At 57.8% G+C, this 56,535-nt stretch carries 58 protein-coding genes and 1 pseudogene; 48 read left to right on the top strand and 11 right to left on the bottom strand.

The window, feature by feature from the left end; all coding sequences use genetic code 11:
• The 3 genes from J3454_RS15555 to J3454_RS15565 all read left to right on the top strand — a co-directional run.
• A partial coding sequence (locus J3454_RS15555) for a 3'-5' exonuclease (RefSeq protein ID WP_349514695.1) occupies positions 1 to 1,020 on the top strand: 1,020 nt, incomplete at its 5' end.
• A gap of 89 nt (positions 1,021 to 1,109) precedes the next feature.
• Positions 1,110 to 2,105: a 3'-5' exonuclease family protein gene (locus J3454_RS15560; protein WP_349514696.1), complete on the top strand. Its 996-nt coding sequence runs from the start codon at positions 1,110 to 1,112 to the stop codon at positions 2,103 to 2,105.
• A 564-nt stretch (positions 2,106 to 2,669) separates the two neighbouring features.
• Positions 2,670 to 4,865: a putative bifunctional diguanylate cyclase/phosphodiesterase gene (locus J3454_RS15565; protein ID WP_349514697.1), complete on the top strand. Its 2,196-nt coding sequence runs from the start codon at positions 2,670 to 2,672 to the stop codon at positions 4,863 to 4,865.
• Positions 4,866 to 4,883: 18 nt separating this feature from the next.
• Here J3454_RS15565 and J3454_RS15570 read toward each other — a convergent pair whose 3' ends face one another.
• Positions 4,884 to 7,223 carry a putative bifunctional diguanylate cyclase/phosphodiesterase gene (locus tag J3454_RS15570; RefSeq protein ID WP_349514698.1) on the bottom strand — a complete coding sequence of 780 codons (2,340 nt, stop codon included), beginning with the start codon at positions 7,221 to 7,223 and terminating at the stop codon, positions 4,884 to 4,886.
• Entirely contained in the window at positions 7,220 to 7,867 is a 648-nt protein-coding gene (locus J3454_RS15575) for a cupredoxin domain-containing protein (RefSeq protein ID WP_349514699.1), read from the bottom strand. Before J3454_RS15575 ends, J3454_RS15570 begins: the two co-directional genes overlap by 4 nt.
• A 91-nt stretch (positions 7,868 to 7,958) precedes the next feature.
• Between J3454_RS15575 and J3454_RS15580 the strand changes: the two genes are divergently transcribed.
• A complete protein-coding gene (locus J3454_RS15580; RefSeq protein ID WP_349514700.1) occupies positions 7,959 to 8,255 on the top strand; it encodes a group I truncated hemoglobin in 297 nt (98 codons plus the stop codon).
• A 194-nt stretch (positions 8,256 to 8,449) separates the two neighbouring features.
• Here J3454_RS15580 and J3454_RS15585 read toward each other — a convergent pair whose 3' ends face one another.
• Complete coding sequence (locus tag J3454_RS15585) at positions 8,450 to 8,665, bottom strand: hypothetical protein (RefSeq protein WP_349514701.1); 216 nt, start codon at positions 8,663 to 8,665, stop codon at positions 8,450 to 8,452.
• Positions 8,666 to 9,684: 1,019 nt separating this feature from the next.
• Between J3454_RS15585 and J3454_RS15590 the strand changes: the two genes are divergently transcribed.
• From J3454_RS15590 to J3454_RS15625, 8 genes are all read left to right on the top strand, one after another.
• A complete protein-coding gene (locus tag J3454_RS15590; RefSeq protein ID WP_349514702.1) occupies positions 9,685 to 10,125 on the top strand; it encodes a PilZ domain-containing protein in 441 nt (146 codons plus the stop codon).
• A 197-nt stretch (positions 10,126 to 10,322) separates the two neighbouring features.
• Entirely contained in the window at positions 10,323 to 11,588 is a 1,266-nt protein-coding gene (locus J3454_RS15595; RefSeq protein ID WP_349514703.1) for a cyclic di-GMP phosphodiesterase, read from the top strand.
• A 439-nt stretch (positions 11,589 to 12,027) separates the two neighbouring features.
• A complete protein-coding gene (locus tag J3454_RS15600; protein WP_349514750.1) occupies positions 12,028 to 13,137 on the top strand; it encodes an IS110 family RNA-guided transposase in 1,110 nt (369 codons plus the stop codon).
• A gap of 526 nt (positions 13,138 to 13,663) precedes the next feature.
• Entirely contained in the window at positions 13,664 to 13,966 is a 303-nt protein-coding gene (locus tag J3454_RS15605; RefSeq protein WP_502878619.1) for a hypothetical protein, read from the top strand.
• 652 nt (positions 13,967 to 14,618) lie between these two features.
• Positions 14,619 to 15,170 (top strand): Csu type fimbrial protein, encoded by a 552-nt coding sequence (locus J3454_RS15610; RefSeq protein ID WP_349514704.1) that lies wholly within the window; start codon positions 14,619 to 14,621, stop codon positions 15,168 to 15,170.
• A 177-nt stretch (positions 15,171 to 15,347) separates the two neighbouring features.
• Entirely contained in the window at positions 15,348 to 16,130 is a 783-nt protein-coding gene (locus tag J3454_RS15615) for a fimbria/pilus periplasmic chaperone (RefSeq protein WP_349514705.1), read from the top strand.
• Positions 16,131 to 16,138: 8 nt separating this feature from the next.
• Positions 16,139 to 18,655, top strand: coding sequence for a fimbria/pilus outer membrane usher protein (locus J3454_RS15620; protein ID WP_349514706.1), 2,517 nt, complete (start codon positions 16,139 to 16,141; stop codon positions 18,653 to 18,655).
• Positions 18,652 to 19,545 (top strand): hypothetical protein, encoded by an 894-nt coding sequence (locus J3454_RS15625; RefSeq protein ID WP_349514707.1) that lies wholly within the window; start codon positions 18,652 to 18,654, stop codon positions 19,543 to 19,545. Before J3454_RS15620 ends, J3454_RS15625 begins: the two co-directional genes overlap by 4 nt.
• Position 19,546: 1 nt before the next feature.
• On the opposite strand, the gene J3454_RS15630 is transcribed toward J3454_RS15625, so the two are convergent.
• Entirely contained in the window at positions 19,547 to 19,966 is a 420-nt protein-coding gene (locus J3454_RS15630) for a hypothetical protein (protein WP_349514708.1), read from the bottom strand.
• 422 nt (positions 19,967 to 20,388) lie between these two features.
• Here J3454_RS15630 and J3454_RS15635 point away from each other — a divergent pair, with 422 nt between their 5' ends.
• Positions 20,389 to 20,886: a hypothetical protein gene (locus J3454_RS15635; RefSeq protein ID WP_349514709.1), complete on the top strand. Its 498-nt coding sequence runs from the start codon at positions 20,389 to 20,391 to the stop codon at positions 20,884 to 20,886.
• A 494-nt stretch (positions 20,887 to 21,380) separates the two neighbouring features.
• Positions 21,381 to 21,566, top strand: a complete 186-nt coding sequence (locus J3454_RS15640) for a hypothetical protein (protein WP_349514710.1) — start codon at positions 21,381 to 21,383, stop codon at positions 21,564 to 21,566.
• On the opposite strand, the gene J3454_RS15645 is transcribed toward J3454_RS15640, so the two are convergent.
• A complete protein-coding gene (locus J3454_RS15645) occupies positions 21,541 to 21,999 on the bottom strand; it encodes a MarR family transcriptional regulator (RefSeq protein ID WP_349514711.1) in 459 nt (152 codons plus the stop codon). The genes J3454_RS15640 and J3454_RS15645 overlap by 26 nt on opposite strands.
• Positions 22,000 to 22,567: 568 nt before the next feature.
• Here J3454_RS15645 and J3454_RS15650 point away from each other — a divergent pair.
• From J3454_RS15650 to J3454_RS15675, 6 genes are all read left to right on the top strand, one after another.
• Positions 22,568 to 22,741: a hypothetical protein gene (locus J3454_RS15650; RefSeq protein ID WP_349514712.1), complete on the top strand. Its 174-nt coding sequence runs from the start codon at positions 22,568 to 22,570 to the stop codon at positions 22,739 to 22,741.
• Between the two features lie 86 nt (positions 22,742 to 22,827).
• Positions 22,828 to 23,313, top strand: coding sequence for a LuxR C-terminal-related transcriptional regulator (locus J3454_RS15655; RefSeq protein ID WP_349514713.1), 486 nt, complete (start codon positions 22,828 to 22,830; stop codon positions 23,311 to 23,313).
• Positions 23,314 to 23,346: 33 nt separating this feature from the next.
• Positions 23,347 to 23,676 carry a hypothetical protein gene (locus J3454_RS15660; protein ID WP_349514714.1) on the top strand — a complete coding sequence of 110 codons (330 nt, stop codon included), beginning with the start codon at positions 23,347 to 23,349 and terminating at the stop codon, positions 23,674 to 23,676.
• 38 nt (positions 23,677 to 23,714) lie between these two features.
• The gene (locus tag J3454_RS15665) at positions 23,715 to 24,155 is read left to right on the top strand and encodes a hypothetical protein (RefSeq protein WP_349514715.1); all 441 of its coding nucleotides are present in this window, start codon (positions 23,715 to 23,717) and stop codon (positions 24,153 to 24,155) included.
• Entirely contained in the window at positions 24,128 to 24,733 is a 606-nt protein-coding gene (locus tag J3454_RS15670; RefSeq protein ID WP_349514716.1) for a JAB domain-containing protein, read from the top strand. Before J3454_RS15665 ends, J3454_RS15670 begins: the two co-directional genes overlap by 28 nt.
• Entirely contained in the window at positions 24,730 to 25,188 is a 459-nt protein-coding gene (locus J3454_RS15675; RefSeq protein WP_349514717.1) for a hypothetical protein, read from the top strand. The genes J3454_RS15670 and J3454_RS15675 overlap by 4 nt, the downstream gene beginning before the upstream one ends.
• 642 nt (positions 25,189 to 25,830) lie before the next feature.
• Here J3454_RS15675 and J3454_RS15680 read toward each other — a convergent pair.
• Positions 25,831 to 26,004, bottom strand: coding sequence for a hypothetical protein (locus J3454_RS15680; protein WP_349514718.1), 174 nt, complete (start codon positions 26,002 to 26,004; stop codon positions 25,831 to 25,833).
• 266 nt (positions 26,005 to 26,270) lie between these two features.
• Here J3454_RS15680 and J3454_RS15685 point away from each other — a divergent pair, with 266 nt between their 5' ends.
• The 5 genes from J3454_RS15685 to tnpB (J3454_RS15705) all read left to right on the top strand — a co-directional run bounded on the left by J3454_RS15685 (position 26,271) and on the right by tnpB (J3454_RS15705) (position 29,636).
• Entirely contained in the window at positions 26,271 to 26,921 is a 651-nt protein-coding gene (locus tag J3454_RS15685) for a response regulator transcription factor (protein WP_349514719.1), read from the top strand.
• A 1,039-nt stretch (positions 26,922 to 27,960) separates the two neighbouring features.
• Entirely contained in the window at positions 27,961 to 28,188 is a 228-nt protein-coding gene (locus J3454_RS15690) for a hypothetical protein (protein ID WP_349514720.1), read from the top strand.
• 119 nt (positions 28,189 to 28,307) lie between these two features.
• Positions 28,308 to 28,724, top strand: a complete 417-nt coding sequence (locus J3454_RS15695) for a VanZ family protein (protein ID WP_349514721.1) — start codon at positions 28,308 to 28,310, stop codon at positions 28,722 to 28,724.
• A 211-nt stretch (positions 28,725 to 28,935) separates the two neighbouring features.
• On the top strand, positions 28,936 to 29,307 hold the full coding sequence (tnpA, locus tag J3454_RS15700; RefSeq protein WP_349514722.1) for an IS66-like element accessory protein TnpA: 372 nt from the start codon (positions 28,936 to 28,938) through the stop codon (positions 29,305 to 29,307).
• Positions 29,304 to 29,636, top strand: coding sequence for an IS66 family insertion sequence element accessory protein TnpB (gene tnpB / locus J3454_RS15705; protein WP_349514723.1), 333 nt, complete (start codon positions 29,304 to 29,306; stop codon positions 29,634 to 29,636). Before tnpA (J3454_RS15700) ends, tnpB (J3454_RS15705) begins: the two co-directional genes overlap by 4 nt.
• A gap of 120 nt (positions 29,637 to 29,756) precedes the next feature.
• Here tnpB (J3454_RS15705) and J3454_RS15710 read toward each other — a convergent pair whose 3' ends face one another.
• Both J3454_RS15710 and nusG read right to left on the bottom strand, forming a co-directional pair.
• Positions 29,757 to 31,244, bottom strand: coding sequence for an exopolysaccharide biosynthesis polyprenyl glycosylphosphotransferase (locus tag J3454_RS15710; protein ID WP_349514724.1), 1,488 nt, complete (start codon positions 31,242 to 31,244; stop codon positions 29,757 to 29,759).
• Complete coding sequence (nusG, locus tag J3454_RS15715) at positions 31,241 to 31,768, bottom strand: transcription termination/antitermination protein NusG (RefSeq protein WP_349514725.1); 528 nt, start codon at positions 31,766 to 31,768, stop codon at positions 31,241 to 31,243. The genes J3454_RS15710 and nusG overlap by 4 nt, the downstream gene beginning before the upstream one ends.
• Before the next feature lie 331 nt (positions 31,769 to 32,099).
• Here nusG and J3454_RS15720 point away from each other — a divergent pair, with 331 nt between their 5' ends.
• From J3454_RS15720 to J3454_RS15765, 10 genes are all read left to right on the top strand, one after another.
• Positions 32,100 to 32,501, top strand: coding sequence for a MarR family EPS-associated transcriptional regulator (locus J3454_RS15720; RefSeq protein ID WP_349514726.1), 402 nt, complete (start codon positions 32,100 to 32,102; stop codon positions 32,499 to 32,501).
• Between the two features lie 134 nt (positions 32,502 to 32,635).
• Positions 32,636 to 33,778: a glycosyltransferase gene (locus J3454_RS15725; protein WP_349514727.1), complete on the top strand. Its 1,143-nt coding sequence runs from the start codon at positions 32,636 to 32,638 to the stop codon at positions 33,776 to 33,778.
• Positions 33,779 to 33,796: 18 nt separating this feature from the next.
• Positions 33,797 to 34,855: a glycosyltransferase family protein gene (locus J3454_RS15730; protein WP_349514728.1), complete on the top strand. Its 1,059-nt coding sequence runs from the start codon at positions 33,797 to 33,799 to the stop codon at positions 34,853 to 34,855.
• A gap of 6 nt (positions 34,856 to 34,861) precedes the next feature.
• Entirely contained in the window at positions 34,862 to 35,557 is a 696-nt protein-coding gene (locus tag J3454_RS15735; RefSeq protein WP_349514729.1) for a hypothetical protein, read from the top strand.
• Complete coding sequence (locus J3454_RS15740) at positions 35,536 to 36,522, top strand: EpsG family protein (protein ID WP_349514730.1); 987 nt, start codon at positions 35,536 to 35,538, stop codon at positions 36,520 to 36,522. The genes J3454_RS15735 and J3454_RS15740 overlap by 22 nt, the downstream gene beginning before the upstream one ends.
• Before the next feature lie 60 nt (positions 36,523 to 36,582).
• Positions 36,583 to 37,215, top strand: a complete 633-nt coding sequence (locus J3454_RS15745) for a sugar transferase (protein ID WP_349514731.1) — start codon at positions 36,583 to 36,585, stop codon at positions 37,213 to 37,215.
• Positions 37,212 to 37,853 (top strand): acetyltransferase, encoded by a 642-nt coding sequence (locus tag J3454_RS15750; RefSeq protein WP_349514732.1) that lies wholly within the window; start codon positions 37,212 to 37,214, stop codon positions 37,851 to 37,853. Before J3454_RS15745 ends, J3454_RS15750 begins: the two co-directional genes overlap by 4 nt.
• A gap of 3 nt (positions 37,854 to 37,856) precedes the next feature.
• On the top strand, positions 37,857 to 38,984 hold the full coding sequence (locus J3454_RS15755) for a DegT/DnrJ/EryC1/StrS family aminotransferase (protein ID WP_349514733.1): 1,128 nt from the start codon (positions 37,857 to 37,859) through the stop codon (positions 38,982 to 38,984).
• 328 nt (positions 38,985 to 39,312) lie between these two features.
• Positions 39,313 to 41,265 (top strand): polysaccharide biosynthesis protein, encoded by a 1,953-nt coding sequence (locus J3454_RS15760; protein ID WP_349514734.1) that lies wholly within the window; start codon positions 39,313 to 39,315, stop codon positions 41,263 to 41,265.
• A 61-nt stretch (positions 41,266 to 41,326) separates the two neighbouring features.
• Positions 41,327 to 41,764: an NUDIX domain-containing protein gene (locus J3454_RS15765; RefSeq protein ID WP_349514735.1), complete on the top strand. Its 438-nt coding sequence runs from the start codon at positions 41,327 to 41,329 to the stop codon at positions 41,762 to 41,764.
• Positions 41,765 to 41,960: 196 nt separating this feature from the next.
• Here the strand turns inward: J3454_RS15765 and J3454_RS15770 are convergent, their stop codons facing one another.
• Positions 41,961 to 42,302, bottom strand: coding sequence for a tyrosine-type recombinase/integrase (locus tag J3454_RS15770; RefSeq protein ID WP_349514751.1), 342 nt, complete (start codon positions 42,300 to 42,302; stop codon positions 41,961 to 41,963).
• 81 nt (positions 42,303 to 42,383) lie between these two features.
• Between J3454_RS15770 and tnpA (J3454_RS15775) the strand changes: the two genes are divergently transcribed.
• Genes tnpA (J3454_RS15775) through J3454_RS15790 form a run of 4 tightly spaced genes read left to right on the top strand, consistent with a single transcriptional unit; the run spans position 42,384 to position 45,036 of the window.
• Positions 42,384 to 42,761: an IS66-like element accessory protein TnpA gene (tnpA, locus tag J3454_RS15775; protein WP_349514736.1), complete on the top strand. Its 378-nt coding sequence runs from the start codon at positions 42,384 to 42,386 to the stop codon at positions 42,759 to 42,761.
• Entirely contained in the window at positions 42,758 to 43,099 is a 342-nt protein-coding gene (tnpB, locus tag J3454_RS15780; protein WP_349514737.1) for an IS66 family insertion sequence element accessory protein TnpB, read from the top strand. Before tnpA (J3454_RS15775) ends, tnpB (J3454_RS15780) begins: the two co-directional genes overlap by 4 nt.
• A gap of 60 nt (positions 43,100 to 43,159) precedes the next feature.
• Positions 43,160 to 44,803 carry an IS66 family transposase gene (tnpC, locus tag J3454_RS15785; RefSeq protein WP_349514738.1) on the top strand — a complete coding sequence of 548 codons (1,644 nt, stop codon included), beginning with the start codon at positions 43,160 to 43,162 and terminating at the stop codon, positions 44,801 to 44,803.
• Positions 44,803 to 45,036: a hypothetical protein gene (locus J3454_RS15790; protein WP_349514739.1), complete on the top strand. Its 234-nt coding sequence runs from the start codon at positions 44,803 to 44,805 to the stop codon at positions 45,034 to 45,036. The genes tnpC and J3454_RS15790 overlap by 1 nt, the downstream gene beginning before the upstream one ends.
• Here the strand turns inward: J3454_RS15790 and J3454_RS15795 are convergent.
• Both J3454_RS15795 and J3454_RS15800 read right to left on the bottom strand, forming a co-directional pair.
• The gene (locus J3454_RS15795) at positions 45,020 to 45,559 is read right to left on the bottom strand and encodes a tyrosine-type recombinase/integrase (RefSeq protein ID WP_349514740.1); all 540 of its coding nucleotides are present in this window, start codon (positions 45,557 to 45,559) and stop codon (positions 45,020 to 45,022) included. The genes J3454_RS15790 and J3454_RS15795 overlap by 17 nt on opposite strands.
• A gap of 432 nt (positions 45,560 to 45,991) precedes the next feature.
• Positions 45,992 to 46,492: a hypothetical protein gene (locus J3454_RS15800; protein ID WP_349514741.1), complete on the bottom strand. Its 501-nt coding sequence runs from the start codon at positions 46,490 to 46,492 to the stop codon at positions 45,992 to 45,994.
• Between the two features lie 345 nt (positions 46,493 to 46,837).
• Between J3454_RS15800 and J3454_RS15805 the strand changes: the two genes are divergently transcribed.
• The 9 genes and pseudogenes from J3454_RS15805 to wecB all read left to right on the top strand — a co-directional run bounded on the left by J3454_RS15805 (position 46,838) and on the right by wecB (position 56,411).
• Positions 46,838 to 48,277: an O-antigen ligase family protein gene (locus J3454_RS15805; RefSeq protein ID WP_349514742.1), complete on the top strand. Its 1,440-nt coding sequence runs from the start codon at positions 46,838 to 46,840 to the stop codon at positions 48,275 to 48,277.
• 78 nt (positions 48,278 to 48,355) lie between these two features.
• Positions 48,356 to 49,060: a polysaccharide biosynthesis/export family protein gene (locus J3454_RS15810; RefSeq protein ID WP_349514743.1), complete on the top strand. Its 705-nt coding sequence runs from the start codon at positions 48,356 to 48,358 to the stop codon at positions 49,058 to 49,060.
• Between the two features lie 175 nt (positions 49,061 to 49,235).
• A complete protein-coding gene (locus J3454_RS15815; protein WP_349514744.1) occupies positions 49,236 to 51,194 on the top strand; it encodes a GumC family protein in 1,959 nt (652 codons plus the stop codon).
• A 47-nt stretch (positions 51,195 to 51,241) separates the two neighbouring features.
• Positions 51,242 to 52,471, top strand: a complete 1,230-nt coding sequence (locus J3454_RS15820) for a hypothetical protein (RefSeq protein WP_349514745.1) — start codon at positions 51,242 to 51,244, stop codon at positions 52,469 to 52,471.
• 398 nt (positions 52,472 to 52,869) lie between these two features.
• Positions 52,870 to 52,935, top strand: a pseudogene (locus J3454_RS15825) (hypothetical protein); the annotation flags it as partial.
• A 65-nt stretch (positions 52,936 to 53,000) separates the two neighbouring features.
• Positions 53,001 to 53,198, top strand: coding sequence for a dTDP-4-dehydrorhamnose 3,5-epimerase family protein (locus tag J3454_RS15830; protein ID WP_349514746.1), 198 nt, complete (start codon positions 53,001 to 53,003; stop codon positions 53,196 to 53,198).
• Positions 53,195 to 54,052 carry a dTDP-4-dehydrorhamnose reductase gene (rfbD, locus tag J3454_RS15835; protein WP_349514747.1) on the top strand — a complete coding sequence of 286 codons (858 nt, stop codon included), beginning with the start codon at positions 53,195 to 53,197 and terminating at the stop codon, positions 54,050 to 54,052. The genes J3454_RS15830 and rfbD overlap by 4 nt, the downstream gene beginning before the upstream one ends.
• On the top strand, positions 54,045 to 55,112 hold the full coding sequence (gene rfbB, locus J3454_RS15840; protein ID WP_349514748.1) for a dTDP-glucose 4,6-dehydratase: 1,068 nt from the start codon (positions 54,045 to 54,047) through the stop codon (positions 55,110 to 55,112). Before rfbD ends, rfbB begins: the two co-directional genes overlap by 8 nt.
• A gap of 159 nt (positions 55,113 to 55,271) precedes the next feature.
• A complete protein-coding gene (gene wecB / locus J3454_RS15845; protein ID WP_349514749.1) occupies positions 55,272 to 56,411 on the top strand; it encodes a non-hydrolyzing UDP-N-acetylglucosamine 2-epimerase in 1,140 nt (379 codons plus the stop codon).
• Positions 56,412 to 56,535 lie beyond the last annotated feature (124 nt).

Genomic DNA, 56,535 nt, shown 5'->3' on the forward strand with positions numbered 1-56,535 from the left:
ATCCCAGCTTCCTGCTCCTTCAAGATCGCAATGATCTGCTCTTCATTGAACCTGCTTCGCTTCATATCGTCCGACTCCTTGCGTCAGACTCTACCAAAAAGCGGTCACATTTCAGGGGAGCACGTCATCACAATGCGATTTTCATCATCAACCCAAAAGCTCGAGCGTGCCGCGCGCACGCTTGAAGCAAGCGGCGATTACCGCGTCGTTCGAAAAATTCCCGAACCCTTTTCGCGCATGGACGGCAATGCGCCGCCTGACGCCAAATGCGTGGCGATCGTTGATTGCGAAACGACCGGCCTGTCGCTCGCTGATGACGAGGTGATCGAGCTCGCAATCCTGCTTGCGTGGGTATCGAACGATGGCGAGGTTTTGGCGCACCTCGGGCCATGGTCGTGGCTCGCCGATCCGGGTCGGTCTTTGTCGCCGGAGATCATGCGGCTGACCGGATTGTGCGACGAAGATCTTGCAGGTCAGTCCATCGATCTGGAACATGTAAAGACCTTGCTGGACCGCGCGGATCTTGTGCTGGCGCACAACGCAAGTTTCGACATCGCATGGTTCGATCAGCTCTTGCCCGAATTGGCCGACAAGCCATGGGCATGCAGCATGCGCGAGATCGGTTGGTCCGCAATGCAGTTTGAAGGCCGCAGCCAACCCAATCTGCTCAGTAAACATGGTTGGTTTTCGGCTGCGCATAGGGCATCGGCAGATGTATGGAGCCTGTTTTGGCTGCTGATGCAGAAGCGTGCAGACCCTGATGGCGAAAATGTGCGCAGCCATTTTGCAAGGCTGCTGGAGTCGTCAGCGCAGCCAAGCATGCTGATCTCAGCCACGGGCGCGCCGTTCGCCGCCAAAGATGAACTCAAGGCGCGCAGCTATAGATGGAATGTGGTGGAGCGGCTCTGGCAGAAACAGGTCCGGCTCGATGAAGCATCATCGGAGATGGCATGGCTTCAAGGAAAACTGCTGCCAGCGCCTACCACCAAAACCGTGACCGCTGCTGAGCGTTATCGCTGAGCACGAATCAAAGCCCAAACCACCACATTTATGATCACGCCAACCAGGCCCGCTGCGTGCGGGCCTGTTGCGTTTCAAGGACACAGACAATGAACACGAACAGCACCAAAGCCAATTCCACTTTGCCGGCCGACAGCCGCACAGAATTTTCGACCGATCCAAGCTATGCCGCGGAGACGAATGGCGGAAGAGACGGCGCGGCAATTTTCGCTGGCGCCAATGAGCATGATCACGCCGTCAGTGGCCCGAGTAATTTCGAAACCGCGCTCGAACTCGAGGCCCGTCAGTTCGCCGCCCGGTCACATGCAAGCGATGGCCAGGGGCAGCGCCCAGTGCGTGTCATCGTGGCCGATCTTGAGTTCGGCTACGACCGCACGCGCAATGGCGGATACCGAACCGCCGAGGGCAAGGATGCCGAGAACGATATCCGCTGGCCATTCCATCGCGTCGCATGTGCATGCTGGTTCGTCCTAAGGTTCGATCCGGGGTACGACGTGCCGGTCGTCGAGACGATCACGGTCGCGGCCAACGATGAGGCGAGCGAACAGGAGATCACCGTGCGCTTGTTCGCCGCGCTTGAACTTTGTCCTGATGCGCTCTTGGCCACCTGGGCAGGGGAGGGGAAGGACTTGCCTGTTCTTCGCCGGGTGGCGAGCGAATACGGGTTGCTGCTGCCGCCGCAGCTTTTGGATCTCAGCCCCTATGCCCGGCAAAGGCTGGATCTGTGCCGTGCGGTCGCCGGGCGCGCAGCCTTCCCGCATCTCCCGGAATATGCCGCAGCGGTGGGTGTCCCTTGCAAGCCTTCGCCCTCAAAGCAGATCGGCCAGCTGGTCGAATGCGAGGTGTGGGACAAGGTGCGAGATCAGTGCTTGGCCGACGTGCTGACGACCACTGTGATTGGCCTGCGCCATTTGGCTGCGCACGGCGCCATCGCCATTCACCCGCAGCGCAGCCTGCTCGTGCTTGCCGATGCTGCGGCAAAGGCAATGCCCGCAAGCAAGTTCGTGTCGACCAGGTTCAGCCCCTGGGCGCGGGGGCAGGTTGCCGGCGCGCGGCTCAAAGGCACGGTCTTCCGCGCGGCATAATCAGCACACCGGCACTGAACCGATCGACTGCGGATCCTCCCACTAAACCGAACAGGAGAACACCATGACCCGATCGCCCACCGCCGCTCCGGACACTTTGCGCGGCGACCGGCGCAACATCACAATGCGCAGACCCAATCGCTCCCCTCAACAAGGAGCACATCCGCCGCAGGTCCCATCCGGGCTGCTGCGGCTTTTTCGAATCTGAAGAAAACCTACAATGCCCAAATTTTCCAAATCAACACGCGGCCGCGCCATGGTCGCGCATTTCTAACCTTGAATGCCGCGCTACAATTTCTGTCTAAGAGCAAGGGCGGTGATACCGATCAATAACGTGTTATGGCCGGCAAAGCCGATCCCACCATTGCCGTTATTTTGCATGATCGCCCCCTTGCTTTGGGCAGGAACCAGCGTCACCAGCCCCACTGGAACGAGGCTGCCCTAGGCCGCGGTTCTGGCTTGCGGGATTTTTTGCGTATCGGACCAATATGTAGTTCTCTGGAGGGGAACGGAACGGAATAATTCGCGTGGAGGTCTCACATGCGTTGCTGAAGGGACGCTTGTGTGCACACCTGCCCGATACCAAAGGACGAAGCTGAGCGCCTTGTTCAGTTGCCGCGATATCGCCTGTTCGGATCGCAACCCGAGCCGATCTTTGATGCTGTCGCGCAAGCGGCAGCGCTTTCCCATGGTGTCCCGATTTCACTCATTTCACTGGTTGGAGAGCGCGAGCTGTGGCTGAAAGCAAAGTGGGGAGTAAACCTATCGTCTATCCCGCGTGAGCAGTCCTTCTGTGGGCACACGGTCGCGGTACGCGACTTGTTTATCGTGCCTGACGCACTGCAGGACGACCGTTTCAGGGATCATCCTCTTGTAACCGGGGCGCCTGGAATCCGCTTTTATGCAGGGCAGCCACTCATCAACGATTCCGGCGTGGCTCTGGGTGCCTTGTGCCTTATCGACACCATCCCACGGCCCGACCTGAAGCGAGAACAGCTCGATCTTTTGATTCGGCTTTCGCAGCTCGTTTCTCGAAAATTTGATAACCGCCGAGATCTTAGCGTGCAAGGTGCCGTAACTGGCTTCACCAAGTCGAGCGGCGTCGCAATTGTCACTACAAATGAGGCGGGCGCCATATCCTTTTGGAACGCGGCTGCTGAGAAACTGTTCGGCCATCGCTTTGCCGAGGTTGAGGGCCAAGACATATCTTTGATTATCCCGGATCGATTTCGCGCCGATCATCATCATGGGCTTGCGCGCATTAGCGCTGGCGGCCAGCCCCGTCTCGCAGGTAAAGCAGTCGAGGTCGTCGGCCTTCATCAAGACGGATACGAGTTCCCAATTGAAATTTCGCTATCTGCTTGGAAAGGTCCGTCGGGCTGGGAATTTGGTGCGCAGATCCAGGACATTTCACTTCGGCATGCGCGCGATCTCAAACTGAGGCACTTGGCGGTACATGATCCACTGACAGGCTTACCCAACCGACGAGAGTTCAGCGACCGCCTTACCGAATTGGTGCATCTTGGTGAGGCCGCCGCGGTGCTGATGCTGGATCTCGACGGCTTCAAGGGCGTGAACGACACGCTTGGTCATCTTACAGGAGACGATTTGCTTCGCCTTGTTGCTGTACGCCTGGCGGCACGTTTGCCTGCCGGTTCGTTGCTGGCGCGCATGGGCGGTGATGAATTTGCAGTTTTGCTTACTGGCTGCGAGGATCCGACCTACGCCCGAGGTTTGGGACAATCCATGGTTGATGCCTTCGATCGGGATTTTTCCATTGGCGGACATGAGCTGCGATTGTCCACCAGCGTTGGATTTGCGTTGGCGCCAATGCACGCGACCGATGCCGAGGAACTTCTTTTGCGCGCAGACCTGGCACTTATCGAAGCCAAACGTCACGCCTGTGGTATCGTGAGAATGTTTGATCGCGGTCTCGAAAACAGACTTCTCGCTCAGCGAGCGTTTCGTGACGAAGTTCGACAAGCAACGATCGCCAAAGAGTGGGAACTTCACTACCAACCCCAGCTAGGCCTGACTGACAATCGGCTCCTAGGTGCAGAAGCACTGCTGCGATGGAACCATCCCACAAGGGGCCTTATTGCACCCGGCGTCTTTCTCGAAACGCTCGAAAAACACGCTGTGGCAGCGGAGGTCGGGCGTTGGATAATCGATGAAGCATGCGGTGAATTGGTCCGCGCGCGACGCGCCGGAATCCCGCTCCCCTCCATCAGTATTAACCTATTCGCGATCCAGCTTCGCAGCGCAGGTATCGAAAACACGGTGCTCAGCGTTCTCGAACACCATTCGCTCGAACCCTCTGATCTCGAGCTGGAATTGACCGAAACCGTTGTCCTTCGCCAAGATGCCAGATCACTGGCTGAACTGCTGGCACTTCGTCAGGCTGGCGTTCGGCTCGCATTCGACGATTTTGGCACTGGGTTCGCGTCCTTCTCAACCCTCAAAGGCTTTCCAGTCGATAAGCTTAAAATCGACAAATCCTTTGTCGGCGATGTCACCCGCAGTCCTCATAGCCGCGCTATCGTTGGCGGCATTGCGCACCTGTCCCGCGAACTCGGCTTGAACCTTGTTGCCGAAGGCGTGGAAACCACAGCGCAGCGAGACGCCTTGCTCGAATTGGGCTGCACTATCGGGCAGGGATATCTCTGGGGGAGGCCTGCACCCCGTATAGCGCCCTTCGTGTCAGGTATTGTGCCCGACACCGATTTTGCCTCCCCGGCTAGACCTGCAATCGCGCAGTAACTGTCAGCAAAGCAACAATTACGCGTACAGCAGGCGCTGATAACCAGCGCCTTTTTGCAGCAGCCCGGCAACCTCTCCTGCAGTGACGGGCCGAGAGAACAAAAACCCCTGGATGTGCTGACAGCCTTCGCGCTTGAGCACTTCGAATTGTGCGATATCCTCCACGCCTTCCGCCAGTGTCTCCATGCCGAGAGCATCAGCAAGCGTAGTAATTGCCCTGATCATGGCGTGGCCGGTTTCGCTGGTGCCGAGGTCCTCGACGAAGCTCCGGTCGATCTTCACTTTGTCAAATGGGAAGCAGCGCAGGTAGCTTAGCGAGGAATAGCCGGTGCCGAAATCATCGAGCGAGAGGCGAACGCCGAGGTTGCGCAGGCGGTGAAGCGTCGCCAGCGTCGCATTGATGTCGACGATGAAGATGCTTTCGGTGATTTCCAGCTCCAATCGCTCCGGTGCAAGTCCGCTGCTTGCAAGAGCTTGCAAGATGGTGGTCGAAAGGCCGCTCGAAGCGAACTGCCGGGGCGAGACATTGACCGCTACCGAAACATCGTCGGGCCACATGTTCGCCTGATGGCAGGCTTCGCGGATCACCCACTCACCGATCGGGACGATCAGCCCGGTTTCCTCGGCAAGTGCGATGAATTCTGCCGGGTTGACCAGACCGCGCTCCGGGTGGTTCCAGCGGATCAGGGCTTCAAACCCGGTCAGCCGCTTTTCAGCGAGGCTGTAAAGCGGCTGGAAGTAAAGCTCGAATCCGCCATCCTTGATTGCCGCACGTAGATCAATCTCGAGCTGCCGTCGCTGCCGCGCAGCCTCGTCCAAAGCGGGCTCGAAGAAGTGATAAGTCGATTTGCCCTCACGCTTGGCACGGTAGAGAGCAAGGTCGGCATTTTTCATCAGGGTGGTGCCGTCCTCGCCGTCACCTGGCGCCATTGCAATACCGATACTGGCACCGCACCTGGCGTGCTGACCATTGATCGCCATTGGTCGCTCGAATGAGCGCTGAAGAGCGTCCGCAATGTTTCCGAGGCTCTCCTTGCCGCTGATCCCGTCAATCAGGATCGCGAACTCATCGCCGCCCAGACGGGCAATCAGGGCATCCGGCAAATCCTGGCGCAGATGCTCGGCGACCATGCGCAGCAACTCATCCCCAGCAGGATGCCCCAGCGTGTCGTTGACCATCTTGAAGTCATCAAGATCGACATAAGCAATCATCACCTGGTCACCCCCGCGGCGCCGGACGAGAACATTGGCGAGCTGCTCGGTGAACAGCTTGCGGTTGGGTAAACCTGTGAGACCATCGTGAAGTCCGACATGGATGATCTGCCGCTCGCGTTCGTCGATTGCTGTAACCATCTGATTGAAGCTAACGGCAAGGCGAGCAATTTCGTCGTCGGTATCGATCGCAAGCGAGATCTCGCGCCCCTCACCAATCAGCCGGGTGGCTTCATCGAGTCTCTGCAACGGCTCGGTGACACTGCGCGCCACGCGCCAGCTAAGAGCCAGGACTGATAAAATCCCGCCCGCTGCCAGTCCTCCGAGCAGCCAGTTCACGCTGTCATATGCAGCCAGGGACTGGGTCAGCGAATGGCGCAGCACAAGGCGCGGCGACACGCCATCCTGCAGTACAGCCAGGTCAGAGACGTGATACAGAAAGCGCTCGGCTTCTTCGCGTTCGAACACGTCGCCAGTTTTCGCTGCGCTTAGCCACTCCGGCTGCTGTGCCGCTTCGGCCACTTGCGCTTCAAGCTCGATCGGAGCCAATTCAACAAGTCGATCAAGCTCGGACCGATCCAGCGGCTGAGCAATTACGAGCCAACCGATCAGGTCTGGCGCCTCGATTGGCGCCGCAGCGGCCAGCGCAAGCCCGCTCGGTGTGGCAATAATGCCGCGCGTTTCCCCTGCATCAAGCCGGGCCCAAAGTTTATCCGGTGCAGGAACTCCGGCTTTGTGCGCCGCCAGCACTTCCCCGTCCAACGTGAGCACGAATGCGAAGTCGCTGCGCACGCGGCTCTCCAGACTGGTGAGCGCACTGGTGATGGTCGGTCGGTCTGCGGTGGCTACCGATTGGCGAAAGCCAAAATCACGTGCCAACACATCGGCTTGATCACTCATTTGGCGTGCACGCGAAGCGATGATCTCGTCAAACACCCGGGCGTTGGCGGCCAGATCGCGAGCGGCACTCATTTCTGCAAAACGCGACAATCCACTGCTCGCAAGTGATACAATAACAGCCAGCACCATTGCGAACAACGAGGCATAAAGCACTGCGATCCGCAGCCGCAGCGAACCGAATCGGAGCCTCGCTAGCCGGACAAGGGTATGCATCCCAAAGCTGTGGAGCCGCAAGGCACGGGTCATCTCAGGTTGACCTTGAGCTTGTGGGCCTGCGATGCGCCGCTCACTGTCAATGCTGACTTTGCTTCATTCGCAGCGCTACGCAATTGCGGGTGCCATACCGTCAGCCTGGCGTTGCCGACTGGCATTCCCTTCAATGTCACATAGCCATTGTGGTCGGTCGTCCCGGCAAACGGTGTATCGGTGACTCGAATATAGCCGCGCATCTCATCATGAATGTTGCAGCCGAGTTTAACGCTGCCGATGATCGGAAAGGTTTGGGTGCGGGTTGTGTCTCGACCATAGAGCTCGATTTCGAACCGTGCCGGCTTGGAGAAACTATAGATAGAGTGGCGCACCTGATCGAGGTTGGGAAATGCCACGGTGCTGCCCTGCGCAACGATCAAAGTGCCCGGCGTAAATTGCAGGTTTTTCTGGGCCATTCCCATTTTCCATGGGAAGCGTATAGGCCCGGCAGGAGGGCGCCCGCTGTGTAGCTCGACCACAGCGTCGCGCACCGGCATGCCGTTGGCATCGACCACCTGAACCTTCACACTCGACCCGGCGGCGGCGGCTGCCGGGCTACCGTACAAGGCGCCGCTTAGCGAAAATGCTGAGCAGGCCGCCATGGCGAACAGCAGGAGGTGAAAGGGCGAATCGCGTAGCATGGTTCTTCACGACAAATGCACATGACACCTTAAAAAACCCTCGCATCGCGGTTTAGGTGCAATTTACCTTCACGGTTTACTGTCCGGATGAATGACGATCAGCGCCACCTGTCTGCTAGCAATTTGCCATGCTTTCGCTTCTAACACCGGCATTACGCCGGATGACCGTACTGCACCGCAGATCGTCTACCTGCTGGGCGCAGGCGGTGATTACACCGGTCGCGACATGCGCACAGCACATGAGGGAATGGGTGTGACCAAGGCCGATCTCAATGCGCTGGTGGAAAATCTGCAGGCCGCGATGCGCGAGGCCGGCGTGCCTTTTGCCGCGCAGAACCGTCTGCTGGCCAAACTTGCCCCAATGTCGAGAGATGTTGTCGAGCGCTGAAACGGGAAGTGCTGCTTGCGGATGGTAATCAAAGCCGCAGCGCAGCCGCCTGATCTTCAGGCAGTTCCAGACAGATCCGGCCAATTGGAGGGGCAGCACGGGTTACCTGAAGCTCGTGGAATCTGCCATTTGGACCGGGCTGGCATTGATCAGGGCGCTCCGATATTACCAGCCCAGATCGCTCAGCTTGCGGATCAGCCCCCTGATAGCAAGGAGATGAAAAACTCCGTTGCATGATAGAGCATTTGAGCGAACGCGTAGAGCAACAGCATATATGAGGCCATCACCAGACTGCCCACAACCAGCGCCTCAATCTGTAAGGGGCGGCCGAGCTGTTCGTCTGGGTAGGAGCCCCACTCTTTCATGGGCACCGGTGACCTTGCCAGAACCGATCCCAGCGCGCTGCCCATCCGCCGCGCACCATTGCGCAACTGATATCCCCTGAACGTGGTGACACACACCAGGCGCCGGTGCGGTTACCGCCAGCCCGGCCGGTTGAAGTGCAGCGCATCGTCGGCCCTGAAACCAGAATGTGGCCGCTAGGCGCCAAGCCCGTTCGGGTTCCGAGCAGGGCCACCAGCGCGTCACGCGATGTAATCGGATCGCTTGCGGAGCAGGGATGGCCGCTAGAGCAGCTCCCGTCGAGTTCGCGTGCCGCAATTCCGGAGAGCCGCAGCCTGGGTCCCTCCATGCACCAGACCGGGCCATCGCCGTCCCAGACATGGGTCGGGGTGCAGGCGAAAGTCTCGCCAGCGGGCACCACCGCGACCTGAAGCGCGAAGAGCAATGATGTAAACGACATGACGTCTCCCTACCATGGTTTGCGTATGTTCCGCCACGTAGACGTGAATGAACGCAACTGTTCCAACTGGTCGTGCGTTGGACCAAGGCCATAGTCGAGCTAGCGTTACTATATTACTGTAAAACCTTCACCCAGCTCCGCAGCGTAGGCATCGAACAGGCCTGAGCGAGAAGGCCGGCTAAGCCGTTGAGGACGTACTAGCGTCGGGTGCTCGGCCGCGGCACGTGACTACACGCACTGAAGAGCCCGAACATGGACTTGCCTGAAGAAGAGGAGTTGGTCCGGGGCATTGATCGTGCCGAGGACGAAGGGAGGAGGAGGTGCTCTCGGCAATAGATCCGGGCGTTTTTTTCACAAAACCTCCAAAGATTGCGGTGCCCTCATGGCTATTCTCCGAGGCGTTCACACCATCTGCCGGGGCATCCTGATTGGTCAGCACTTCATCGTAGATAACTGATAAAGTGAGTTTAAAAACCCAATCGGGCTTTAGCAGGCGTCACCTTGCTCGCGATCGAACCGGCGGCCTTACAACGGCTCGCCCACTGCATCAGCTAAGTCTCCTTAGGTCCCGATTACCCAGCATTTACTAATGCCGGGTATGCCTAAACGGGCGAAAGGAGTGTGCCATTGTCAGGTTTCGGCCGAAAAAGGTCCGCGCTCGCTCCCCGTGAAAAGCGCAGGGCCGAGCGTCTAAAAGCTAGTTCACCAGCCTTCGTTGAAACTCCAGCATCACGCGAGGCCGTGACGGTAGTCGACTTTTCGGCGACCGGCGCACGGGTAATTGGTTCATGCCTTCCGCCCTCACGAAGGGATGTATGGCTCAATGTCGATGGGCTAGCTCTTTTTGGCACCATTGTCTGGCGTAAGGATTATTGTTTCGGAATAAGATTCGATGAAAGTGTCAATCAATACAATCCTGACGATGTAAAACGGGCACTCGAACAAGCTGAATTATACGCGACAAGTTTCGATCGGGAGGCCGTTCTGCAGGAGATTCTAAGGAATACCTCCAGCATTTGCGATCCCGAAGAAGAACTGGCTCCGGATGACGCAGAATCTTCGGTTTAGATGTGGCTTCAATGAAATTTTTTTGCTGCCGTCAACCGAAGCGTTGCTCTTCAGATAGCCAGTCGATTGACCTGTCAGCCCCCGCCGCTCCTTAAATTGGTCGCCACGTCAATAGGGAGTTTTGCAGATGTGATCTAAGCTCTTTTGAAACCGGGACCTAACAGAATGATTTTTCTGCACAAGCTTGGGGGCGCATCATGCTGAAGCATATTGAGCTTTCGGACCTCGAACTCGGCATGTTCGTCCACAAGATGGAGGGAAGTTGGTTCGACCACCCGTTCTGGAAGCCCAATTTCCTGATCGAAGACCAAAAACAACTGCAACTTCTCACGCAGAGCAAGTTACGCGGGGTCGTCATAGACACATCCAAGGGAACGGATGTGACTGCTTCCAAAGCCGGTGCGGGCGTTCCGGCCAACAACGCACCGGCAGCTGGCACGACGCGGATTTCAGCGATCAGCAAACGAAGTAAGCAAGAGGCGGTCTCCTCGAAGCCGGTCAACCTCGAGCAGGAATTGCAAGCCGCCCATGCTATCGCCAACAAGGCCAAAGAAAGTCTGCGGCGGACGTTCATGACCGCGCGCCTGGGTAAAGCCTTGAACGTGAAAACGGTTGAACCGATTGTCCATGATATCCTGGGGTCAGTGAGGCGCAATCCTCAGGCTTTCAGCGGTCTGATGCGTTGCAAACTTAAGAACGAATTGATGTTCCGCCATGCGCTTTCTGTAAGCGCGCTCATGGTGTCGCTGGCTAACAAAATGAAACTCCCGTCACAGGAAATCTATGAATGTGGTCTGGCGGGCCTACTGCTAGATATCGGGGCGAACTATTTGCCGCGGACCCTCGATCCGCCTGACGGTGATTACCGCAATGCAGACCCGAAGATTTGGCAGCAGCACGTAATGCTGGGCTACCGGGCGCTTGTGAATGACAATGATCTACCGCAACCTGTCCTCGACGCCGTTCTTCAGCACCACGAGCGAATTGATGGCAGCGGCTTTCCAAAGAGGCTCGAGGGCCATGCCATCGCCAAGGTCGCGCGCATGGCGGCGATCTGCGACACTTTCGATTTCATGCTTTGCCAGACTAGCGCAGACGCCGCTTCCGATCCGGCTTCGGCCATTGTGCATATGGAAGAGATGTCCGGTGCGTTCGACGACGAGATTCTGCGCCAATTTATCGAGTCGGTCGGCATGTATCCGATTGGTTCTTTCGTCAGACTGCGCAGTGAAAAGCTGGCGATGGTTATCGACGAGGATCGCAAGGACCACACTACGCCGATCGTGCAAGCGTTCTATTCCTATACCACTGGCGAACAGATCAAGCCCCACCGGATAACACTAGGGGGGAGCGGCGAAAGGGACCAGATTCTCGCCGTCGCTGACCTCTCAGGCCTCGGACTTCCCGATGATGCGCATTTGCGCGACATGATCTTTCTAAGCACGTACAGAAACCCGACATGATTTCAGCGATTCTGGCGAGTCTCAATTCTTGGCGGCGTCTTTGGGGTTGTGCTTACGGCTCGGGCCAATCGTTGGGACTCAGCCTCGCTCCAGGTGCTAGCGGCGTTTCAAATCATCGCGGGAGCGGCGGTAAGGGTTGTGTTGGGCGGGCATTCGCCAAGCCAGATGTTCGCATCTTTCTTGCTCGGTTTGGCGGCTGCGGCGGCCGCGCATGCCGCTACAAATCTTTTTCGGCGTCGCGGCCGTCCAAACCTTATCTGAATGCCCGGTATTGATGTCGTTGACGGTTCTCCACGCCGCGGGGTAATTTTCTGCGGATGAGTCTGAGAGAAGAGTAAGACCGTATGTCCGCCTCGGTGTTTGAGGTGGCTCGCCCTACACTGTGTCTCCGAGGGTTGCTCGGGTGGCCGAGCCGATCCTCATCACAGGAGGACGAGCCATGGATCAGCATATAGATGTTTTCGTCGGGATCGATGTGGCAAAATCGCGCAACGCTATCGCGATTGCCGACAGCGAGCGTGGCGGTGAGGTCAGGTATTTCGGTGAAGTGGACGCCGCGTACGATGCAATGCGGCGGGTGGTGCAGCGGATTACCGCGAAGCACGGGCGTGCGCATTTCTGCTATGAAGCGGGCCCTACCGGTTACGGTCTCTATCGCCTCATCAGCGGCATGGGGTATCCGTGCGACGTCGTTGCGCCCTCGCTGATACCGAGGAGGCCTGGTGACCGGGTCAAGACCAACCGGCGCGATGCGGTAGGTCTCGCCAAGCTTTTGCGGGCCGGAGAGCTGACGCCGGTCTGGGTCCCTGACGAGGGGCATGAAGCGATGCGCGACCTTGTTCGAGCGCGATCGGCTGCGGTGCGAGCGCAGCGTGTTCACCGCCAGCAGGTCAGCGCTTTCATGCTGAAGCATGGCCGGGTTTATCCGCGCAAGAAGAGCTGGTCGATGCGGTATCTGCGTTGGCTCCAGGAACAGCGCTTTGAGCATCCTGCCCATCAGATCGCATTGCAGGAACTCGTCGATGCAGTGCGGATATCGAAGGAGCGGATCGATCGCATTGAGGCTGCTATCGTCGAGTTCCTGCCAAGCTGGTCATTGGCGCCCGTCGTTCGGGCGCTTCAAGCATTACGCGGTGTCGATCTGATCGTCGCAGTAACGTTCGCCACCGAAGTTGGGGACGTGCGACGCTTCGACAGCCCTGGGCAGCTCATGGGGTATCTCGGCCTGGTGCCAAGCGAACGGTCCACCGGCGATACGATCCGGCGCGGCGGCATTACCAAGGCTGGCAACAGCCGCGTTCGCCATATGTTGGTCGAGAGTGCGTGGACCTATCGTCACCCACCCCGGGTGGGTACGAAGAAGCTGTACCTCCTCGAACAGACCACCCCGAAGGTCCGCGAGATCGCGTGGAAGGCGCAGAGCCGTCTGACAGGGCGGTATCGCACGCTGAGCGCGAACGGCAAGAAGACGACCGTGGTATGCACGGCGGTCGCTCGCGAACTGGCTGGCTTCATGTGGGCAGTTGCTCGGGAGGTGCAAACAGCCTGAGGCTGCCCAAAAGCCCCGCGCACAGGCGGGGGTGGGGCCACGGCAGGGGAACATCCGTCATGCGCTTTGTGGCCGGTATCGCCGACGCCCGTTGTAAGATCGGATCAGCCCCGGACGCAAAATCGGTAATGCGGTAGCCAACCCGCGTATCAGAGCTTGATCACCGACGTCTCTCAGGCCCCACCTCCACCTATGCGCGGATGCACTGGCACCGTTCTTCACCGAACGGATGATGCCGCACACCCAGAGCGTTGACAGCGGACATCAGAGCGATGTCCCAGCTCCACCTTGCGCGGCTGCTGCGAAGCGCCGAGTTTCCGCGCCCTGATTGTCGAGGGGCGTTGGTGCTATGACGATGTCATGTGATGATGCTGTCACCAGCGATGTTCAGCGTTTCGAGGTTTTCACCGGCGTTGGCAAGCGCCGGGACTGGCCGCCGGAGGTCAAGGCCTCGATCGTTGTTGGAAGCTATCGGCATGGATCGGCCTCACACTGCGCCAGAATTCGAGCGGCGGCAAGGAGCGGCTTGGCAGTATCGCTTGGCAGTATCACCAAGGCGGGCAACCCTTGCCTGCGCGAGTTGCTTGTGGTCGGTGCCATGGCCGTGGTGAGGCGAGCGAAGAAGGGCAGCACCAAGCGGCCATGGGTGGCGCAGCTGCTGGCACGCAAGAAGCCCAAGGTTGCCGCTGTCGCGCTGGCGAACAAGAATGCCCGGATCATCAGGGCGATGTTGGCAACCGGCGAGCCTTACCGGGAACCGGAATTGGCGGCAGCCTTAGAGATCGCGCCCCAGGGCGCCACACGAGTCGGAGAGGGCAGACTGAACTGACGCAACAAGCCGGTTGAAACCGCCGGAGCAGGAGAACCCGAGCGACCCAGCACCTCGAGTGCTTGCAATTGGGAGGGACCTGAACCGCGCGAATGGCATGAGGGCCAGCGGCCATACAAAGCCGCGCAAATAGGCCGCACACATGGGCGCCACGACCAGCCAGCGCAGTGCAGAAATACCCTTGCCAACGGAGGGCCGTCCACACACAGGTCGCTTCCTGAACGGCAGGAATTTTTCAAAAGCGAAGCAAAGCCGTCATGCCGCTTTCAGGGTTGAGCCCCAGCCCCGCTTATGACCGAAGCTGGGATGGATTGTTGAATGTCCGCTTTTCCCTGAGAAGACGCTTTGATCAAGCGGTCTTGGTCAAGCGGTCACTTTTCCTGGCCGTTTGTCAGCACGATTGACAAGGTTCGCGGTCAAATCCGTGCCAATTGGGCACGGCCCTCTTGTGGCGGATTCGTAAGCCGTTGATATAACCGATCTATTATGTCCTCCTCATCGCGATCCTTAAGAAAAGGTTAGCGCCGAAGCGATTCTCTGTTAGTTACCAATCTGCTTACGGGAAAGGGCGCCGGATCAATCTGATGCTGTGCAAAAACGGATTGCCTCCCCGGAGCAAGTTGAACCATTTTCGAACTGTAGGGGAATAGAAATGAAAAAGATCCTTTTGGCCGTCGCCACCGCTCCGCTGGCTTTTATGGCTGTTGGTGCTCATGCCGCCGAGACGTCGTCGGAAGATCTGGAAATCAGCGCCACCGTTCTGCCCGAGTGCAGTCTCGCTGATCTCAACCCGGTAAATTTCGGCACTCTGGCGATCAATACCGCCGCTGGCCCCGATGCTCTTTTGCTGACCGGCACCCGCCAGGACAGCGGTCAGCAGGTGTGGACGAGCTGCAACTATGCTGCGACCATCTCGATCGAGGGTCAGCCGATGGAAAATCAGGACCAGCAGAACACCGGTCCGGACGCTGGCGACTTCACCGACGAGCTGAATTACCGCATCACTTGGCGTTCTGACAATGGCAATGATTTCCTGCAGGCGAACCTGCGTACCGCGCAATCTTCAGTCGTGAGCCGAGTTCAGAACGGCGCATTCCACAACAATGCGATCGTAAACACCGCGCTGGCGACTGAAGACAATCCTCTGCGTCCGCTGTCGGGCACTTACACTGCCGTCGCCACGCTCACTCTCGGCGCGATCTGAACTGAAGCTACGGATCCACGCTTTTGCCTGAGGCACACAAGGGAGGGGAGGCTTGCGCTTCCCCTTCACTTTTTGAAAGTAAAGCATGTGCGGCGCCGTCGTGGGTTTGTCGTCAGGGGTGAATTAACCTCTCGGTGCCAAGGTCGACGTAATCGCAGAATATCTGGAGCGGGCGAAATGTTCGGTTGGTTACGTGGCATCCTTGCCATTCTCGTATGTTTGTCGCTGGCAGCGCAGGCGCAAGCCTCTCGCGTCTCGCCAATGATCGTCGAGCTAGAGCCCACCGGAACCGGCTCCATCGCAAGAATCGACCTTGTGAACGATGGTCTGCGTGACATTCCCTATGAAGTACAGATGATGCGGGGCGTGATCACGCCTGAAGGTCAGCTGGAACTGAATCCGGCAGACGAGGAATTCCTCGTGTTTCCTGCGCAGGCGATGATTGAAAGCAATTCCCAGCAGGTCTTCCGCATTCAATATGTCGGTGAAGGCGCTCTCGATCGTTCCGAGCTCTATTATATGGCGATTCGTCAGATACCTGTAGCCTTCGAACCTGGGGTTACGGAAGTCCAGATGGTCGTGAACTACAACGTTCTCGTCAATGTCGTCCCGCGTGGCTCGGCACCTGAACCAGTTGTAGTTTCGGCGCGCGCCGCATCGCGCACGGTGCCCGGGCCGCAGAATCAGGCCGCACCCGATGAGGATGCTACTCCGATCGAACAGTTGGGCGTCGAGATTGAACTGAGTAACGCAGGCAACCGGTTTTTCCTCGCCGGCCTTTCGCGTTGGTCGATAACCGGCGACGTTGGCGAAGCTCCTTTCTCTCAATCCTACAAAGGAGACGAGGCATCCCGTATCATCGGTGTCGGTGTTGTTGCCCCAGGTGCCACCAGAAAGTTCTTTTTTCCAACAGACGCGGGGCTTGATCCGGCAAGCGTGCGCGTCACGGTCGCGCCTTGAGATTAGCGATGAGGGGGCATCTGAGATTCAAGACGGGGTGCAGTTCGATCGCTCTGGCATTCGGGGTGCTGACGGCGGCGGCTCCGTTGCTTGCGGCACCGGCTCGGGGAGTTGCTCTGCCATCACCTCTGCAGGAGAATGCGCCCAGTTCCGAACGACGAAACAATGCGCGCCCGATCACACTCACCGTGCCGCTTATTTTTGGCCAGCGCGCGCTCGGCGAAGTTGTGATCGAAACCGACGGCACAGACGATGTGAGGGTCGAAACGTCTTCTTTAAGGCGCGAGCTGCTTCCACTTCTCAACGAAGAAGGCGTAGATGCCCTTGATCGTCTTATCGCCGGCGCGCAATTCACCGGCCCACAGGCGCTTGCTCGGATCGGTCTGACAATCCAGTTCGACTCGCGGCGCCTCTCGCTCGTAGTGGGCTCCATTCCTGGTGAGTATCGCCCGGTGCAGTCCCTTGGAAGGCCTGCGCGCGAAAGCAACCGGCCCAATCTTCCGGTCATCGAACCCGAAGCGTTCAGCTCCTATGTCAACGTCAACCTCAACCTTGATTACCAGAGCGAAACCGATTTCGAAGATCCCGAGGTGTTTCTCACAGGGGCGACGCGCATCCGCGACGTGGTCGTTGAGTATGACGGCGCTTTCAGTGACCAATTTGGCGAGGGTTATCGCTTCTACCGGCGCGGCGTTCGCGCGGTCTATGACGAACCCGATGCCCAGAGACGGTATTCAGCGGGCGATCTTCGGGCGCAGACCCTGCCCATTCTTCGGACGCCGTTCTTGGGCGGCGTGTCGATCGAAAAAGGGCGGCGCATCTTTGATCCCTTCCTTCCGGTGGCAAGGCTGGGAGCGCGCGAAATATTCCTGGATAATCGTTCGACCGTCGAGGTTCTGCTTAACGGCCAGACCTATCAGACCTTTCAGCTCGATGCCGGACGCTACGATCTTTCCGACCTGCCCGTACAAGTCGGAGCGAATGACGTCCAGCTCGTCATCAACGACTCCGCGGGACGCCGGCAGGTTGTCGATTTCAACTTCTTTTTCGAGCCGCTCGATCTGCCCGTCGGCGAAGACGAATATTCGATCGCGCTCGGTGCAATCGCACAGAACCTGACCTTTGAGCCCGAATATTCAGACGATATCGGCTTTTCCGCCTTTTACCGCCGGGCGTTTTCTGAAAATCTCGTGTTTGGAGGGGGGGCGCAGTTGTCGGAGGATCTCCAGCTTGGCGCTGTGACGGCCTCTATCGTGCCACAGATCATCCCTGGCGCCTTTCAGCTCGAAGCAGCGATGAGCACTGGGAATGCAGGGACTGGCTTTGCATTTCGCGGAAATTACCGCTTCCGGAGCGGCAGTTCCTTCACCGAAAGCCGGCAGTTCACGATCAACGTAGATTATGAAAGCGCAGGATATCAGACGCTTTCCGATATATTCCCAGTGGCGTTTGATTTGCTTTCGGTCAGCGCCAACTATACACAGTCGCTCAATCAGAACACATTTGTAAATGCGGGCGCAATTTACACAACGATTGGTGGGCGTTCTCGGGATAATTCAACGTTCTTTATTGATGTAGTGCACCGCCTGAATAACAGACTTCGCCTGACCGGCGGGGTGGAGTATGGTAGCAGCAGGTTTTTCGATGATAATTTCGGGGTTCGAGTTGGGGTCGCCTATGTCCTCGGAGGCAACGCGCGTGCCAATCTCGACTACCGCAGCCGCGCCGAACTTCTGCGTGCGACTCTCTCACGGGGAGTGCAGGATAAAGTCGGCAGCTTCGGATATGATCTGGGCTTTACAGATGCGCGCGGTCAAACCAGCTCCGATGCCGCTCTCACCTATATCGGAAATCGCTTCGAAGGTAGGGTTCTTACTCAGACGATTGGTGATGGAATAGGCTCGATGTTCGATCGTCAAACCGTCCGCATGCAGCTTGGGACGTCTCTTGCACTTGCTGGAGATTCCTTCGGCGTCGGCCGGCCGATCAGTGACAGTTTTGCCGTCCTGAACCCCAATCCCGCGATAACCCCTTATGAGGTAATTACGGGACGCAACTTGTCCAACAACCAGTATGACGCGCGCAGCGGGCTTCTGGGAGGCGCGGTTCAGGGCGATGTCATTTCCTACTCGCCGCAAGGCATCCAGTTCGACGTGACGGGAGGCGAGGCCGGAATCGACATTGGTGACGGTGTCGTTCAGGTCGATCCGCCTTACCGTTCAGGCTATGCGATCGAAGTGGGATCAGCCTATTTCGCGAGCGCCACGGGCTTTGTGCGAAGAGGTGCACAGCCCGCCGGACTTGTCAGCGGCATTGTACAATCGCAGAGTGACCCCGATTTTGAACCACAACCATTCTTTACTAATTCGGCGGGACGGTTTGCTATCATCGGTCTGGCACCCGGCGGCAGTTACGAAGTCGTCCTCAACACCGGTGAGAGTTTTGTCTTAGCGGTCCCGGCCGAAACCACTAGTCTCTACCGGGTCGAAGACATATTACTCGATTCAGCGCAGGAGCAGGAATGATGCATGTGTCACCTTTGAGTTATGCGTCGCTCGGTTTGCTGGGGCTATTCGCCCTTGAGGCGTCAGCTCTGGCTTGCGAGCCGCAATTTCTGCAATCAGCGCAGACGATCATGGCCACGGCTTCGGAAGTCGGAAATCAGGATGTGATCGAGACCGAAGCGCAGATTCTGGTGCGGAATGGTGGACAGGATGAATGCGCGGCATTCTTGCGGTTCTCGCGTTTTTCAACCTCCGCCCCGGATCCGTCGAGGATCATAACTCTGTCGACTAGCGGTCAGACGATCGATGTCCTGCCATCTGAGCTTTCTGCGGCGTCTTTGGCGAGCGATATCTTCATTGCCGCGATCCCCGGCGGAGGAACCAGCAGCAGGCCTATCCCGTTGCGCATGACCTTTCCCACAGACTGGGGCATCAGTAGCGGAACAAGCTCCGAGACCTTTCTCGTCCAGTTGATCGATGAGACCGGCGCGGCCTTCGACGATCTAGTCTTGACAGTGAATCTCAATGTGTTGCCATCGGTCAAGCTGCGCATTGTCGGGGCCACTGGCAATGACCGGATCGCGCGTATCGACCTGGGGCCGCTTGACCCGCGTCAGGTTACCCGTTCCAATCCCTTCGGTGTGCGAGTCTGGAGCACGTCCCCCTATAGCGTGACCTTCGCTTCGGAAAACGTTGGCATGCTCGCGCACGTCAATGCCGGCGACCGGATCGGATACGAGATGCGCGCTGCTGGCCGCGAGGTCGACTTGTCCGGTGCAAGCCCCGGCGCCTTTGGCCGCAAGACCGACGCAGTCGGGGACTATCACCCGCTCGAGATTGCTGTTCCGCCATTTGTCGCTCAAGCTGGCGATTATCGTGATCGGGTCGTCATTACTGTGACCGCCGGATAACTCACACGGGCGTCAGCGCAAAGCTGATTGCAAGGGGGGCAGCAAGTGATCCCGTTGCAACGTTGACCAGTACCGGCCCATGGCGCGCACCGCGCCGGAACTGGATGAAAGACAGCCCGGAAACTTCCAGGTCGCTGTTCTGCCCATCGTAACTGACTTTTGCCGATTCTCCTGGCTCGAGCGGGCGGTGAGTGGCAAGGACTTGAAACCCCTGGTTGGTGTTGCAGCTTTCAAACATTACTGCCGAGGCGATGGTCTCGTTTCCGGCGACTGCGAGAGGAGATGTCGCAAGAGAACATACCGGCGGGATGCGAGCGGAGATCCGCATGGATCCGCTTGCTGTTTCGCCTGCAACGGCGGGTTGCGAAACCATGCACCCGAAAGCGACAGCATAGCATATCATAATAGAACGAAAACGCATGGATACCTCCTGTAGGAAAAGGAACTACGCGAAAGGTGCTAAAGGAAGGTTTCCAGCTTAGGTGTTCAGGTTAAGTCAGACTTGGAAACAGGCGGTAAGCTCTTGGCGAAATCGGTGGCCGCGGGTGCTTTTGGCCAAGTCGATCTCGGGGTATTTGCCGAGCCCGACCTTCTTCCTGCGCCGTGGATACGGTATTTGAGCCGCCAGAGCTTCGCCCCGGTAGGCTGCACAAGCAGGAACAGCCTGGCGCATCGCCCATCTTATGGAGCTTTTCGCGCGGTTTTGCGTTGTGGATCGCGACGTTGTTGAGCGGCATGATCTAACCTCCTTTGACTGTCGTGGCCGCGAACGTGGGGGCTAGGCACAACAACCGACATCGATTCTTAATCGCATTGGCCCCCGTCGGTGTTGGATGAGGCCTCGTGCCTGAAGGGATCAGTGATACACAGCGCAGTGCGCTTGATCTCACCGTCGCAGCCATCACCGGCACCGGAGCGCCTGGGACATCGTTTGCAGGTCAAAGCGTTGATGGTGGCGACGCTATCGTTGGAACCAACGGCGCAACCGCATCCGCGCGTGGGCTGTTGGTTGCGGGCATTGCCTCGGTTGAATTGGTGAAGTCAGTGGTGCTGCGCGACCCGTTTGGCGGTACCAGCGCGGTACCCGGCACAATCGCCACCTTCTCCATTGCCGCGCGCATCATTGGCAGCGGTACGGTGAATGGCCTGATTGTGACCGACGCTATTTCGGATGGCACGACCTACCTCCCTGGCACACTGGTACTCGATACAGACACACTCAGAGACGCCGAGGACGGCGATGCTGGCTCCGCTTCAGGCAATGCAGGCATCAGCGTCAATCTCGGCGATCTGTCTGCGCCCGTTGAGCATTCCATCTCCTTTGATGTCGTGATCGACTGATCAGCGATTTCATGGCCTTCGATCATGTCACTGGTGACCTTCACCGATGGTGCGACCAGGAGTGGGCTAGAGAGCTTCGATGCTGCGACGATGGTAACCTATTCGGCGCAGGCCAATGGCTCAGGTCCATTCAAATATCCGCCGATCGGACCGTTCGATAGTTCTGTGCGCGGGTTACGGATTGCGCCTGCAGGGCGTATGCAGAGAGCCACCAGCGCCCCCGACCAACCCAGCTTTTCCATAAGGTTTCGTGCGAGGGTTGAATAGCGATGTGGACGGCCTAGACTGCGTAATCATCGTAGTGGAAAATCAGGGGATGGTGGCCCGAGTACTCCCGATCAAGACGGTGCAGGAGATCATATGAGTGCTCGCGCAGATAAATCCGCGCGAAGCGCGGGTCATGAAGCATCCAGCACCGATGGGGACACGTATCTGGCCCAATCATAGAATTATCAGGCTTCGTCATCAAACGGCATGCTGCGTCAGGAGCATCAATGGCTACTTCGATACTCAATCAACTTTGTTCGATCAGGGATGTGCTGGACGAGAAGGAGGAGCCGATCTGCGCGGCTCATCTCCAATTGGTGATCGACACGCTCTCAACGCGAGCCGGATTCGAATCCCAAGGCGACCTGTCGGACGAAAGCCAGCAGATTAAAGATGGGTTTCAAGAGCCTTGACCATCTTTACCATCGCTGAATCAGTTAGCATGATTTCGATCCTTCGGCGATCATGCCCGTCTTCACGGCGCTGGATCAATCCCATAGTTTCGAGGGCTTGCAGCCAGCGGAGAGCTGTTGTCGCGGGGCATGCCGCCCCGATGGAGGCGCTCGTCACAGATATTGGGCGCCCTTTCGCTTTGGCTTTGTAAAGGTCGAGCATGATATCCCACGCTGGGCTGACCGCGAACCCTACCATGCCGAAGATTTCATCAACCTGCCGCCGGGCCGAGTAAATTTTGCCAGCCAAGGCAAGCAAAGTGGACTCAGTCGGAACCGTCTGCATTTCGTCATCGGAGATGGTCCGGAGCTCGATTGCAAGCGCCTCTAGCCGTTCGGCGATAGCCTGACGGTTTTCATATTGCCCGACCGATGCAGTAGCTATTTCAGTCACGCGACCATCCTTGATAGGTTCCGATAACAACGACGCCTCCTGAGCATCTAAGGGAAGATACGTTTGGCAGTCTAACTAACTTGACAGCAACCTTGGCCTACACATGGTTAATTGAAGTCCGATTCGACGCGTATCCGTATTTCTGCGTAATCACCACTTTTTTTGCGTAGCTGGCTCCGGTCATCGCTCTGGCGCTCGCCGATCCGGCTGGATCGCCAATGAAGCGCCTCCGTCGCGGTCCGAAATATCTTCAGAGCCGCAGCCCTGCTCGGTGCCCGCTTGGTGCCCGATCAGTGAAAACGCCGGCGATGCCAATGGAAGTGCAGGGTGGGGGGAGGCAACTGGCGGTTGGCTTAGATTATAAAATTGCCAAGAAATGAAATTTTCTTTCATCAGCACTGTATGCATTTCCGCTCATTCTTGGCGCAGTTTCGTACCAGTTAGGGACAGCGATAGAGCAATAGGGGGCATTTTTGCTTTCTGAGACTTCGCTGAGCCCGGCATCGACCACTTATCATATTGCTTAGACCGACAAAACGAGACTATAGGCGCCCAGGGATTTGTGTAGATGATAGACCACTCAAAGCATCAACAGGAGGTGGGCGCGCTTGATCGTGCCATCTCGCTCGCCGAAGCGGCGCTGGATGAGTGCGACGAGTCAGGCTTCATCTACGCTGCAATTGATATCTCTTCAGCCATCGACAAGTTGAAGGCCTTGAAGTTGGATCAAGCCTCCCAGTAAGGGATCGAGCCTCCCGGTAAGTCTGCGTTGCGGGCGAGAGCGCGAAGGCGTAAACATGATCCATGTTACCGCAAGATGCCTTTGCTGTGTTCGATTCGCTCACCGACAAGCAGCACCAGACGTTAAGGCTCGCTGCGCGGCATCTCACATCCAAGCAGATCGCAAGCGAACTGAAGCTTGCGCCGGTCACGATTGACAAGCGCATCGAGGGCGTGCGGGCGCGGCTTGGATCGATCCCGCGAACCGACCTTCTTCGCCTCTACGGAAGCTGGTGCGAAACCTATGATCGCACCATAAATGATCCAGCCATACTTGGCGAGCAGCACAAAGAAGCGGCATTTCCGTCGCAGCAACTCTTTGAAGAGCCGCTCGCGTTCAACGACAGCATCGTGTTCGATGCGCGTGCCTCGTGGGACCGGCCATCGGAGTGGTTGCGCCCGGGTGTGAACCCTTCTGATCTTGGCATTGCTGGCAAGTTGCTGGTGATGCTTGCGGGCGCTGTCGCAATCATGATGGTTGCAGTGCTCTCGATGGCATTCGCCGAGGGGCTGATGTCGATGGTCATGAGGTAGTTTTCTCCCGGTCAACAAACCGAAGGAGAAACCATGGCCCTTACCGTAACCGCTGCTACCGCCCGCTTTAACCGTGAGATGATGGCTTCTGAGGCAGCCATTGCCGACGCTCTGGTTGCTGCCACTTCACTGATGCATACTGCAGCCATCGCGCAGCGCGATTTCCCCGATGCGCCGGTCATTCAAAGCCAGTCTGCCTTGCTGCATCTCAACAAGATGCTCGCTTCGCTGATCGAATCCCGCGGCGAAGCAGCGCGTGTTCACGGACAGTTGCGCGACATCGGTCGTGAAATGGGTGCGACGGAAATTCCGTTCTGTCCCGACGCCGAGGCAACGTTGCCGCTCGCCGAGCGCGCCGCCTAGCTTGATGAAATGGCGAGAAGACGGCATGACCGCAGGCTATGATCCGTTTCCTGGTTCAGGCACTCCTGCTGACTGCCGTCTTCATCGCCGCGTGGCGCGCAGGAGGAAAGCCGGAAAAATATGTCGCAACCATCTATTTCTCGATGCTGGTCGTGGGGTCCGCCCAAGCTCTGCTCTTTCTCCCAGCAACGCAGGCCGACTACGAAGAACTCTATTACTTCCGTTTCATGCTCGATTTTGCAGCCTTGGGCGGGGTTGTCTTCGCAGCCTTGCGCTATGATCGCTGGTGGACGCTATGGGTAGGCTCAGTGCAATTCATCGCCGTGATGGCCCATCTGTTGCGGGCAATGGACATGCCGATCCCGCCTTTGGCCTACGCCGTAATGGAGCGTTGGCCGGTATGGATTGCCATAGTTCTCACCGCGCTCGGAACCTATCTGCACAACCGGCGGTGGAGCGCGACCCGCACAGATACCTGACCTCGCTATTGTCGCCGATTGACGAAGCTCCGGCCGAGCTTGCATCGCGACTGCTGTATCGCTTCGGCTCAATCGGCCGCATCGTTCAGGCATCAGACAATGAGCTGCGGCAGTCGGCCAGCCACGGGGAAAGGTGGGTCGAGGCTCTGCTGATGATTCGCCGCCTTGTGCATGACGGGGTACGAGAAGAGCTCGTCCGGACACGTCTGGGAGAGGATCGCAGCGCGCTCTTCTCGTATCTCCTCATGACGATGAAAAATTTGCCCGAAGAGCGGATGATTGCGATCTTCGCCGATGCTGAAGCCTTCGTGATCGCCGAAGAGGTCATTGCCGAGGGAGGCGGCTCCCACGTGCTGATTACGCCCCGCAGAATTCTCGGCCGGGCAATGAACCTGGATGCGCGGCGGATATTGCTGGCGCATAATCACCCATCAGGGTGCGCCGAGCCCAGCAGTCTCGATGTCGAGCATACCCTTGTCCTTTGCCGCCAGGCACGCGAACTCGGGATGGTGATCGAAGATCACCTGATCATCGGTCAGAGCAAGGTCGTCAGCATGAAAGACAGGGGGCTGGTTTGAGCGATCGGTCGCCATATGATTCCCAGCTTCGCGCTGAGCAACTTTACCGTGCCGCTGAAATCAGGGCTGTCGATACCGTTTCCAGTCAGGACCAGTTGCCAGCCGATTTTTCGGATGCACCGAGCAATTCGCGGCTGGCAAACCTTGCCTACCGCGAACTCGAACGGCGCGATGTTCGCAGCCGCTATCTTCCCGCTGATCTCGGACACGATACCGGATGGAGCATCTTGCTCGATATCCTGATTTGCGATTTCCAAGCGAAACCGATCAAGGTCACAGACAGTGCGTCGCGCTGGAAGCTTTCCGAGGCAACCGCCGCCCGTCAGATCGCCGGGCTTATCGAAGTGGGCATGATCACGCGGGTGCTGGGGCAGAACGCCGACGAGACGGCGATTCTTCGGCTCACGAATTATGGGCGCGAGGTTCTTCAACGGATCTTGACGCTGCTGGACTGAGCGCTCTGCGGTAAGTCTGCAATCATTGCTGCCTCGATCGTTCTGGTGCTGTCTCATGCGGAGCAGCATCGATGAGACTTTGCGAATTTGTGCCGCTTTCGCGCCAAGGTAGACTTCATTCCGGCAAAACGTCCTGCCGATGCCGTCAATCAGGCATTTTCAGCGCACCGTGAAAACGCCGGCTTGATGATCTGCTGCTGGGCCGCTTCGCTCCACCGCCAGCGCTCTGGCTCCAGCTAGCGATGGGCGATCCAACTAATCTGCAAGGTGCACCTATGCAGGAGCGCTGCCAACCGGACCGCGCGCATCGGCGCCCTGGAGATATGCGGGAATGCGCCAAATGGGCGTCTGACAAAGAGATTGCGCATGGTGGGTGGGGGCACGACCTGGTGGCTACAGCGCCGGCCCAGCGGACGGGTTCATGAAGTCCCTGAACGGCCAGGGATCAGCAGGGCCGCGAAGACATCCTCTCCAGAATGCCGGCGAGGGCGAGGCTTTGGAACATCTTGGAGGTTTGTCGGGGCGAGGCTGTTTCCAACTATTCCGACATCGTTGGACAACAAAACACGGGGCCCGGAATTAGCTCGGCAGCATCGTTACGCCGCACCGGCAAGCAGCGAAAGCGGGTTTCGCACGAATGGGTCAGTTCACCTGCAATCCGTATCCGGTCGGATGAGCTTCCTCGCGGGATACTCCGTGTTCATCGGCCAAATGGTCAATCAAAGACTGGACGTGGCCCACCGCCACCCAGTCCCGCTTCAGCGCAAGATCACTCTGCAAGGCGTGTAGCCATCCCAATTCTCTCTTCGTCAACATATCCGATCCTGACCTTAAGCGCCGGATTATCGTACCCGTGGGAGCAATCATCGAGATTGAACTCCCTTTAGCACAGGACCGAGCTAGCGGCCAGAGGCTGAAAGAAGGGCCACCCAAGCTTAAGCATTTCTACAATTGGCCGCGGACATTTTGTCTGGCCATGCATCCGCTAAATGCGACGATACTAAGGGAAAATACGCAACCCCTAATTTGCCGTTTACCATGTTTTACGTGGGAAACTCCATGGCATCGAAAAGGGGAATGTCATGCAAGATAAGAACTTCCACGCCGAAAAGGTTGCGCTTCATTTCGTCGAGGCTGACGCGCAGCGCCGCGCTGAACTGATACGGGTTGGTTACTCGCTTGGTCATCATTGCGAGATCTATTCTGACATGTCGGAACTCGCGGCGCACCCGCCGCGCTCGGGCCTCATCGTAGTTAGCGACATCGGCGAGAATGGCGGCATAGCTGCGGTACTTGACCGACTCCTCAGCCTCGGGATCTGCCTGCCGGTTGTGGCGACGGCGTATAAGCCGACGCCCTCGCAGATTGTCGAAGCCATCAAGGATGGTGCGCTTGATTTTCTGGTCTTGCCGCTGACCGCAGACCGACTGGCCAGGACACTTTCAAGAGTGACCAAGGAAGTGCACAATATTGTAGCTCTTCGCGAACGGATCGTATGCGCCCGCGACCGTATGTCGCGGCTTTCGGGCCGGGAGCGCGAGGTTCTCGAAGCCTTGACCAGCGGCGGGTCGAATAAGGATATTGCCCGCACGCTTTCCATCAGTCCGCGCACTGTCGAAATTCACCGCGCTAATATGATGAACAAGCTCGGCGCCCGTCATGCTGTCGAAGCTGTTCGCATCAGCCTGGAGGCCAGGCAAGAACCGTTGATGCAGATCGCGGAGGCGGCCTGAGCGGCGATGCGGCCGATCGGTAGGGAGAAGGGGAGGGATCTGCGCGGAGACGCGGTCATGCTCATGGCTGAGGGTGGAAAGCAAAGTGCGAGCGGCGCTAAGGCTGACAGTCATCCGGCCTCGTAACCGCGGACGAGGCGAACGTTTTGTCCGTTTTAGTCCGACGGGTCGGTATCGGGGACTTTGTTCATCAAGGTTATCCAGATCCCTAATCCCCTAACCCCGGATATGTCTGATGTGGGTCAGCAAAAAGAGGGTTATCGCGCGCTGATTGGCAGACAGGTTCAGCAATCTGCAGCAGACCTCGCCGATGAGGGCCCGCCAACGGGAAAATCAATATGGTTCAGATAGGTCGAAAAAGGCCGCGACAATCCGGCTGAATGAAGGCTGAGAAAGGAGGATTGCTAATCGAATCCATCCTGCTTCCCACGTGCCGCCGCATGAAGGGTTGGGGGCGTTCGGCACACCCGGAGCAGCAAGCCGTGCGGAAAAGCCTTAACGCCCCCGAGCCCTTCAATAAGGGCGGTTAGCTAACATGCAATTAATTGTCCTGTAATTCTCCGGAAAAAGGAAGATGAATTCATAAGGCGAACATTTCTTCGCTCATGAAGATAGATCCTGACGATCGGGCAGCGTCAGGAGGCTGCCGCGATGGACCGGCGGAACCCGATCCAATACCCGCCGAGGGCTTCTATTGGCGAACCGGGCAAAGAATGGCGAGGCACCTAATGATGCCCTCAACGAACCTTGCGCTCATCGCGCTTGCGCAGCTCGATCCGAAGCGAACGGGCTTCGTATCCATCACCACCGCCAGGCAATTCCGTTTCGGGTTTTTTCAAAGTAAAGTCGCCGCCCAACGAAGCCATGTTCGGACGTGAGGCGATCGAGCCGTGCCGTTGCCTTCACCGGCCCCCCTGACCCCTCCACCCGTTCAGCAAAGCCAAGGGTGGATGTGCACAATTTACAGAAAATTAGGGTTGCACTGGCAGGGAGGCTCGCGTAATTGAAAAGTTGTAATAACCTAAGGCGGAGAACGAATATGAAGCTCAACAAAACGGTGCTCGGCCTCGGCGCTGCTGCTCTGATCGCAGGTCCCGCAGTCGCTCAGGTTGCTGCAATGCCGACGATTGCTCCGCTTTCGGGTGATGAAAGTGAACTGTCCGGCGGAAGCGCTATCATCATCGGTTTGATTGGTGCCGCGGCAGTGGTCGGTGGTATCCTTTTGGCCTCGGACAGCGACGATACGCAATTGCCCGTCAGCGGCTAACTCGTGGTTCTTAATGCCCGCAGGAGGGGGTCGTGGTTCGCCGCGGCCCCTTTTTTGTGGGCGGCTTGTCAGCCTGTCGGTGCAGCTTCTGCGCCTCGGTCGCTGACCGAAAAAGGCCGATGAAAGCGCATGCGCACAACATCCAATCGAAAATTATTGAGCCGAACAGGACGGGACCTGCCTTTATGATCTGGTGCCGACTGTGCCTTTTTCTGGTTGGTATGTTCATCTTTGTGGTCGCTAACCTCGCACCCGGCACGGTCGCTATCGGGTTAGGCCATGACAAACTCAATCACGCGCTTGCGTTTGCGTGTCTGACGCCGTTGGCGGCCTTCGCATTTCCGCAAGCGGGTCTCATCAGCCTCCTGTTCGCTCTCATGCTGTTCAACGCCGGGATCGAACTCACGCAGGCAGCGCTCGCTTTCGGGCGCGAGCCTGATCTGGTCGATTGGGGAGTGGGGGTCTTAGCGACGCTGCCTGTTCTTGGAGCGGTTGCGATTTACCGATTTGCGCGTACCGCGCGCGCTAAGGAATGACGGCCGTTCAGGCCGATCTCACCTTTCTGATCCGCAGACAGATGCTTGAGCCGCTGCAGGCACGGCAAGTGCCCAGCATGCGGCCATTTTGCACTGACAGATCTCTGCATGCCGGAGTTAGGGTCGTATCCATCCGGCGGGGGCCCGCCTTGCCTGGTTAGGCAGCGAGCGCTCTTAAGCGTGCTCTTAAGAGTGTGCTTTGGAGCGGTCGATGGGTCAGGTGACGGTGTTTTCGGGGCCGGAGCGGCGCCGGCGGTGGAGCGATGAGGAACGGCTGCGGATCGTGGCCGAGGCGTTTGCGCCGGGCGCCAGGGTTGCCGATGTTTGCCGCCGCCATGACGTCTCTTCGGGTTTGATCTACACGTGGCGGCGCAAGCTGCGCGGGGCAGGTGCGGCGCAGGAGGCCGAGGCGCCCGAGGCGTTGCCGGCGCCGGTGTTTGTCGAAGCAGTGGCGGATGAGGACGCAGCCCACTCAGTCGAGCCCCCCGCGATGATCATCGACCTGCCACGCGGCAAGCGGCTCAGCATTTATCCCGCGGCATCGCCGGCGCTGGTTTCTGCCGCGCTGAAGGGTTTGCGATGATCCCTCCCGGCGCGCGGGTGTGGATCGCACTCGGCCACACAGATATGAGGAAGGGCATGCAGGGCCTGGCGCTGCTGGTGCAGCAGGGGCTCAAGCGTAATCCGCATGGCGGGGATCTGTTCGTGTTCCGCGGCCGCGCAGGCTCGCTGATCAAGATCATTTGGCACGACGGGATCGGCATGTCGCTCTACGCCAAGCGGCTCGAGAAGGGCCGGTTCGTATGGCCTGCCGCCAGGGAAGGAACGGTGTCGCTGACCCCCCCGCAACTTTTTGCGCGCGCGCGGGTATCTGAACTCTGCGCAGCCTTTCCCGTTTATCCCGTCCTTTAAGGACATGCCGCGATTGGAGACTGCGTGGAACGCCGATAGCGCGTCGCGCAAACGGCCGAACAAAGATAGATATCTGTGACGAATCTCAAGTTCGGATCATGCAGAAGGAGGCATCACAGCTTATTTTGCTCCCAGCCCGGTGGCGATCACGCGCAGCGTTTTCAGGGCGACCAGAATATCGAGCCAGAGCGAGATGTTCTTGATGTAATAGAAATCATATCTCAGCTTGGCGAGCACGTCAGAGACGTCGGTCACATGGCCCTGGTTTACCTGCGCCCATCCGGTGATTCCCGGGCGAACAATGTGCCGATAGGAATAAAACGGCAGCTCCGCTTCGTACCAATCCGACAGAGCACACGCTTCCGGGCGCGGGCCTATGAAACTCATCTCGCCGCGCAAAACGTTGAACACCTGCGGCAGTTCATCCATCCGTGTCTTGCGCAGGAAACGGCCCAGTCTGGTGATCCGGTTATCCTCGCTCTTGGTCATGGCGTCTTCGCGCTGCTCGGGCCCGCTGTCCAGGTGGCGGCGATCGCTCATCGTCCGGAACTTGATCATCCGGAACGCCTTGCCTCTGAAGCCCATCCGCTCCTGAATAAAAAAGGCGGCGCCTGGAGAGTCGAGCCGGATGAGGAGCGCCACTATGGCAAAGAATGGCAGGCACAGCGGGATTAGAGCCAGTGCACCGACGATATCGATCAACCGCTTGACCGACGCATAGGACACATTGGGGATCAGCGATCCGAGTTCGTTTTCACTGAGATGCGCAATCTTGACCTGACCGGACTGCATCTCGGCGATTTGACGGAAGTGGTAGACCGGAATGCCCGCAAGGGCCGCCTTGGCGAACAAACGCTCACCCCGCTCCGAATGGGGATAATGCAAGTCGGCAACGATCGCACCGTCGCGCCAACCGGTCTCGATCAGCTGTTCCAGATCGGAAAGTGACGGAGCCGGATGAAAGTGACCGCCAAGCGCAATCTCTTTGGCCCGGCCGCCCAAGACCACGACGTGCGGGCGAAACAGCCTTCGCCCATAGACTGCCAGCAGAAAGCTGGCAGTGACAGCGAAGGCCGCGCCGGTCGCGTAGTAGGAACCTGAATAAGGCACCCTAAGCAGGGCGACCACCGTGAACACGCCGGTGAACACCAGCATGTTGACCGGCAGCACATAAGAGAGATGGCGCGCATTGGCGTGAGCCTTCAAACGCGAAAGGATGTACCAGGCAAGAATGATCGAGATTGCGAGCGCCGCCGTGCTTTCGACAAAGGCGCCGGCGAGAAGTGGGCGATCAAGCACGCTCCACAATGTGAGGGCCGGAGCGAACGCACCGGCAAACACGAGGGGAAGCTCGAAACGCGCGAAGAATTTGACATTGCGGTGCGGCGCTACGGCCGCAAGGCTTGATGAGCCAGAACCTTTCAGCTCCTGCTCGGTGAGTGCTGCGGCTGTATCTGCTGAAATTTCATCATGATCTGGCGTTGAGGGCAGGGCGGCGGCGACCTTGATCGCGAGCTTGACGGCGCGTGCCTCCTTCTTCTCATCCTCAATCTTGAAATCAGCCCCAAGATCGTAAGCCGCAGGAGCGGCTTTCGACGCATTACTCACTGGTAGTCCCCCGATTGCTTTACGCTGGCTCTGGCGGCCTTCAGATGGCTTGTTGGCACGCTGACCTTGGTTTGTTTTCCCATGAAGTCAAGCAACACCATGGCGCGGCGATCGGGCGAAAGTTGCCCGATTTCGCCGATCAAACCGGTAAAAGACCCGGCCATGATTTCGACCGTCGCGCCGGCTACAAAATTGTCTGTCAGGGCGATGATGTCGTCGGTATCGCAAGCGGCGCGCAATTGCGTCATGACGCCGCGAGGGACGGGCGCGAGCTTTGCGCCAAAGCGCACGAGCCGGGACACCCCGTAGGTCGAGTTGACGAGCGACCACGGCGCAGATGTTTCCGGGTAGGACACAAACAGGTAGCCGGAAAAGAATGGGCGGATCTGTTCGCGAAATTTGCCGCCGGACGCGATGGTGCGCTTTTCCATCGGCTGAAACGTGGCAAAGCCCTGCCGCGCGAGATTGCGCTTTGCGATAAGATCGGAATTTGGCTTCACTTGTGCCAGAAACCATTCGGCCATACCGTCGCCCCATGAATTGCTTACCCTTAAAAATTGTCATTATTGGGTATCCTAGGTTGCCGCCACATGTTTGCGATGGGTTGCGTCGGATTGCGGCGGATGGAGGGCTGGGCACGGCGCGGCGAGTGGCGCCTTTCTGGCGTTTGGCACTACAGGGAGTATGGCCGCCGTTCACCGCATTCCTGAACGAAACGGCTTGCCACCTGAACCGCCGGCTGTATTGCTCAAAATTGAACGCAATGCTGCTTTTGAGCTCCTTTGCCGCACCCCTCATCCTTCGGCCCACCGCGATGGTGCGGCTGTGCGGTAGCTTTGGGGCTAGCATCCGCCGGTGACGAGCCGCGCTGAGCAGCTCCGCGAAGATGCGCGGCTTCGTGCCTTGCGGCTGATCGAGGCCAATCCCAAAATCACGCAGCGCGAAATGGCAGCTGAACTCGGTATCAGCATTGGGGCCACCCATTACATGTTGCGGGCGCTGGTAGAGCGGGGATTGCTGACGGCCAGCCGGTTTAGCGCTTCGCGTAACAAACAGGCCTATGCCTACATGCTCACCCCGCGCGGAGTTGCGGAGAAGACGGCGATTGCGGCGCGTTGTCTGGTTCGCAAGCGCGAGGAATATGAAGCCTTGCGCCTCGAGATCGAACAGTTGGGGGCGGAGCTGGCAGGTGACAGTGCTCAGGGCGAGCCAGCGGCTGGCAGCCGACCGGCGCTCAGAAGTGACCGCAAGGACTGATGCTAGTGTCCGGTAGTTTGCGTTATCGGGCTAATAGCTGCTCCGTAATATTCATTATCTCGTAACTTGAGTTTGCCTCACTGGCCCAAGGAGGCCAGGGCAACCAACGCGTCTCGCTTTAGGATCTCCAATCGATGAAAATACTGATAGTAGCTCCTTACAGCGCCATCCCCTTAGGCAGCTATGTTAATCGGTTTTCCCATCTTGCCGAAAAATGCGCATTGCGTGGACACGAAACAACCTTTGTTACAAGTCGCTTTTCACATAGTATGAAGAAATTCCACGAATGTGAGGCGGCTAGGAGTGTAGAAAACCTTGAGGTGGCTTTGATCGATTGCCGCGCGTATCGCTCGCATGTTGGTATCGGACGCATCTTGAACCTGATTGATTTTCACAGGAATTTCGACATTCGCTTCTCGGATATCGACGAATTCGACCTTGTCTATTCCGCTTATCCGCCCATTGGGCACGGCATCTCGATTGCCCGGCGCAGAAATCCCGAGAAGACCAAATTCCTCGTTGATGTTCAGGATGTTTGGCCGGAATCTTTCAGTTCTGTCCTGCCATCACTGCAAAGGATCCCATCAGGACTCTTGCCATTTTCTGGCGCGGCAAACCGAGTTTACCGAGCGGCCGACGGGCTTTTGGCGGTTTCGCAAACATATCTCGACAGGGCGAGGTCAGTAAACCATGACGCGAAGTCGCTCCTGGCCTATATCGGCACCGAATTCAACATGATCGACACGGTACCGAACCAAGGCGAAACTGTACGTCTTTTTTATATCGGGACGCTCTCGTACAGTTATGATATAGAGACCGTCATCAAAGCAGTGCACGAACTGCAATCGAAAGGTTTGCCGGTAGAGTTGAATATATTTGGCGAGGGGCCTGATCGCACCAGACTACAAAGCCTTCCTCATAGTGGAACAACGTTCCATGGCCTCCTTCCTTATCAAGCGATGGAGGCGGAACTCCGCTTCCAGCACATTGCCGTAAACGCCATTCGCGCGAAAGCCCCGCAAAGCGTCACGAACAAGCTTTGCGATTATCTCGGCCTCGGCTGCCCCTTGCTGAATTCACAGCAGGGGGAAGAAGTCAAAGGATTGTTGTCAAAGCGCGTCCATCGAAACTATCGGGCGGGTGACGTCAACTCGGCTTGCGCAGCGATCTCCGAAATGATCGAGAGCCCGGAGACCCGCGCAGTGTGGAAAGCTGATCCGACATTTTCCCGAAACGTGATTTCCGAAACCATTATCGACTTTATTGAAACCCTCTAGGCCATAGCTGTTGATGTCATGAATGCTCTAAAGTGGAAGATCTTTCTATCAAATAACCTTCCGACAGGCTTGTTTTTGCTTTTGTCTCGAATCTACCGGCTTGGAGCAGTCGTTTGGTCAAAGCTACCCGGGATCAATGCTTCACAGAAGGGCTTGGCAATTCGTGTTGCGCAGCGCTCGCTTTCGGAAGCCGACCACGAGCTGCTGACTCATCAAAGTGATCCGAGGCTGCGTCACTGGAACGAAGCGTTTGCCGCGTATGAGGATAGGGACGCGAAGCGCGTGCTCGACCTAGCCTGGGTGCATAAACCCGTTGGTGGCAATTTCGGAGATTGGTTGTCCCCCTACCTTGTCCACGGAGCTTCAGGGACCGCTTTGAACCACGTTGATCTAGGGGCCGCGCGGAAGAGGCAGCATATCTTGTCGCTGGGATCGATAATATCCCAAGCGAACGCGAATTCGGTCGTGCTGGGGTCTGGTATCAACTCAATCAAGGACGCGATCAATCCCGCCGCGAGATACTTAATGGTGCGCGGACACATTACCCGCGAGGCTCTACCGGCAAATGCACGATCGCAGGATATACCCTGCTGCGATCCGGGATTCTTCATTCGAGAATTATACCAACCGCACCCGGTCGAGAATAATCGCTCGAGCCGACTGCTCATTCCTCATGTCAATCACCAGCGGCTATTTTCGACTATCCACAATCCTAATTTCGAATTGCTGAGCGCGAATGTCAGTCGTCCGCTGGATATTGAAGCCTTGATCGATCGCATTGCTGCGGCGGACGAGGTCGTTACCAGTGCAATGCACATCTTTGTGACATGTTGCGCCTATGGCGTCCGTTGTGGACTGATAAAGCCAGTTGTGGCGGATGTCATCGTGCCAGGAGACGGCATAAAATATCGGGACTGTATGACCCCTGTAATCTCAAGCGATTTTGCGCCGCAGTCTGTAGAGATTCGAGAAGGTTTTCGGATTGAAGATGAAGTTGGAACTAAGGTTTTCAATATCGACTTCGCCCACATCCAGAAATCATTCTCGCTCTATCGGTCCTTCTTGAAGGGTATTTAAGCGGATATGCTTCTTCTTTTCATTACAGTGACGCTATTTGTATTATACTGCACTAGTGAGTCGCTAGCAAATGCGCCAAGGCACGCAGGATTTAAAATTAAGCAATTCCCGCTGGGTCTTATGCTCTCCAACCAAGTATACAGTCTGAACCGGTTCAACGGGTTTTTAATAGCGCCACTACTTGGCCTCTATGTGGACAATGGTGGAGGCGAGGAAAGCCTCAAAATTTTCGCCATAGCGGGCTGCACGTTATCAGCCGTATTGCTTGTGGCTATACTCAAACTTTGGCCACTTTTCATAAAGTTATTTACAAATATCCTCTTGGGTATTGAGCGAGACGGATTTTCAACTCGCGCTTTCAAAAGCCCATTCTTTAGCCGGGGAGAAATTGGATACGGCTTTGCGAACAGGAGAATAGATCTGCTTACCCTTTTTGCCCAGAGTTTCACCACCTCCTTAGCGATGCCCACCGCGTTCATACTCAACTTGCTTGCAATCAGGCTTCCAGAATATCAGGCCACTCTTGTACAGTCAGCGACTGTCATCAGTGGAATGGGAAATCTCGTACTGAATTTTTACATATTTCCGAAAGTTGCGCTATCTGAAACAAGAGGTGAGCCAGACGGGATATATTATTCAATATTGCTCGGGAAGATATTTGGGACAGGAGTTGTGTCCTCATGTATAATCGCCGTTATATAAACAATCATATAAAACCATTTTCCATTATCATCGGATTTGCTGCATCGATGCAGCTGTATATTGCGTACAATGCAATTGGCGGTGTTGATATTAATGTGTATTGGCTTCAGGCCCCTCATCTCGACTACGCGATACCGAGGTACTATCAGGAACCCGTTTCGTGGGGACTTATCAAATTCCTAACAAACTTGGAAAGGTCTGAGTTTCTCTTTGCGTTCAGTCTCGCGGTCCTATCGATCGCCATTCTCCGCCTCGGAGTGGTTGGCGGATTAATTCTCTACGCATCCTTCCTTTCTCCATTCGGCGTCATGATGGAGTTCAATGTCTTGCGTCAGTGCTTGGCGACAGTTTTTCTGACCTTCTTCATCTTGGCCATTTTGTCTGAAAAGCGGATAGCCGCGGCAACTTGGGGCGTGCTGGCCATCCTGTCCCACAATTCAGTTTTATTGATCGGTGGGTTTTTGCTATTTATGAATTACTATTCACTTTTTAGCAGAAAATGGAAGGTTATATCAGTGCTGGCCGTGATATTACTTACCGGCATACTACAAATATACGACGGGATAGATTTTATTTTGGGATCTAGGGTTGATTCTTATTCCTCTATTATTCGGCGCGATGGTTTACAAGATTTGATCTATTTCGGATTTGCTATGGCATTTTCGCTTCTCCTCTTTTTTAAAACCCAGCAAAGGAAGTGGCGCCCCATATCCGTTGGGCTCGCCGCAGCTTTACTTTTCACGGTAGTTGTTTGCTCGCTGCTTTCGCTCGATACTTGGGTTTACGGCCGCATGGCGATGACGGTGGTTGTCATTTGTCATTTTCTCTTGCTCTACGATGTTTGGGAAACGAGGCGGGTCGGACTGATGGGTTTGCTCTTCCTGTTCAGTATGATTGTCATCAACGGCCTAACCATCTTGTTCCACCCCGGGGCCCTGTCTATGGTCCAGCCTTATGGTGACTGACACCGCGCCTGGTTCGGCGGTACGCGACTCTGCGGAGGTTGTGAGGGGGTATGTGCAAAAATGCTGTCCGCGATCGATGCGAGAGTGCTGAAGATGCTGGTCAAGCGCCTTTTCGATTGTTGTGCCGCGATTTTGGCGCTCTTGGTATTTGCCTTGCCGATGCTCCTTGTCGCGTTGGTGGTGCGGATTAAGCTGGGATCACCGGTGCTTTTCACGCAAGTCAGGCCCGGCCTCAACGCGGATCCGTTCACAATGCTCAAGTTCAGGACAATGTTGGATACTGTGGACAGTAAAGGCGAACCGCTGCCTGACCAGAAGCGACTGACCTCGTTCGGGCGGTTTCTTCGATCGACCTCGCTCGACGAACTGCCTGGCCTGATCAACGTTCTGAAGGGAGATATGAGTCTGGTTGGGCCGCGTCCGCTGCTTATGGAATACCTGTCCCTCTATTCGCGAGAGCAATCTCGTCGACATGAAGTGCGCCCGGGAATCACCGGCTGGGCTCAAATCAATGGGCGCAATGCCCTGTCCTGGCCAGAGAAATTTGCGCTCGACGTCTGGTATGTCGACAATCAGAACTTCCTGCTCGATTTAAGGATCTTATGGGCAACCGTCGCCCGCGTCATTCGCCGCGACGGGATCAGCGCAGAGGGAGAGGCAACCATGAGCCGTTTCGCCGGAGATCCGGAATGAGCTTGCTTGGCGTCTATGGCGCATCTGGCTTTGGGAGGGAGGTGATGGCGACGCTTTACCCGTCCGTACTGCGAGGCAGAGAAGCTGTGTTTATTGACGATGCCAGCAGTCCTGCAATCGTCAACGGACGACGCTGCATGAAATTTGACGATTTTGTCGCTAAGGCCGGCGAAGGATCAGCAGTGATCATCGCCGTTGCAGATTCCGCAATACGGCAGAAACTTGCTGAAAAATGCTCAGTGTGGAATATCTGGTTTGAGACAGTTAAGGCCGCCAACACCGTCGTGATGGACCATGTCAGTGTCGGTGATGGCTCGATTCTCTGTCCGTTCACTACTCTGACATCGAACATTACCATTGGTAGGCATTTCCATGCCAATATCTATTCCTATGTCGCGCATGATTGCGTGATCGGGGACTTTGTTACCTTTGCTCCGTCGGTAAAGTGCAACGGCAATGTCCACATCGGAGACCATGCCTATATCGGCACAGGCGCACTCATTCGGCAGGGTACGCCTGACAAGCCGCTGGTGATCGGGCGGGGCGCGGTAGTCGGGATGGGAGCCGTGGTGACAAAGGACGTGCCGGCCGGGGTTACGGTGATCGGCAACCCGGCAAGACCAATGGAAAGGCGATAGCGAATGCGCATCTATCTCAGCCGCCCGCATATGTCGGGCCACGAAGAAGCTCGTGTAGCTGAGGCCTTCGCATCCAATTTCGTCGCGCCGATCGGGCCGCAGCTCGATGCGTTCGAGGTGCGCGTGGCGGAATATCTTGGTGGCGGACTACATTGTGTAGCTCTGTCGTCCGGCTCTGCGGCGTTGCACCTTGCACTGCGAATCGCCGGGGTCGGTTCAGGAGACGAGGTCTGGATTTCCTCCATGACCTTTGCCGGGGGCATCTTTCCGCTGAATTACATGGGTGCCCGCCCGCGCTTCTTCGACCTCAATCCTGCGCGCTGGACGCTAGATGTTGATCTGGTCGAGGAGCAGATTGAACTGGCCGCGCGGGAAGGTCGTCTACCACGCGCAATTCTACCTACCGAACTCTATGGACAAAGTGCAGCAATCGATCGGCTTGAAAGTCTCGCAGCGCACTACGATGTGCGGCTGATCGTGGATTCCGCTGAAAGCCTAGGCGCCTCGATGGAAGGCGACAGGAAGGCTGGGACTGGCGGAGATGCGTCGATCTTGTCATTCAACGGCAACAAGATCATCACCACTTCTGGTGGGGGAATGCTAGTCACTCGGCATCGCGAATGGGCTGACCAAGCGCGCTTTCTTGCCACTCAAGCACGCGATCCTGCGCCGCACTATGAGCATTCAACCTTCGGCTATAATTACCGGCTTTCAAATATTTGCGCAGCCATTGGCTTAGGTCAAATGGAAGTGCTTGACACGCGCGTCGTCCGCCGAAGAGAGATTTTCGCACGCTATCATGCCGCTCTTACGCAGCCGGGTGTGGAGTTCATGCCTGAACCAGAGGCATTATACTCGACGCGCTGGCTGACTGCCTTGACCATCGACCCGGAACAAACAGGCGTGACCCGTGAGGATGTGCGCCTGATGCTGCTCGATTACCAGATTGAGGCGCGGCCGCTCTGGAAGCCGATGCATATGCAGCCGCTTTTTGCAGGGGCACCCTATCATGGAAGCGGTGTGGATGAGCGCATGTTTGCAGATGGTCTGTGCCTGCCTTCGGGCAGCGATATGACGGATGATCAGCAAGACGAGGTGATTGAACGGATCCTCGCGATTTTGGGTAAATGACCTGACGCAAGGGTCAGATAGGTGTTTTCATGTTTGCGCGGCCAGTCCGCTGCTGTCTCAGTGAATTTCGACACTTCAGTCATCTCTTGATCCGCTACTGCCGCTCGCCGAATCTCCGCGGGCTAGGTCCGCCTGCTGCAGTTACCAATCGAGCCAAAGAAATGTTGCCTGATCTCTCATCAGGCTGAGCCCGGAATTTGATTGTGCTCGCCAGTCTGCGGCCCCCTCGTGTATACGTTCGAGTTGACCGCCCCTAGGCGATCATTGTTCGTCGCTGTCAGCCGGACCTTCCCCGCTAATGCCCAATCACCGCATCGGATAACGCGTCATGAAACCCCACAAAAGGCAGCTCTCCCAGTTGCGGCGGTCACAGAAGGTCGCGATCCAGCTACTTTGCGATACTGCCGTGATCATCGCGGCATTCATTGCCGCGATGCTCCTAAGACTGGACGAGGCTGCATTTCAGAATAGGCCAGAGGTATGGCCAGCGTTGGCCATTGCCCTGATCTCTACCCTGCTTGCTCTGAATTTTCTTGGCGTCTATTCGACCTTGGTCCGGTTCGTGACCGGGAAGATACTGATGCCGGTGGTGAAGGCATCCCTTGTTGGCATCGCAGCGCTCTATCTCGCAGGCTTTGCCCTTGAGGGAGGTATCCCTCGTTCCGTTCCGATCATGTTTGGGGTGATGGTCTTTCTCGGCATCGGTGGATCGCGTTTTGTCGCGCGCACCCTTTTGCGCCAGCCCATCCAGCGACACCGGCGCCCAGTGATCATATATGGTGCCGGCGAAGCTGGCCTCCAGCTTTTGAACTCTCTTTTCCATGGCAAAGACTATGCGCCAGTTGCTCTGATTGACGACGAGCCGAGCCTTCAAGGCCTAACAATTAGCGGGCTGCGTGTTCATTCCGCTGAGCGGATCGCCGAATTGGTCGAGGCTACAGGCGCTCAAGCCGTTTTGTTAGCAATGCCCAGACTCAGCCGGGAGAAGCGCCGCGAGATTGTGGCGGGTCTCGAAGATATGCAGCTCGAGATCAAGACGATCCCCCCGATAGCAAATGTGATAAACGGCACCGCCAAGATCACCCAGCTCAGAAACGTAAGAGCAGAAGACCTGCTGGGGCGTGATCCCATTGAGCCAATTGCCGATCTGCTAGGTAGAAATATTGCAGGAAAAACCGTCATGGTGTCTGGTGCAGGCGGTTCGATCGGCAGCGAGCTATGCCGCCAGATAATGTCCCAAAGACCCGCGAAACTCATCCTTTTCGAAATTTCGGAATTTGCGCTTTACACGATCGAGACCGAGCTTGCTGGCATTGCTGCGCAATCAGAGCTTGGCGTGGAAATCATTCCCGTGCTCGGATCGGTCCAGGACAGCCAACGCGTCGAGGCTGTGCTAAAGTCGTTCGCTGTGAACACGATTTATCACGCTGCGGCTTATAAGCATGTGCCTCTGGTAGAAGACAACATCATCGAGGGCATCCGTAACAATATTTACGGCACATACGCGATCGCTTGCGAAGCCAACAAGTGCGGCGTCGAGCACTTCATTCTAATCTCCACCGACAAGGCTGTCCGCCCGACCAACATCATGGGGGCAACCAAGCGCATTGCCGAGTTGGTTTGTCAGGCTCTGAGCCGAGAATATCCGAACACTGTCTTTTCGATGGTTCGCTTCGGCAATGTCCTCGGCTCTTCCGGATCGGTTATCCCAAAGTTCCGGGCGCAAATCGAAATGGGCGGGCCGATCACCGTCACTCACGTAGACATTACCCGATACTTCATGACTATTCCCGAAGCGTCACAGCTTGTGATCCAAGCTGGAGCAATGGCGAGGGGCGGCGATGTTTTCATCCTTGATATGGGGGATCCGGTGAAGATCATGGATTTGGCCATCGAAATGATCAAACTTCACGGACTGGTGCCGTCTTTAAGCGAACAATCTCACCAGCCCCTTCAACAGGAGGGGGTCATCCCGATCTGTGTCACTGGCCTGCGGAAAGGTGAAAAGCTCTTTGAGGAATTGCTGATTGGGAATAATCCCTCACCCACGATCCATCCGCGGATTATGTCAGCTTCGGAGCGGTCTTTACCCATTGCCGACCTTGTCGATACACTGAAGAGGCTGGGACAAGCCTGCGAGGAATATGACGTGGCCAAAATCAGAAGCATACTCAAAGAACTGCCCATAGATTATATGCCTGCAGCTGACGCAGATCCCACCGACCTAGACTGGGGCAGGGACGAGATTGGACAACATGCGGTCCTGAAACAGGCAAGCTGAACGAGCATGGATGGAGCAAATGCGGCACCCCTTGCAAAGCTTCTCAGAAAGATTGCTCCTCATGGTCTTGCACCTCTTCTTCATGGTGACCAGAGGCCTGACGCTGGGGGTTAGGGCTGTGGTGCGCTCTGATGATGGCAAGTTCTTGCTGGTGCGACACACCTACACTCGTGGCTGGCACTTCCCGGGCGGAGGAGTCGAAAGGGGGGAAACAGCCGAAAGCGCGCTGTCCAGAGAGTTGCGCCAGGAGACGGGCCTTAGCCTAACCGGCGCGGCATTGCTTCACGGAGCCTTTTTCAACGCAGGCATTAGCAGGAGAGATCACGTCTTGGTCTACATATGCGATGCCAGTGGCAGCCTCTTGGAGGAACCGCGTTCTATCGAGATTGCTGAGGTGGGTTATTTTGACTTCCATGACCTTCCCGCTGGCACTGATCTTGGCACAGTTCGCCGAATGAATGAAATTCTTGAAGGCGCGCCGCCAACCGCTACGTGGTGAGCGAAACCACTACCCTGCTGCGCTCTGATGGCCCGCGCAGGGATGTAGGGTGACGTGACCCCCAGCTCTTTCCCCCAGCGGGGATTAGGGCCGGGCGGTTGTTTTGCGCATCAGCGCGGTTGAAGCAATGGGCTGCGTAGCGGAGCCCGTATGCGCGTGGGGGACGGTCTGCAATGTACTTTCGCCGGTATATCTACTACCAGACATTTTGCTCCGCCTGCTCGAGGTAACGCGCGAGCACATTCACTGACTTCCATCCTCCCGCGCGCATGATCGCCGCGGTATCGAACCCGCGCTTGAGCAGGTCCTGCGCCGCTCCAACGCGCATCGAATGCCCGCTGAAAGCGGAAATATCGGATGGGTCGAGGCCTGCCTTAGTAGCCGCATCCTTAATGATCCGCCGTACGGTAGTTGTCTCCAGACATCGATCGATCGCCTTCCCTTGGTAGATCGGGCAAAACAGCCAATCCGTATGTGACCCGCGGCGCTTGATCCATTCCTGCAGCAATTCAGCAGTGCTCTGCGAGGTAAATGGTATTCATCCGGCGGGGGCCGCCTTGTCTGGGTAGGTATTGAGCGCTCTTTAGCGTGCTCTTGTGAGCGCGCTTAAGAGTGGTCGATGGGTCAGGTGACGGTGTTTTCGGGGCCGGAGCGGCGCCGACGGTGGAGCGAGGAAGAGCGGCTGCAGATTGTGGCCGAGGCTTTTGCGCCGGGCGCCAGGGTTGCCGATGTTTGCCGCCGCCATGACGTCTCCTCGGGGTTGATCTACACGTGGCGGCGCAAGCTGCGCGAGGCAGGTGCGGCGCAGAAGGCCAGCGCGGCCGAGGCGTTGCCAGCGGCGGTGTTCGCCGAAGCTGTGCTGGACGAGGATGCGGTGGCAGTCAGCGCTGCCGAGCACCCCGCAATGATCATCGACCTGCCACGCGGCAAGCGGCTGAGCATTTATCCCGCGGCGTCGCCAGCGCTGGTTGCGGCTGCCCTGAAGGCGCTGCGATGATCCCTCCCGGCGCGCGGGTGTGGATCGCGCTCGGCCACACGGATATGAGGAAGGGCATGCAGGGCCTGGCGCTGCTGGTCCAGCAAGGGCTCAAGCGTAATCCGCATGGCGGGGATCTGTTCGTGTTCCGCGGCCGCGCAGGCTCGCTGATCAAGATCATCTGGCACGACGGGATCGGCATGTCGCTCTACGCCAAGCGGCTCGAGAAGGGCCGGTTCGTATGGCCATCGGCGAGTGAGGGAACGGTGTCGTTGAGCCCCTCGCAGCTGGCGTGCCTGCTAGAGGGGATCGACTGGCGTAACCCGCAGTATACATGGCGGCCGGCGAGGGCAGGATAATCGTCGCAGACCCGCATTTTGCCCTTGCAGCAGAGGGTAGATGATGATTCACTCGCCCTCATGGAAGCCGCCATTTCGCCCCTTCCGGACGATGTCGAAGCGCTCAAGGCGCTGCTGGTTTCCGCGCTCCAGAAGGCTGACGAAGCAGAGGCCAAGCTGGCCAACGCCCATGCCCGCGAGAGCGCCATCGAGGCGCTGATCGCCCACCTCAAGCTGCAGATTGCTAAGCTGAAGCGCGAGCAATACGGCCCCAGCGCCGAGCGCAGCCGCCGCCTGCTCGATCAGATGGAGCTGCAGCTCGAGGATCTCGAGGCTGACGCGGCAGAGGATGATCTGATCGCCGAGGAAGCGGCAGCCAAGACCACCACGGTCACCGCGTTCGAACGCAAACGCCCGGCAAGGAAGCCGTTCCCCGATCACCTGCCGCGCGAGCGCGTCGTGGTGCCCGCGCCCTGTTCCTGCCCGGCCTGCGGCGGGGATCGGCTCTCGAAGCTCGGCGAGGACGTCACCGAGACCCTCGAGGTCATCCCGCGCTCGTGGAAGGTGATCCGGACGGTGCGGGAGAAGTTCTCGTGCCGGGACTGCGAGAAGATCGCGCAGGCCCCGGCACCGTTCCACGTCGTTCCGCGCGGATGGGCCGGGCCAAGCTTCCTCGCGATGCTGATCTTCGAGAAGTATGGACAGCACCAACCGCTCAACCGCCAGGCCGAGCGCTTTGCCCGCGAAGGAGTGCCGCTCAGCCTCTCGACCCTTGCCGATCAGGTTGGCGCGGCTGCCCATGCGCTGATGCCGATCTACAAGCTGATCGAGGCGCATGTTCTGGCTGCCGCCCGGATCCACGGCGACGATACCACCGTGCCGGTCATGGCGAAGGGCAAGACCGATACGGCCCGATTATGGGTCTATGTGCGCGACGATCGCCCGTTCGCCGGGTCTGATCCGCCAGCGGCGCTGTTCCACTATTCACGCGATCGGCGCGGCGAGCACCCGCAAGCCCATCTCGCTGCATGGTCCGGGATCCTGCAAGCCGATGCCTATGGCGGCTATAACGAGCTCTACCGCGAGGGCCGCGACCCCGGTCCCGTGCTGGAGGCCGGATGCTTTGCCCATGCGCGCCGCAAGTTCTTCGAGCTGGCCGATGTCGTAAGCTCAGCTCGCAAGAAGAGCCGCGGCCAGCGCAGCAGCATGATCTATCCGATCGCGCTCGAAGCCGTGCAGCGCCTCGACGCCCTGTTCGACATCGAGCGCGCCATCAATGGCAAGACGCCCGCCGAGCGGCTCGCCGTTCGTCAGGAACTCAGCGCGCCGCTGATGGCAGAGCTCCACGCCTGGCTCACCGAGCAAGTTGCCAAGCTGTCGCGCGGCCATGATCTGACCAAGGCCTGCCTCTACATGCTCAAGCGCTGGGACGCGTTCAACCGGTTCCTCGACGACGGCCGCATCTGCCTCACCAACAATGCCGCCGAGCGCGCGCTCCGCTGCATTCCGCTCGGTCGCAAGGCGTGGCTGTTCTGCGGCTCCGACCGCGGCGGCCAGCGCGCCGCCATCATCTACACCCTGATCCAGACCGCCAAGCTCAACGATGTCGACCCGCAGGCCTGGCTCGCCGATGTCCTCGCTCGCATCGCCGATCACCCGGCCACAAGGCTCGATCAACTGCTGCCCTGGAACTGGGCGCCGCGTCCCAACGCCATCGCCGCCTGATGGCCGCGCCTTCGATCGTCTTCACGGCGGATTACGCCGCGCAGCGGTTCCGCGTCGATCTCGATATCATTGAGGAACTCGCCGAAGAGATGACGCCCGAGCTCGGGTGCCTGAGCGTCATCGACAGCACCGACGAAAATGCCCGCGCCGTCACCGCGTTCACACATCGAGGCCTCGAATACCTCGAAGACCTGCTCGACGATCGACGCTCAGAGTTCATGAAAAACCTCTGATCACACCGCGGTCCTCACCGGATGGATACTTATCACGCAACGCCACCAGTTCGGATCGCCGGGTGAGGAGTTCATATCCGAGGGCCAGCATCGCTCGGTTCCGCAGGCCCCACAGCGTGTCGGGCTCATTTGCCATGAACTGGTCCAGATAAGATCGGGTCAGCCCCTTGGCCTGCTTGGGCCGGATCGCGCGCGCCCGCTTGACCTTGCGAAAGGTGAGGTTGATTTCCTCGTCGTAAGTCGGATCGGGAATCTGGAGCAGCCTGTGTACCTTGCGGATTGCGTAAAGCCGCCGCTGAACGGTGGAGGGCGCCTTCTGTTCTCCCTGATCTTCAAGGAAGTGGCATACCATCTCCACGGACGCTGGGAACGGACGGTCAATGCCATTTTCGAAACACCATCGTTCGAAGGCCTCGACATCGGCACGATAGCTGCGCATTGTTGCTGGCGAATAAACACCTTCGAGACGCTTGAATTCTTGGCGCCAATCAGGCAGTTGAAATATGCTCTTTTTGAAATTCATATTGCCCATTATGAGCAATTTAGGTTTGAGGTCAAGTGATAACTGCTGAGCAAATCCGCGCTGGACGCGCTGCCGTGGGATGGTCGGCGGAGGAACTCGCCAAGACGGCCGGGATCGTGCGACGGACAGTCGTGGCAATCGAAGGAGGGCAAGGCCTTCCTTCCTCAAACGTGCGAACCTTACAGAAAATCAAGTTGGCTCTCGAAGCCGCCGGTATCGAGTTCATCGGCTCCCCAGCCGATAGACCGGGCATCCGCATCGGAACGCCGCCGGCACCCTGAACCACGCTGCAACCGGTTGCACTTGCTTACATGCCGGTACAGCCGCCCGCTCTGTCTGTGCTCGCTTCGAATTCTGTGCCGGCAGGCGCCTTGATTTCGCGCCCAGCACAAATCCCTTCCAGCACTCAAGAAGCCCGGCCGCGGCAAGCCGTTACGCTTCTGCCTCTCCGTCGTCCGCTTCTTCACTCTCGATCACCTCGATCACTTGCAGGTGCCTTTCACGTTCTTCGCGAAGATCCTTCAAAGTGTCCCTGATCTGCCGCCCGAGCATCCCTTGGTACCGACCGACCAGGTACTGGTTGGCAAGTGGCATGCTGCGGGCAGTACCGCCATTGGGATCGGGAAAGGTACCGTGAAATAGCTCAACCTGCTCCGCTTCGGCGGAGGCCAGACGACGCTCACGCCAGAACAGCATCGCGAGCCTTTCGACCAACATCAATTCCAGAGCTGTCATTGGCTCAAAATCCTCAATGAGCTCCGCGCGAAGCTCCATGAAGAGATCGCGGTTCTCATGCGCCGCGACAAAGCGGCTGCTCAGGACCGCATGCCGTGTTGCATTGGCGCTGCTGATGGCCCGGCCCTCAGGAGTGTTTGGGCCGGTGCTGCGTTGGGCGTTGCGACGGTTCGCTTCGATCTGTCTGCGGCTTGTCATGGCATAGGAGAGATCACGCCATTCGAAGCACGTAAAGCGTGCTCTTGCACTGATCTGGGGATTTCGGCGGGGTTCGGCGCAAAGCGCCTTATGTCCCGCTCAAGCGCGGGGTAGCGATAAAGCAAATGTTGCGAACCAAACGAACCCAATCGCGCATAAATCACCGCAAATGCATGATAACGTGCAGCACCGAACCTCCCCCTGCTGGCCCCCAAACATCGAAGCCCGTTCCCTCGCTCCGGCAGCACGGCCTGTGGACACAAAGCAAGCCAAGGCTCTTTCTCTGCCTTGCGCTCTCACCTAGTGCAAAGACGGCTATCCAACCTTCGGGAAGGTTTTTGAAAATTGAACAGCGCAAAGCAATTCGAATGGCGTTCGGCCAAGGCCGGATCCCGTAAGCCCGGCACGCCCGCTCCGCACTTGCGGTGGGTCTGGATCGGTCTGTTTGTCGCCGCTATCGCCCTACTGGGCGGTAGCTCGCGCCCCGATCCCATTCAGCATGCCTTGCTGCGCCCGCTCGCAGCCCTCTTCCTTATACCTGCACTGTACCATCTGCGGCTCGCTGACCTTGGCCGGGTGAAGGTCCTTGCAGCGCTGCTCGACATGACGCTGGTGTGGATGATCATCCAGCTGGTGCCGCTCCCGCCTGAACTCTGGCAAGGACTGCCGGGAAGGGGCATTATCGCCGAGATCGATCAGCTGGCAGGTATCGAAGCTGTATGGCGGCCCCTGTCCCTCGCACCCTTCCGCGGCCTTAATTCAGCTCTGGGCATGGTGATCCCGATCACCGCCCTGCTGTTGGCGCTTTCAATGAAGATGGATACGCGTCTTGTCCTGCTCGCCATTGTTGCGATCGGATTGGTCGATGCTGCTTTCGGTATGCTGCAGGTCATCGGCGGGCCGCGCAGCCCCCTCTATCTGTTCGCTATCGCGAGCCGCGGCGCGCCTGCAGGCATCTTTGCCAACGAGAACCACTCGGCGGTCTTTTCAGCCCTTGCGCTGCTTACAATCGTGCGGCTCAGCCTCGAGCTGCACGTGCCCAAAGATCCGGCCTGGCTGCGGCTCGCCGCAGCGCCCGCTTTCGTGTTCATCCTGTTGGCGGTTCTCGTTACCGGCTCGCGCGCAGGCTATGCGGCAACGCTCGTCGTGCTCGTCGCTTCCGGCATGATGGCACTCCTCAATTCCCGCAAACAGGCGCGAAGCACCCGCCACAAGCGTCGTAGGGACGGGCTGCACAAGCGCAGCGGTATTCTTGCGCTCATTTTTGCCGCTTCCCTTGTGCTGGTGGTCATGATGTTCGTCTGGCTCGAGCGCACGCCTGCGCTGCAAGACATGCTGACGCGCAGTTCGTTCGAGGATCTTCGCTGGTCGCTCTGGCCGGTGCTCGCCGTCATGATTGGCGACCACTGGCTGCTCGGGACCGGATTTGGTTCCTTCGATGCCGTCTACCATTTCTATGAGCCGACGGCGCTGCTCCTGCCGCGTTACGTCAACCATGCGCATAACGACTGGGCGCAGCTTGTGATCGAAGGGGGGCTTCCTGCAATAATGTTGCTGGCGGCGGGCTTGGTATGGCTCGGCAACGCGTTGTGGATTGTGATCAGAAAGGCGGAGACCTCGGCCATTTATCTGATTTTCTGGATGGCCTGCATCGCCATCATCGGGGCGGCTTCCATCGTCGATTATCCGCTCCGGACGCCGATCTTCCAGACCGTCTTTGTCTGGCTATTTGTCTCTCTCGCTCTCGACAAGGCGAGCGTTCTGTCAAAGCACCAGTCGGCCTGAGAATGGTGTCCGAAGCTCCAAAATTTGTTTGCGGGCGGACGAAATGCGCTATGGGTGACAGAGCTTCCAAAGGGTAACATGATTAGTTTCTGGCGACATATTTTTGTGATCGGCGCTGCCGGTCTCCTCGCAGCATGCGCGACTGACCGGTCGATCGGTCTGGCACCTGAGGTCCAGGTTACTGAGCTTGAAGAGCTTCCTGCGCCGCGCGGGGAAATATCCTATGTTGTCGGACCGCAGGAGAAGCTCGAGATCGAAGTGGTGGGCGCCGAATCGCTCAGCGGGACTTTCCTGACCGATATCGACGGACGCCTCGCGTTTCCGCTCATCGGCGTTGTCGAGCTTGAAGGCCGGACACCCAGCGAGGCCTCGACCCTGATCGCGGATCGTCTGCGCGGCAAATTCCTGCTGGATCCGCAGGTCCGGGTGATACCGGAAGAATTTCCGGTCCCTTCGGTTTCGGTTGGCGGTCAGGTCAAGAAGCCCGGGAGCTATCCGGCCGTTGGCCGGCAGACCTTGCTGCGCGTGGTGAACCAGGCTGAGGGGCTGACCGAATATGCCAAAGAGGATGATGTCCTCGTTCTGCGGACGGTCAATAATCAACGCTACATCGGGGTCTATAATCTCCGGGCCATCCAGCGCGGCAATTATGCCGATCCGCAGCTCTTCCCGAACGACATCGTGATGGTGGGCGATTCGCCGGAGCGCCGCCGTATCGATACGCTGCTGCAACTTTTGCCGCCGGTCCTGACGACCGCCGCGATCCTGATCTCACAGCGGTGACCTTCCCATCATGAATGACCAAACTTTCCCCTCGCAAGGCTGGGAGGCTCCCGTTCAACGCGACATAGCTGACGAGGACGGTTTCCACCTCGATCTCGAGCGCTACTGGATCGAGGCGCGCTCTCTGCGTTACTGGCTTGCCGGAATCCTTGCCGCAACGGTGCTGGCGGGCCTGTTGTTCACTTTGCTGTCCACCGAACTTTACCGCGCCAATATACGTATTGAGGTTTCGCAGATCACCTCGAATGTGACTGCGATCGATCCCCTCGAGAACGAATCCCGGGTCTCGGAGCTGCAATATCTCAACACTCAGTACGAATTGCTCGAATCGCGGTTCATGGCAGCGCGCGTTGTCAAAGCTGGCAATCTCTTGCGCGACGAGACGTTCATGGAAGCCTTTGCGCTCGATGAGGCCGAAGAGGAGGTTACGGCCCGGGATGTCGAAGAACTCCTGCTCGAGAATATCACCGTCGAGCCGATCACCCAGTCAAGCCTTGTCGATGTAAGCTTTTCCAGCCCGTCGCCGACTGTTTCCGCCAAGATTACCAATCTTTGGGCGCAGGAGTTTATTGCCGCCAACTACGAAAAGCGGTTCGGCGCGAATATCGACGCACGCGACTTTCTCAACAAGCAGATCGCGGAATTGCGTGAGCGACTGTCGCTCTCCGAGCGCGAGCTTGTTCAATACGCTAATGCCAACGAGATTCTGGTGCTCGAGGCAGGCGGAGGCCGCGAGGGTTCCGAAACCGCTGCGCAAACACTTATCGCAACCGATCTGTCTGCCCTCAATGTGGCGCTCGCCGAGGCGGTGACCGACCGCATTGCTGCTCAAGCCTCGCTACAATCGGGCGATTTCCCTTCGCAGGATCCGCGCAATGCGTTGCGCGCAGAACTGGCAAAAGTAGAAGCACAGGCAGCAAGCCTGCGCTCCAACTTCGGCCCCAGCTTTCCGCCCTTGCTCGAGAAGGAAGCCGAGGTTGCATCGCTCAAGACCTCGCTAGCATCGGAATCGCGCGCGGCCCTCACTTCGGCTGCAAGCCGCGAGCGGGAACTGCGCAAGAAACTCGAAGAAGCCAAAGCACGCTTCCTCGGCCAGCAGGACCTCAGCATTCAATACGGGATTCTCAAGCGCGAAGTCGACACTAACCGCGAGCTCTATGATGCGCTGCTGCAACGTTACAAGGAACTCGAAGCGTCGGGGGCAGGGCAGAACAACATTAAGCTGATCGACAAGGCCGAGGTGCCGCTGGATCCCTATGCCCCGTCGCTGATACAAAACCTCCTGATCGGTATCGTTGCGGGCCTCATTCTGGCCGGCAGTGTTGTCTATCTGAGGGTCACGCTCAGCCAGACGGTCAAGGATCCGCAGGATGTCACTCGCAAGCTTGGACTCCCGGTTCTCGGCCTGATCCCGAAGTCGAATTCTCCGTCGATCAGGGAAGATATCATCACCCGCTCCTCCGAGCTGAGCGAAGCCTACAAGTCTGCCCGAACGAACCTCAGTTTCCTGACACCGGATGGCGCGCCCAGGGCGCTGATGCTGACATCGTCGGTGCCATCCGAAGGCAAGAGCATCTCAACCCTCGCACTTGCCGCAAGCTTTGTGCACTTGGGCAAGCGGACGCTGTTGATTGATGCCGACCTTCGCAATTCCCGGATGCAGAACCTGCTCGGCGAGGATTTCAGCAAGAATGGTGGGCTAGCCGCTCTGCTGAGCGGGAATGCGTCCAGCCTGAAGGAGCAGGTGGCGACGATCGAGGATTTCGGCATCGACTATCTGCCGCATGGCTTCACCCCGCCAAACCCGGTGGAATTGCTCGCCAGCCCACGCTTCAGAGAACTGCTCGAAGAAGCACGCAGCAGCTACGATCAGATCCTGATCGATAGTGCCCCGATGCTGAGCCTCGCCGATGCGGTCGAACTCGCACGAGCGGTTGACGGCGTTGTCTATGTCATTGAATCTGATCGTATCAAGGTTCGAGTGATCGAGAACGCGATCGGCCGTCTCACTCGAACGGGCGCGCGCGTATACGGCGCAATTGTCACGAAACTCGATGCAAACGGAGCTGGCTACGGCTACGGCTACGGCTATGGATATGGCTATGGCTACGGCTCAGACCCGGTCGAGGATTGACAGGCAGGCAGGGCGCAACCTGCGAGGATCAGGACGGTAAAGTCGCCATGAAATTATCCAGACTGTTCCTGGCCGGCTTGGTGGCAGTGCCGCTTGCGACATTTTCGGGCGCTCATGCGCTCAGCAGTGCAAGCTTGCGTAATGCCCCCGAACTTTCCCGCGCTGTCTTTCCCCCTAATGCGGTTGCGTCCGAAAGGCTGGCTTACGCAGCATTTTTGGACGGCGTGAAAGGCGCGGTGGGCGCAGCGCGGCAGGACAAGGCAGCGAGCAGCGCTGCGCAGGCCGATGGAATGCCTGCCTCTGCGCCGAGTCCGGCCGATCTGCAAAGACTTGCCAGGAGCCCTGCACAAGCTGCTCGGGAGGCACTGAAGCGCGAGCCACTGCTTCCCAAGGCGCATGCACTCCTGGCGCTGTCCGAAGCGGACCCGCAAAAAAGGCGCAGGATTGTCACTTTGGCCTCAAACCTCAACCGCCGTGAGATCTCACTTCAGGCCCTGGTTCTTCAGCAAAGAGCCGAGGCCAATGATTATGCCGCGACGATCGATACGCTCGACCAAATCCTGCGGGTTCATCCTGAACGCCAAGCCGAATTCTTTTCTTTGCTCGTGAATGCATTGACGCAACGCGAAACCAGAACGGCATTTTCGAATCTTGTGCGCGATCCTCTACCATGGCGCGATGCCTTCCTTGGATTTGCCGTAGGAAAACCAGAGGCTCTGGAAAACCTGGCTGCCATCCGCCAGGACATCGACCTCGATAATCGTGCGTTCGATCAGCGGCTGATCGCCGGACTTGTCGCACAAGGCAGGATCGATGAGGCGGCCTCGCTTTACAACCTGGTGGCAGGATCCGAGCAGGGCACGCCCGCTGGATCGTGGCAGGCCGACTACCCACCATTTGATTGGCAGCTCGCGGACACACCTGGGCTGCGCGCGCAGTCCAATAGTGATGGTACCCGTCTGGAATTTTCCGTCGATCCGGGGGAGGGCGGCATTCTTGCCTCCAGGATCATCCCGGCGCCTTCATCCGCGTTCGAAATTCGTGTTCCTCACGAACTCGATCCCTCATCTGAGCGCGAGGATTTGAAATTGCGCGTTTCGTGTGTGGGCCAGATCACCCCGTTTTTCGAAGATACTTTCGCAAACCGGAAGTCGGTATTCGCCATTCGCCGCCGCCCCGACTGCCAATATCTCGAGGTTGCCATAGCGGGCAGGGCATGGACCGGTTCGCGCGCGCTCAGTGGGACTTTCGGAGAACTGCAAGTGATCTCCAGATGATATCTGGTTCTCGTCCAATCGTTCGGTAATGTGGGGGGCGCATGAGCTTGCCGCTTGCTACAGCTGGATAATCGCTGCGATCCCTAGGGCGAATGCGCCCCCAAGAATGACTATGATCAGGTCAACCTCCCACCACTTGCCGGTGATGGCATCTTCGCTCTTCATCCCGAGGATCGCCGCCAGATGGGCCCGAAGCCTGTAGATTAGTCTGCGCTGTCGCATGGTGAATGCGTAACGCATGACTTGAGAGTTGGCTAGGGCTGCAGAGTGGCCTACCGAAGAAGTCTTTGAGACCAGTGATCAGCGGTATTCAGGCAGCCCGCATCGCTAAGGCTGCAGCAGGCCATTCTGCGCAGGTGTATTTCCTGAACTTAGCTCCCCAGAGAAAGCTGGTTCGTGTGAACCGGGGTGCGGTTTGCGATGTCGCGGTAGACCTTCGCTGGTCTTTGCCGCAGTTCGGCAAATGGATGGGGGTCGTACTGAGCGCGCGTAATCAGAGGATGTTCGGCGTGCCAGGAGGATATTGCTTATGGCTTTTTGGCACTCGAGGAGCAGACGGATTTCCTTTACAAGTGCACTGCCCCCTTATGCGCCGCAAGGTGAGCATACCTTGGCCTGGAATGACCCGACGGTGGCGATCGAGTGGCCAACCACGGGCAACGATCCAATCATTTCTCAAAAAGACGTTGCCGGGCATAGTCTTGCCAACGTACCGGTGTTTGCATGAAAATCTTGATTACCGGCGAAAATGGGCAGCTCGGACGAGCACTTCAACAGCTTGCCCCGGCATGGGCCGAGACTAACGCTATCGATGCGGATGATTGCGATTTCACCGAAGAGTCGATGCTGCGCGCACGGCTGACGGTGGAAGCGCCTGATGTGATCCTTAACGCGGCCGCCTATACCGCAGTCGACAAGGCCGAAGACAACGAGGATCTCGCGCGTGCAATTAACGCGGTCGCTGTCGCTGTGATGGTCGAAGCCATGGCAGAGACGGGGGGCAGGGTGGTGCATGTCTCGACCGACTTCGTGTTCGACGGCACAGCGTCGCGGCCCTACCGCCCCGATGACGCGCGCAATCCACTGTCGGCCTATGGTCGGACCAAGGCCGAGGGCGAGGATCACTTGCGTGATGAAGACCTGCTGGTGCGGACCGCCTGGGTCTATGAAGCGGGTGGGACAAACTTTGTGCGCACGATGATCCGGTTGATGAACGAGCGCGAGGAACTGGCCGTGGTAGCCGATCAGGTCGGCGCGCCGACCTGGGCCACCGGCCTTGCGCGCACGATCTGGGCGCTGCTCGAACAACACGCCACCGGCACCTTTCACCACTGCGATGACGGGGCAATTAGCTGGCATGAATTCGCGGTTGCGATCGCCGAGGAAGCCCATGCTCTCGGGCTGGTCGCGCGCATCCCGGTGATCCGGCCGATCACCACCGCTCAATACCCCACTCTGGCGCAGCGCCCGGCATATTCGCTGCTCGATTGCAGCGCCACTCGCGCATTTCTGGGCGAGGCGCCGGTTCCCTGGCGCGCGAACCTACGGCTGATGCTCGAAGAGGAAGCGAGACTTGGCTAATCTGCTCGTCACCGGCGGGGCTGGCTTTATCGGCGGCAACTTCGTTCATTACTGGAATGCGCATCACCCCGACGACAGAGTGATCGTGCTCGATGCGCTGACGTATGCCGGCAACCGCTCCACCTTGGAAGGCGCGCCCCATGCCGAACTGGTTGAGGGTGATATCCGCGACACCGTCCTGGTCGAGCAGCTCCTGCGCGAGCGCGATATTGCGGCAATCGTGCACTTTGCCGCCGAAAGCCATGTCGACCGTTCGATCAGTGGACCGGATGCCTTCATCGACACCAATATTCTGGGCACCAACAGCCTGCTGAAGGCCGCGCGAGCGGTGTGGCTTGCGGGCGACGGGCGAATGCACCGGTTCCACCACATCTCGACTGACGAGGTGTTCGGATCACTGGGACCGCAAGACCCGGCCTTCTCCGAAATCACTCCCTATGCGCCCAACTCGCCCTATTCGGCGAGCAAGGCCGCCTCCGATCACCTCGTGCGCGCATATCACCATACCTATGGGCTGGAAGTGACGACCAGCAATTGCTCGAACAACTACGGCCCCTACCAATATCCCGAAAAGCTGATCCCGCTGTTCCTCCTGAACGCGCTGCACGGGCGCAGTTTGCCGATTTACGGCGACGGGATGAACGTGCGCGACTGGCTGCATGTGGAGGATCATTGCCGCGGGATTGAAGCCTGCCTGCTCCGCGGTCAGCCAGGTGAGACTTACAATATCGGGGGCGGGGCCGAGCTACTGAACATGACCGTAGTCGATTGCGTCTGCGCCGAAGTCGACCTCGCTTTTGCCGAGGTTGCTGGTCTCGCCGAGCGCTATCCTGCTGCGCCAGCGGCACGGGGCGAACGGACTGATACGCTCAAGACCTTCGTCAACGACCGCGCGGGGCATGATCGACGCTATGCCATCGACGAGACAAAGGCGCGCGCCCAGCTGGGCTATGCCCCTGAGTGGGGTTTCGAGACCGGATTGCGCCAAACGCTGGGCTGGTATCTCGATAATGAGCACTGGTGGCAGCCGCTTCTACGCGTGAACGCCGCCAGCGGGTAGTACAAGCAGCCGTCGCAGCAAAATTAAGCCGAAAGGCCTCTAGCAGTCCCGGAGAGGCCCGACTCTCCGAATTATTCACAGTGGATTAAATCGTTGTTATTCTACTCCGGTTAGGTTTCGGCGGTCTGGAATGAACAGCCGCAACCGAAGATGAGGGCTATGCAGCACGGAAGACGTCCCAAAATAATCGTAAGCTTTGGTACCCGCCCGGAAGCAATTAAGATGTTTCCAGTGGTTCACGCGCTGAAGGCACACGGAGCATTCGACACGCGCGTGGTCGTGACTGCCCAGCATCGAGAGATGCTCGATCAAGTGCTGAAAATGAGCGATATCGTTCCGGACATCGATCTTGACCTGATGCAGGAAGGGCAGAGTCTCGACGCCCTTTCGGCCCGGATCATTACGCGGTTTGGCGCGGTACTCGACGTTGAACGACCCGACCGCGTTCTCGTACACGGGGATACGCTGACTGCCATGATGGTGTCGTTAGCGTGCTACTTTCGCAAAATACCAGTGGGTCACGTGGAGGCAGGTTTGCGCAGTGGCAATATTTATGCGCCTTGGCCAGAGGAGCTAAATCGCAAAGTCACAGCGATAATTGCCGATCTGCATTTTGCTCCGACCCCGCGCGCTCGGCAGGCGCTGCTTGCCGAGACAATTGCGGATGAAAACATCTTTGTTAGCGGCAACACAGTGGTTGACGCCCTGCTCGAAACGCGGAGGCGCGTCATTGCCAATCCTGCTCTGGCCGCCGCGATCGAGCCATTGCTTAAGCGATTCGAAGGCAAGCGGATCGTCGCGGTTACGGCTCATCGCAGGGAGAATTTTGGTGCAGGGCTCACCTCTATTGCGAAGGCTTTAGTCAAGCTGGCGCAGCGCGATGATATCGCCATCATATTTCCGGTTCACCCTAACCCGGCCGTGAGTAAGGCGATGCTACCTTTGCTTGAACGCATCCCCAATATCGCTCTCATCGAACCGCTGGACTATCCCAATTTTGTCAGAATGCTGGATGCAAGCGATCTGATCCTTACTGACAGTGGTGGTATTCAAGAGGAAGCGCCCAGCTTTAGAACTCCGGTGCTTGTCATGAGAGAGACCACAGAGCGCCCAGAAGCTATTGAAGCTGGCACAGCTCGACTGGTGGGCACGTCGGAAGCAGCTCTCGTAGCAGCCGCCAACCAGTTACTTGACGATAAGAATGACTATCAAACAATGGCGAGTAAAATCAACCCATTCGGTGACGGCTCCGCTGCGCATAAGATAGTTGAAATTCTTTGTAAACGCCATTTGCCGTGACGTGCTCCCCTGATTGTTACCAGTCAGAGGTAGAGTCCGGCTCCTTCATGATGGTTGTTTGATGGGATGGCAACGTGTCTGGGGGCATGCCCCCAGACACGTTGGCCGGCGATCTCGGCGGGGG

The organism is Erythrobacter sp. NFXS35 (genome assembly GCF_040148725.1).
Classification (GTDB): domain Bacteria; phylum Pseudomonadota; class Alphaproteobacteria; order Sphingomonadales; family Sphingomonadaceae; genus Erythrobacter.

Bases quoted from the DNA above. Each gene is read 5' to 3' on its own strand.
- J3454_RS15615 (WP_349514705.1), top strand. From the start codon at position 15,348: ATGTTCGGTTGGTTACGTGGCATCCTTGCCATTCTCGTATGTTTGTCG.
- J3454_RS15575 (WP_349514699.1), bottom strand. From the start codon at position 7,867: ATGCTACGCGATTCGCCCTTTCACCTCCTGCTGTTCGCCATGGCGGCC.
- J3454_RS15760 (WP_349514734.1), top strand. From the start codon at position 39,313: ATGAAACCCCACAAAAGGCAGCTCTCCCAGTTGCGGCGGTCACAGAAG.
- J3454_RS15690 (WP_349514720.1), top strand. From the start codon at position 27,961: ATGAAGCTCAACAAAACGGTGCTCGGCCTCGGCGCTGCTGCTCTGATC.
- J3454_RS15560 (WP_349514696.1), top strand. From the start codon at position 1,110: ATGAACACGAACAGCACCAAAGCCAATTCCACTTTGCCGGCCGACAGC.
- wecB (WP_349514749.1), top strand. From the start codon at position 55,272: ATGCAGCACGGAAGACGTCCCAAAATAATCGTAAGCTTTGGTACCCGC.
- nusG (WP_349514725.1), bottom strand. From the start codon at position 31,768: ATGGCCGAATGGTTTCTGGCACAAGTGAAGCCAAATTCCGATCTTATC.
- J3454_RS15750 (WP_349514732.1), top strand. From the start codon at position 37,212: ATGAGCTTGCTTGGCGTCTATGGCGCATCTGGCTTTGGGAGGGAGGTG.
- J3454_RS15765 (WP_349514735.1), top strand. From the start codon at position 41,327: ATGGTCTTGCACCTCTTCTTCATGGTGACCAGAGGCCTGACGCTGGGG.
- J3454_RS15600 (WP_349514750.1), top strand. From the start codon at position 12,028: ATGGATCAGCATATAGATGTTTTCGTCGGGATCGATGTGGCAAAATCG.
- J3454_RS15570 (WP_349514698.1), bottom strand. From the start codon at position 7,223: ATGACCCGTGCCTTGCGGCTCCACAGCTTTGGGATGCATACCCTTGTC.
- J3454_RS15685 (WP_349514719.1), top strand. From the start codon at position 26,271: ATGCAAGATAAGAACTTCCACGCCGAAAAGGTTGCGCTTCATTTCGTC.
- J3454_RS15630 (WP_349514708.1), bottom strand. From the start codon at position 19,966: ATGCGTTTTCGTTCTATTATGATATGCTATGCTGTCGCTTTCGGGTGC.
- J3454_RS15795 (WP_349514740.1), bottom strand. From the start codon at position 45,559: ATGAATTTCAAAAAGAGCATATTTCAACTGCCTGATTGGCGCCAAGAA.
- J3454_RS15755 (WP_349514733.1), top strand. From the start codon at position 37,857: ATGCGCATCTATCTCAGCCGCCCGCATATGTCGGGCCACGAAGAAGCT.
- tnpC (WP_349514738.1), top strand. From the start codon at position 43,160: ATGGAAGCCGCCATTTCGCCCCTTCCGGACGATGTCGAAGCGCTCAAG.
- J3454_RS15640 (WP_349514710.1), top strand. From the start codon at position 21,381: ATGGCTACTTCGATACTCAATCAACTTTGTTCGATCAGGGATGTGCTG.
- tnpB (WP_349514723.1), top strand. From the start codon at position 29,304: ATGATCCCTCCCGGCGCGCGGGTGTGGATCGCACTCGGCCACACAGAT.
- J3454_RS15610 (WP_349514704.1), top strand. From the start codon at position 14,619: ATGAAAAAGATCCTTTTGGCCGTCGCCACCGCTCCGCTGGCTTTTATG.
- J3454_RS15830 (WP_349514746.1), top strand. From the start codon at position 53,001: ATGGCTTTTTGGCACTCGAGGAGCAGACGGATTTCCTTTACAAGTGCA.
- J3454_RS15800 (WP_349514741.1), bottom strand. From the start codon at position 46,492: ATGACAAGCCGCAGACAGATCGAAGCGAACCGTCGCAACGCCCAACGC.
- J3454_RS15620 (WP_349514706.1), top strand. From the start codon at position 16,139: ATGAGGGGGCATCTGAGATTCAAGACGGGGTGCAGTTCGATCGCTCTG.
- J3454_RS15820 (WP_349514745.1), top strand. From the start codon at position 51,242: ATGAAATTATCCAGACTGTTCCTGGCCGGCTTGGTGGCAGTGCCGCTT.
- J3454_RS15660 (WP_349514714.1), top strand. From the start codon at position 23,347: ATGGCCCTTACCGTAACCGCTGCTACCGCCCGCTTTAACCGTGAGATG.
- J3454_RS15585 (WP_349514701.1), bottom strand. From the start codon at position 8,665: ATGGGCAGCGCGCTGGGATCGGTTCTGGCAAGGTCACCGGTGCCCATG.
- J3454_RS15735 (WP_349514729.1), top strand. From the start codon at position 34,862: ATGCTTCTTCTTTTCATTACAGTGACGCTATTTGTATTATACTGCACT.
- J3454_RS15625 (WP_349514707.1), top strand. From the start codon at position 18,652: ATGATGCATGTGTCACCTTTGAGTTATGCGTCGCTCGGTTTGCTGGGG.
- J3454_RS15680 (WP_349514718.1), bottom strand. From the start codon at position 26,004: ATGTTGACGAAGAGAGAATTGGGATGGCTACACGCCTTGCAGAGTGAT.
- J3454_RS15665 (WP_349514715.1), top strand. From the start codon at position 23,715: ATGATCCGTTTCCTGGTTCAGGCACTCCTGCTGACTGCCGTCTTCATC.
- J3454_RS15740 (WP_349514730.1), top strand. From the start codon at position 35,536: ATGTATAATCGCCGTTATATAAACAATCATATAAAACCATTTTCCATT.
- tnpB (WP_349514737.1), top strand. From the start codon at position 42,758: ATGATCCCTCCCGGCGCGCGGGTGTGGATCGCGCTCGGCCACACGGAT.
- J3454_RS15745 (WP_349514731.1), top strand. From the start codon at position 36,583: ATGCTGTCCGCGATCGATGCGAGAGTGCTGAAGATGCTGGTCAAGCGC.
- J3454_RS15810 (WP_349514743.1), top strand. From the start codon at position 48,356: ATGATTAGTTTCTGGCGACATATTTTTGTGATCGGCGCTGCCGGTCTC.
- J3454_RS15595 (WP_349514703.1), top strand. From the start codon at position 10,323: ATGCTGAAGCATATTGAGCTTTCGGACCTCGAACTCGGCATGTTCGTC.
- J3454_RS15650 (WP_349514712.1), top strand. From the start codon at position 22,568: ATGATAGACCACTCAAAGCATCAACAGGAGGTGGGCGCGCTTGATCGT.
- J3454_RS15730 (WP_349514728.1), top strand. From the start codon at position 33,797: ATGAATGCTCTAAAGTGGAAGATCTTTCTATCAAATAACCTTCCGACA.
- J3454_RS15580 (WP_349514700.1), top strand. From the start codon at position 7,959: ATGACGATCAGCGCCACCTGTCTGCTAGCAATTTGCCATGCTTTCGCT.
- tnpA (WP_349514722.1), top strand. From the start codon at position 28,936: ATGGGTCAGGTGACGGTGTTTTCGGGGCCGGAGCGGCGCCGGCGGTGG.
- J3454_RS15725 (WP_349514727.1), top strand. From the start codon at position 32,636: ATGAAAATACTGATAGTAGCTCCTTACAGCGCCATCCCCTTAGGCAGC.
- J3454_RS15695 (WP_349514721.1), top strand. From the start codon at position 28,308: ATGAAAGCGCATGCGCACAACATCCAATCGAAAATTATTGAGCCGAAC.
- J3454_RS15790 (WP_349514739.1), top strand. From the start codon at position 44,803: ATGGCCGCGCCTTCGATCGTCTTCACGGCGGATTACGCCGCGCAGCGG.
- tnpA (WP_349514736.1), top strand. From the start codon at position 42,384: ATGGGTCAGGTGACGGTGTTTTCGGGGCCGGAGCGGCGCCGACGGTGG.
- rfbD (WP_349514747.1), top strand. From the start codon at position 53,195: ATGAAAATCTTGATTACCGGCGAAAATGGGCAGCTCGGACGAGCACTT.